The organism is Pectobacterium peruviense (genome assembly GCF_002847345.1).
GTDB lineage: Bacteria > Pseudomonadota > Gammaproteobacteria > Enterobacterales > Enterobacteriaceae > Pectobacterium > Pectobacterium peruviense.
This window is the reverse complement of the sequence record NZ_LXFV01000007.1, coordinates 172317-229987: the sequence shown is the minus strand read 5'-3', so window position 1 is coordinate 229987 and position 57671 is coordinate 172317. Positions and strand designations below refer to the sequence as shown.

Below are 57671 nucleotides of genomic sequence, written 5' to 3'. Positions count from 1 at the left end.
CGCTGTTAGAGCGCTTGGGGTGTAAGGTCTCACTCAGGCGTTTGAATAAACTGATGTTTTTTGTTATTGCGCTGGGGGCTTTGCTGCCATCAATGCATCAGTCATCCATGGGGTCGCTGATGATTGCTGCGGGTATCAAGGTGCACCCGCTATGGCAAAGCTACGAAATGCTGCCGCTGTTTTCGCTGTTAACCGCCGCTATTTTGGGATTCTCAATTGTGATTTTTGAAGGATCTCTGGTTCAGGCGGGCCTTAGGGGGAAAAGCGTTCAGGAGACACCGTTATTCACTCGGTTGACCCGCACCATCGATATTCTGCTGTTGTTGTTTATTGTACTGCGCTTCGGGGAGCTTATTGCGCGAGACAAGACCGCGTATTTGTGGCACATCGATCGTTTCGCCCTTTCATTCTGGGTGGAAACATTGCTGCTGGCGATCCCTTTGCTGCTTTTCCGCCGGAAGAATAATCGTCGCGACCCTCGCTTGTTGTTCATCGGTGCGCTGTGCATGGTCTTTGGTGCGGCGTTCTGGCGTCTGAATTATTCCCTATTGAGTTACAACCCAGGCAACGGCTACGGCTATTTCCCAACATTCAGCGAGCTGCTGATATCCATCGGTTTTGTGGCAATAGAAGTCTGTGCCTACATCCTGTTGATCCGGTTGTTGCCAGTGTTGCCTGTGCATCAACACAAAAATGAAAATAAATCGTTAGAGGTAGAGCATGAGCCAACGCATCACCATTGATCCCGTCACCCGTATTGAAGGGCATCTGCGCATCGATTGCGAAATTGAAGACGGCAAAGTGGTTAAAGCCTGGTCATCCGGCACCATGTGGCGCGGTATGGAGGAGATAGTCAAAGGCAACGATCCGCGCGATGCGTGGATGATTGTGCAACGTATTTGCGGGGTGTGTACCACCATTCATGCGTTGGCCTCTGTGCGGGCGGTGGAAAATGCGCTGGGGATGGAAGTGCCGGTCAACGCCCAATATATCCGTAATATCATCGCGGCTGCGCACAGTATTCATGACCACATCGTGCACTTCTACCAACTTTCTGCGCTGGATTGGGTTGATGTCACTTCTGCACTACAGGCCGACCCGAAAAAAGCCGCCGATCTGCTAAAAGGCCTGTCAAACTGGCCGCTGAACAGTGAAGCGGAATTTGCTCAGGTGCAGCAGAAGATTAAAAATCTGGTCGGTAGCGGCCAGCTCGGTATTTTCGCTAATGGCTATTGGGGACACACGGCGATGTCGTTGCCGCCGGAGATTAACCTGATTGCCGTCGCTCACTATTTGCAGGCGCTGGAGTGTCAGCGTGATGCCAACCGGATAGTCGCGATTCTGGGGGGGAAAACGCCGCATATTCAGAATCTGGCCGTTGGCGGCGTGGCAAACCCCATCAATCTTGATTCACCGGGCGTGCTGAATCTGGAACGCCTGATGTATCTGAAATCCTTTATCGATCGTCTTGGTGATTTCATCGAACAGGTTTATCTGGTCGACACAGCGGTTATCGCTGCTCATTATCCTGAGTGGTTCACCGTGGGGCGAGGAGCCGACTGTTATCTCTGTGTACCGGAACTGCCTGTCGATCGTAAAAGTGAGACGTTCCTGATGCCGGGCGGGTTTCTGGATAATGGAAAATTTCGCCCGATAAACAATCCGCGTGATGAATATCTACTCAAGGGGATCGAGGAAAGTGGCAAACATGCCTGGTATCAGGATGATCAGCCGTTGGCTCCTTGGGAGGGATTGACCCGCCCGAATTACACCGGCTGGCAGGATGACGGTAAATATTCATGGGTGAAATCGCCAACCTTCTATGGCAATGCGGTGGAAATGGGGCCTTTGGCGTGGCTGCTGTGCAATCTGCGAGCTGGCTATCAGCCCGCACAGCATTATTTCACACGCGCCAATGATATTTACAAAACGCTAACCGGTAACGTAATGACGGAGGATCAACTGCCATCAACGTTGGGCCGGGTTTTAGGGCGCACCGTACATACCTGCGTGCTGCATGACACGCTGGCACAGCAGTGGCAGGCGCTGGTGACGAATATCGGTAATGGCGATCATGAAACGTTTATTCCCCCCAACATCCCAGAGCAAGGTGAATTCCGCGGTGTGGGCTTTATTGAAGCACCGCGCGGTGCACTGTCGCACTGGGTGGTTATTAAAGATGGAAAAATAGCCAACTATCAGGCGGTTGTGCCTTCAACCTGGAATGCGGGGCCGCGCAATTTTAACAATGAGCCTGGCCCTTATGAACGTTCTCTGGTGGGGACATCGGTGGCAGATCCGTACAAACCGTTGGAAGTCGTGAGAACGATTCATTCGTTCGATCCCTGTATGTCCTGCGCCGTGCATCTTGTCGATACCTCAGGTCAGGAAGTGACCAAGGTTAGGGTGTTGTGATGAGCATTCTGGTGCTGGGGATTGGCAACCTGCTGTTGGGCGATGAGGCCGTGGGCGTTCGCATTATTGAAGCGCTTGAGCAGCGCTACCGTTTGCCGGAGCACGTCGAGGTGTTGGATGGTGGCACGTCAGGAATGGAACTGATGGACGTAATGGCAAATCGCGATCACCTGATTGTGGCCGATGCGGTTCTGGCTGATAGCCCACCCGGCAGTGTCGTGGAGCTGCATGATGAGGAAATCCCCGCGTTCTTTACCCGTAAAGTGTCGCCCCACCAGCTCGGGCTTTCCGATGTGCTGATGGCGCTACGGCTGACGGAGGAATTCCCCCGTCGATTGACGCTGGTGGGCGTTGTGCCTGCATCGCTTGAACCCGGTATCGGCCTGACGGCCTTGGTCAGTCGGGCGATTGAGCCTGCGCTCGCTCAGGTTCTGGCGGCGTTGCAGTCTAGCGGCGTGGTCGCCGAACTGCGGGAGGCATCTGATGCCGGATGTTGTTAACGGGTTTCAGCACAATCCAGCCGCACAGTTAGAAACGGCTTTTCAGGCGATCGCGGAGAGGGAAATGCAGTCTTTGCCTTTTTTTCAGCCTCAGATTCCGGTGTCCGCGTGCGGATTTCAACTGTTTGAGCACCAGTGGATTGGCTGCATGTTGACGCCTTGGATGCTGAGCCTGCTGGTACTACCCGGCCCGGATCAGTGCTGGCTACGACGGACTGTTGGGGAGTCGCTGGGGCTGAGACTGCCCTGCGGCGATATCCGCTTTACTGTGGGTTATGTTGACGGATGTGGACAATATCTGGCTTCATCTCTGATGTCACCGTTGAAGAAAACCCTGACGGCGGAAGCGATGCTGACGCTGGCAGAACAAACCGTGCGCATGGCACTTTCCTTACCTGTGGTGGACGGCAATATGCCTACCAGTCGAGGTCGTAGGGCATTTTTTCATCTCTCGTAGAAGTGTAGAAGTCAGTGAGAGCACGCTGGCATAATCCGCCAGCGTTTTCACCGTGTGCGGGCTAACAAATACGCGGTAAGGGCTCCGCATGAGGAAGATCCAGCGTGCGCTTCACGCTGTAAAGCCCGGTTATGCGTACACCTTTTCGTTCGGTTACTTCGCCAATCAACGCCGCGTCACATCCCAACGGGTGCTGATGTAAGGCCTCCATCACGGCGGATGCGGATTCTCGGCGGGTAATAATGACCACTTTACCCTCATTGGCGAAATTTAGCGGATCCAGTCCCAGCAGTTCGCATACGCCGCGAACCACGGGTTTTACTGGCAGCTGTGCCTCGATAATGTCCATCCCATATCCGCTGCTGGCTGCAAATTCATGTAGCACGGCATTCACGCCACCGCGCGTGGCATCGCGTAGCGCTTTGACGCCGGGTATCGGTAGCAGCGTTTGAATCAGGGGAGTTAACACCGCACAGTCGCTGGCGAGTTCACCTTCCAGACCAAGCTGTTCGCGCAGATTGAGGATCGTCGCCCCGTGATCGCCCAGCGTTCCACTGACGATAATGACATCGCCTTTGTCGATCTGATGGGTTCCCCAGCACACCTGACGGGGAATGGCACCGATGCCCGCCGTGTTAATAAAAATTTTATCCGCCGCGCCGCGTGGAACCACTTTGGTGTCGCCAGTGACGATATCCAGGCCGGCTTCTTGGGCAGTTTGCGCCATGCTGCGCACGATAGTTTCCAGCATCTCCAGACTTAATCCTTCTTCGAGGATAAAACCGCAGGAGAGCCAGCGTGGTCGCGCACCGCTGACAGCAATATCATTGGCTGTGCCACAGACTGCCAGTTTTCCAATATTCCCACCGGGAAAGAATAACGGATCAATCACATAGCTGTCGGTAGAGAAAGCCAACCGGTCACCGCTGGCTGTGAGCTCCGCCAGCGATAAGCGTGCCGCATCTTCTTGTTCTGCGAGCCATGGATTAGAGAAGGCCTCTATAAACAGGCTGGAAATCAACTGTTGCATCGCTCGGCCGCCGCTGCCGTGGGCGAGGGTAATGGTTTTCATCATGCAGTCTCCTGTGCGCGATATTGATACCAGGCGGCGCACGCGCCCTCAGAAGAAACCATCAGCGCGCCGAAGGCACTTTGTGGCGTGCAGATTGTGCCGAAGAGCGAACATTGGTGGGGTTTACAGCGTCCGGTTAATACGTCTCCGCAGCATGCCCGTGGATCGTCACTGGTTTCTTGCGGCTGTAGGCGAAAATAACGTTCCGCATCGAACTGCTGATAATCTGGGGTTAATGTCACGCCGGATTCACCAATAATGCCCAAACCACGCCATTCGGCGTCACCTTTCAGCATGAAGACATCCGCTATCGCTTTTTGCGCTAGCGTGTTGCCTGCATCTGGCACCACACGGCGGTACTGGTTTTCAATATCAGGCTGACCGGCGAGTTTTTGCTCGATCAACATAAGAACACTTTGCAGCAGGTCAACCGGTTCAAATCCCGCGATTACCAACGGGCGCTGGAATTCAGTGGCGATAAACTGGTAAGCATCAACCCCGATTACCATGCTGACATGTCCCGGCGCGATAAAAGCGTCAATGCTGTTATCCGGCTGTACTAGCAGGCTGCGTAGGGTAGGGATGATGGTAATGTGCTGACAAAAAAGGTAAAAATTGTCGACGCCATCGGCCTTGGCTTGTTGCAGGGTGAGTGCGGTTGCTGGCATGGTGGTTTCAAACCCGAGGGCGAAAAACACCACTTTGCGCTGTGGGTTATCGCGAGCCAGTTTCAGTGCATCCAGAGGGGAATAGACCACGCGGATGTCTGCGCCACGGGCGCGGGCATCCAGCAAAGAGCCATTTTTCCCCGGAACACGGAGGGCGTCGCCGAAGGTACAAAAAAGCGTTTCTGGATGGCTGGCTATCTCAAGGCAGTTGTCGATACGCCCCATCGGCAGGACGCACACCGGGCAGCCTGGGCCGTGAATAAATTCAATATTTTCCGGCAACAGTTGATCAATACCAAAGCGGTATATCGCGTGCGTATGACCTCCGCAGACCTCCATAATGCGCAACGGACGCTGTTTGGTATAAGAAAGCATCGGGGCCCACTGGTTAAGGTGGGCAATAAGCGCCATCACTTTCTCGGGATCGCGGTATTCATCGACAAGATGCATTAGCGGCGATCCTCACCGTACAGCAACACGCCGACATCGGGTTCGACGCCAAACATCTTTTGTAAAATCTCCAGCGTGTTGCGGGCTTCCTGTTCGTCAATCACGCTCATGGCGAAGCCGACATGCACCAACACCCACTGATCAATTCGTGACTGGCCATCGTCGTCATATGCGCCGACTAATAACATGTTCACTTCGCGACGAATGCCGCAAACATCGACCCAGGCAGCACTGTCGCCGATAAGCTCTTTTACCTGACCGGGAACGCCTATGCACATTGTTGTTGCGCCTCCAGCCACGTTAACCACTGCTCCATACCGTCACCTTTGGTGGCGGAAACCAGCAGGATTTCAATATCCGGGTTCACCTCTCGTGCGTAGGCCAGACATTTTTCAACGTCAAAATCGAGATACGGCAGCAAATCCACTTTGTTCAGTAGCATCAGGGAGGCCGCCGCAAACATATGTGGATATTTTAGCGGCTTGTCTTCTCCTTCCGTGACGGAAAGTACCACCACCTTGTGACGTTCGCCCAGATCGAAACTTGCAGGGCACACCAGGTTGCCAACGTTTTCGATAAACAGGATCCCATCATTCGCCAGCGGCAGACGCTGCATGGCGTCATGGATCATTTGTGCATCCAGATGGCAGCCTTTTCCGGTGTTGACCTGAATGGCAGGTGTACCGGTTTCGCGGATACGGGCGGCATCGTTGCTGGTTTGTTGGTCGCCTTCAATAACGGCACATTCGGTGCGACCGCGCAGGCGTCGCAGTGTTTCCGTCAATAGCGTGGTTTTGCCGGAACCGGGGCTGGAGACCAGATTGAGCGCTAACTGCTGTCTGGCGGAAAACTGCGCGCGATTGTGGGCGGCGATCTGGTTGTTTTTATCAAGAACATCGATTTCTATTTGCAGCATTCGGCGCTGCGTCATTCCCGGTGCGTGGGTTCCCGCTTCTCCATGTCCGTAGTGCAAGTCACCCGAACGGGTTTCCTTAGGTATAAAAGAAGGTGCTTTCAGTCCGGTAATCTTTATGGCTGGATGCACGGCTGGTGCAAAAGGGGCGCTGCGAAAAGCGGAATGGGGATTATGTTCATCCCCTTCGATATAGCGGTTACCTTCGCCGCAACCACAGGTTGTACACATATTAAATCTCCTGTTCTATTTCCATGCGTTTGAGCTGGATGCCATCGTCTGCCACAATTCGCAGGTTATCGCCCTGACATTGCGGGCAGCGACGTACTTGGATGGTTAACAGCGTGACAGACTGTTGGCAGTCGTAGCACCAGCACTCTGCTTCCTGCTGGTGGAGATGGAGCTGGCATCCTTCCGCCAGCGTGCGGCGACATACCATGCCAAAACAAAAATCGAGGGCGCTGGTTTCAACGCAAGAAAAAGCGCCAATCTCTAGCCAGACGGCTGTGACCTTTTTGGCCCCGTGTTGTTGGGCTTGTTGTTCAATGATTTCGATGGCGCGCTGACAAAGCGTGAGTTCATGCATAATGTCTCCGAAGCAAAACCATACCGCTGTAAGCGATAGGCCATACTTGTCCGGCTGCTTTTTCTGCCTTAAGAGGTTCTATTTTCTCAGCTACTGAAAGCCTTTTTTTTGATGCTGTCGGGTATTGTGATGAGATTTTGCCCAAATCTTTCCAGCGGTGGGATGAAAAGTAAGGCTAATAAGAGACTCACTGCCAAAGAGGTATGCGGGAAGCAATACGCGTGCCGTTGTTTTTGACGGCATTCTATTATTGCTCATCAATATAAGAATGTGCGGTATGTGAGAGTTTAATTATATTCCGGTAACAAGTGCCGATGATTTCATAATAAATGAGTTTTTTATGACTGGTTGGTATATATATTTCATGCTTAAAGTCTATGGGGTGCAATATTATCGTCGTGTTGTTGCATTATTCTCTATCGTTATAATAAATTAATTTATCGGCAGGTTATAGGAATAATACTGCGATATGTAGCGAATGTTATTACGCCATCCCAAAGGTAGAGTAATGTTTCTTAGTTAATGTTTTATTAATAATTATTTATCATGCTATGTTTTTTACTCTACAAAAAATGTAGGCGCTAAACGTGAGAAAATAAAATATTGTGTCAGATCAAAGTACCGGGTACTGTCGATTTTATTATTTTCCCACCTCCTTATAATTAGTGCATCTTAATTCGGAAGTGGTAGCTAAATCCCCGATGATTTCACTAAATACTTCCCGAGTTGCTGGCAACTGGGATATCCGGCGCGAGAAACTGGTCGATATCGCGGAGGCATTGCTCCGCCAGCAGGATCCACTCTCCGTTTTATCGGTCCTGACCGCGCTATCCTCTGGGTTCGTTTTCTTCCAGTCGGCTACGTTGTCGTTGCCCAGCTATGGTTTCTGGCAGCAGAATGTCACGCAGGAAACACCGCAGCAGGATGAGTTTTGCACTGGTGGCGGACACTGTACCGTGCCGCTAAATGGTACGAGTCTATTACAGGGGGAATTGAGTTTTATTCGTTCCCGTGGTGGACACTTTACGCCAGAAGAGCTTGGTTTTCTGCGTCAGGTGGCCTGCCTTGCTGGCGGAGTGCTTTCCCATATTTGCCACAACAAAACCTTGCTTGATGAGTCCCAGCAGATGCGACATCAGCGCGATCATTTTCGCATTCTGGTCGATATTACGAATTCGGTGCTATCTCATCTGGAGATGGATGCGCTGGTGCAGGAAGTCTCGCGGGAGATCCACCGTTTTTTTGGTGTTCAGTATATTGCGATGGCGCTCAGCAACAGTGAAAAACCCGCTGATTTCCGCCTGTGGTCGACCTATTATGCCCCTGATTCCCCGGTATCCCGCCATCAGAGTACATTTCCTCGTGCGAAATCGTTAACTGAGCACGTTCTACACAGCCACGAGGTCGTCGTGCTCAATCTTGACGACGATCGCTGCCAACAGGCTCGCGATATTTTTTTTGATGAATTGCGTTCCCACCAGTTGTCTACGGTGTGTCTGTTGCCGCTCTCTTTCAATAGTGAGCCGCTAGGGGTGCTGGTTCTGGCCTATGAGCAAGCGGATTTTTTTCATGACAATCATCTGAATTTGTTGCAGCAAATAGCGGCTCGTATCGGCATCGCTGTGGATAACGCCGATGCTTACGGTCAGATTTCGCGTCTGAAAGATACCCTAAAGAATGAAAATATCTGGCTCAATGCGCGTATTCAGAACACGGATGCTGAGGGCGATATCATATATCAGAGCGCTCAGATGCGGTCGGTATTGGAGCAAATGAGTATGGTGGCGACGAGCGACAGTACCGTACTGATCCTCGGGGAAACCGGTACGGGTAAAGAGCTGATTGCACGGGCTATTCATAAGATGAGCTATCGGAACAAAGGGTCGATGGTCAAAATGAACTGTGCCGCCGTGCCTTCCGGCCTGTTGGAAAGCGATCTGTTTGGGCATGAAAAAGGGGCATTTACTGGGGCTTCCACTGTTCATATCGGGCGTTTTGAAATGGCGGAAGGCGGCTCGCTGTTTTTGGATGAAATTGGCGATATGCCGCTCGAGCTTCAGCCCAAGCTGTTGCGGGTGCTACAGGAGAGGGAAATCGAGCGACTGGGGAGTAATAAGGTTATCCCGGTCGATGTACGCCTGATTGCCGCAACCAATCGCGACCTGAAGCAGATGTCGATGGATCGCGAATTCAGAAGCGATTTGTATTACCGGCTGAATGTTTTCCCGATCTCTATTCCGCCGCTACGCGAACGGCCTGAAGATATTCCTCTGCTGGCGAAATTCTTTGTCCAGAAAATTGCGCATAGAATGAAACGTAGCATAGACAACATTCCGGCGCAGGCGCTGCGCCAGCTCTGCCAGTATCCCTGGCCGGGAAATGTGCGCGAGCTGGAAAATGTCATCGAAAGGGCGGTGATCCTGACCCGAGGTTCAACGCTGAATTTGCAAATGCACGAGCTGAATGTGTCTGTACCGTCGGTATCGGTGAAAGAGAATAAAATTGCTCTAACACCGCCGCCAGAAAACGATGAGAATGAACGTCAGCGTATCATCCAGGTGCTGCGAGAAACCAACGGCGTGGTGGCGGGACCTCGTGGTGCTGCCCTGCGGTTAGGGCTGAAACGCACCACGCTGCTTTCGCGTATGCAGCGGCTGGGGATTTCGATATACGATTTATAACCGTTTGACGGGTAAATAGCCGGAGCATGGCTCCGGCATCATGCTAGCAGGCTAGGCTTCTTCAACCGTGAGTTGAGCAAACGGGCCGTCACCTTCCCATTCCGGCAGTTTCCGATACACGGTTTCCACTGCCTGTTTGATTTTTTCCGTCATCGGGTAACAAAACCCGACAATATCTGGCTGAATCCCCAGAAAAATAACATCTGGAACCGTCTCTTTTAATCGCTCTATTAAGAAGTTAAGCGGCATGTTGTGCGTGCTCATCATAAACATTTCGGCAATGTCGTCTGGGTCGATAAGTCGTATGTCGCCCGGCATTAAGCCCATATCGGCAGCATCCACAATGAGTACCCGGTCGGGGTGTAACGCCTGAATGTGATGCGTCATATCTTCCGGCGTAGCGCCGCCATCAATGGGAATCCAGCCCGTAATCGGGCCGGCCGCCATCATTTCCGCCAGCAGCGGGCCGGCACCGTCGTCACCCATCATTTTGTTACCGACGGTCAGAAGGATATCAGGTGTGGTATGTGTCATCGGTTCATCCTACTTTATTGGCAATCTGTTTTTTTACGATGAGATAAATAGCGGGTTCTTGCTGAATTTCTGCCAGCAGACGCAGTAGTGTGGTACTCCAGGTTTTAAACGGCTCCAACTGCCTTGTTTGCGCCAACGGGGCCAGCGCGTGGGCCAGCATGTCGACGTGCGTGCTATCAATATAAATTTCTCCGAAGGTCAGCAGACCGTTCATTTTGCGCTGTGCGTCTCCGGTGCCGAGCATGGCTGTCCACTGCGGATAGCGATCGAGATCGCAGGTCAACTCGGCTTTCAGGCAATCGATCACGCCAACATGGTGGCCAATCGCCAGTGAGTAATACATCACCTGCTGGGGCTGTTCGGGCACAGATTCACTGTCGAGAAATTTCTGGCGCAGCGACCAAAAGATAACCTGATCCTCAGACATTCGGTGCCTCCCGCAATAGCTGCATCAGGCTCTGTACGATTTCACGCAGGCGTGGGTCGTTTTCCTCGCTGAGCCAGACATCCAGTTTTTGGGCGGCAGTAGAGAGATCGGAGCCCGCCAGCAGAGTCAGTAACCGATCGCTGATTTCACGGCCTTGCCGATATCCAGCCAGTCGACGGGCTTCCCGCTCAACCATAACGCGTGTCGCCAGCGGTATGGTGGGCAGCAGAGTTTCCGCGCGCTCTCCCGGCAACTGAATGTGGTCTTGCCCTTTCAGTTTTTGCTCCAGCAGGCCGAGTGCTACGGCAAAGCCGTGGATCGTCGCGGCGGGTGTCGGCGGGCAGCCAGGGATCCAGACATCGATAGGGACAATGCTTTCACTACCGCCCCATACGCAATACAGGTCGTGGAAAATGCCACCGCCGCAGCCGCACGCCCCATAGGAGATACAAATTTTAGGGTCCGGTGCAGATTCATAGGCTCGCAGGGCGGGAACCCGCATTGCGCGGGTGACCGCACCGGTAAACAGTAAGATATCGGCGTGACGCGGCGAGGCCACCACTTTGATACCGAAACGTTCGGCATCAAAGAGAGGCGTAATCGCGGCGAAGATTTCGATTTCGCAACCGTTACAGCCACCACAGTCAACGCGATAGACGTAAGCCGAACGCTGAATATCTTTCAGCAAACGGCCTTTCAACTGGGCAGCCTGCTCATCGAGGGTAATGGGCTGGCTGACATGATGGTTTATTTTCATTTTTGGCTGGCTCATTTTGCCTCTCCAATGTGATAACTCAGATTGGTGCGACCGTGATGATTCAGACTTTGTTCACGTTTGCAGGCCGGACAGGTTTCAAACTGGGGTCGCATTTCTTCTATGCTCTCAGCATCAATACCGGAATGGGCCAGCAGCGCCATGGCATATTCCACCGATTTCTCTGCGGCGAAGGGCTGACTGCACACTCGGCACTTCAGCAGCGTGAAGGTAGCGCGGGTGTATAAGTCCGGCTTGTGGGTTACGGCCAATTCAAAATCTGCTGATAGCTGAATGGCGCGAGTTGGGCACACTTCTTCGCAGCGGCCGCAAAAGATGCAGCGCCCAAGAAACAACTGCCAGGTGCGGGCACCTGTCTCAATGTCGGTTTCCATGGTCAGCGCATTGGCTGGGCAGGCGATGGTGCACGCACCGCAGGCGATGCATTGCTGGGCGTCGTATTCCGGTTTACCGCGAAATCCAGGGCAAACCTCCAGCGGCGCAAACGGGTATTTGACGGTGACATCGCCAGCCTGCCAGATGGTTTTAAATAATTTCAGCATCATTCATCCCTCATTTCAGCGGCGAATTCTTACGCTCAATGCTGTAACGCTCGATCTCTTTGTAAGGCACCGTAGTGGATTTGCGTTTTTTAATGTCCACCAGCGTAACGCGGTCGGTGCATGAATAGCAGGGATCGAGACTACCGATAATAAGCGGTGCATCGGAGATGGTGTTACCGCGCAGCATATAGCGCAGTACCGGCCAGTTGGCGTAAGTTGCGGCCCGGCAGCGCCAGCGGAACAGTTTCTGGTTGTCGCCTAGCATGCTCCAGTGCACGTCTTCTCCGCGCGGGGCTTCGGTATAGCCCAGTGCGAACTTATACGGTCGGTAGGTGAAGCCTTCGGTCAGCAGAGGGCCTTCCGGCAGGTGAGCCAGACCAAACTCCACCATAGATAAGGATTCCAGCGTCTCTTTCACCCGCACCATTACGCGGGAAAACACATCGCAGCCGTCCAGTGTGAACAGCGTTTTCGGCAGCGCGCTGTAGCCTGCGTAATCATGGTCGAAACGCATATCGCGGGCAAAACCACTGCCGCGAATCATCGGGCCAACCGGGCTGTAGTCACGCGCGATCTTACGATCCAGCAGGCCGATGCCTTGGGTACGTTGCTCCATATTGGGTGTGTTGAGCAGCATATCGACCAGTTGGGTCACTTCGGCCCGCATTTCCTGGACCAGTTTGATCCCTTTCTGGCGTTGTTCTTTCAGGATGTCGCGGCGGATACCGCCGATCAGATTGAGTCCGTAGGTTTTCCGCGCGCCAGTTAGCAACTCCGCCAGCGCCATGGATTTCTCTCTGACTCGGAAGAACTGCATAAACCCAGTATCGAAGCCAATAAAGTGGCTGGACAACCCAATATTGAGCAGGTGGCTGTGCAGGCGCTCCACTTCCAGCAATATACTGCGGATAGCGTGAGCGCGCGGTGGCACGTAGATGCCCAGTGCGTTCTCCACCGAGGAGGTATAAGCCACGCTGTGCGCGAAACCACAGATTCCACATACCCGGTCAGACAGGAACGTCACTTCGTTATAGCCCATGCGGGTTTCCGCCAGTTTTTCCATGCCGCGGTGGACATAGAATAGGCGGTAGTCCGCATCGACAATACGTTCTCCGTCGACAAACAGGCGGAAGTGGCCGGGTTCATCGGAGGTAATGTGCAGAGGACCGACGGGGACGATACGTGCCTCGCTGCCGCTTTCGTTTTTAAACTGATAGGTTTCAGTTTGGGTCGTTGGCTCTGGGCGTTGCCGATAGTCCATGGTGTCTTTACGCAGCGGGTAGAGATCGTCGGGCCAGTCATCCGGCAGCACCAGACGGCGTTCATCCGGTAGCCCGACGGGTATCAGGCCGTACATGTCTCGAATTTCGCGCTCCCCCCAGACGGCGGCGGGAACTCGCGGGGTGACGGAGGGGAATTCCAGCGTCAGGGGATCCACATACGCCTTAACTACGATCCAGCACTTCTCCCCCTGTTCCATGGAGAGCGCATAATAGACCGCGAAATTACCGTTTAATGTTCGTTCGTCGTTGCCAAATAGCACCGGCAACCAGCCACCTAACGGGTAATAAATAAACTCTACGACGTCTGGCAGCGACTCGGTTTTTATCGTAATAGTCAGTTGATCGTGAGTTTGCCACTCCTCATCGAGTACCGCCGCCGGGAATTTTTGGCGAATTTGCGCCAGGTAGTTCCCCCCCAGTTTTTGGTCGCTCTGAATGGCCCTGACGTGATTATCGTAAGTCACTTTTCTCTCCTGATGAGGTATTAACAGCACGGCGGCCAGCGGTACTCACGGTATTATCGGAACCACTTGCCCAGGGCCAGGTGTAATGCGGCTGTACGGCACGGCTGTCGCGTTGCAGCACGACGCTTGCCGCGTTTTCGAGCATCTGTACTACCGGATGTGGAATGTAGGTTCCCATGATCAGCATGAGCACTAACAGGATCTCCATGGGCAAGGTGGTGAGAAGTCCGAGTTCACCTCGGCTGACCTGCTGCGGCGCGGAACCAAAAATGATGGCTGAGATCATGCGCACCAGTCCTCCCATCACCAGCGTTAACAACAGCAGTAGAACGAGGGTCAGCCAGAAATGATCGGCGCTCAGCGCCGCGACCACGGTCATGAATTCGCTCAGGAATAGGTTGAAAGGAGGCATCCCACCCAGCGCCAGCGCACCGCCAGTCATCAGCACGGCGGAGAAGGGCACGACGTTCAGCATGCCTTTGACGACGGTAATATCACGCGTGCCGTATTTCAGCAGGACATTACCGGAACCGCAGAACAGCAGAGTTTTGCCCAAACTGTGGTTTAGGGTATGAAGCATCGCAGCCAGCACGCCCAGCGGGCCGCCAATCCCCAATGCCACGGCAATGAGCCCCATATTCTCTACCGAGGAATAGGCCAACAGACGTTTTATGTCGGTTTGTACCAGAATAAAGAATGCCGCGACTGCAATGGAAAGCAGGCCGAAAACGATAAGCAGTGTGCTGGTAAAACCGCTGCCGATGGTGCCGTTAATAATGATGTTGTAGCGGAGAATGATCAGTAATGCGCAGTTCAATAGCACCGCAGAGAGCAGGGCGCTGACCGGACTTGGCGCTTCGCTGTGCGCATCCGGCAACCAGGCATGCATAGGAAACAGGCCTGCTTTAGTACCAAAGCCAATCAGAACAAACACGAACGCCAATTGCATCAATACCGGATCCAATAGGGCGGCATGTTGCAGAACATCGGTCCAGAAAATGGCGTCGTCTGGGTTGGTCAGAATGTTGGTGGCGTTGGCGTAAACCAGAATAGTACCGAACAGGCCAAACGCGACCCCGACGGAACAGATGATAATGTATTTCCACGCGGCTTCTAGAGAGGAACGCTGATTGTAGGTACCGACCAGAAAGGCGGAACTTAACGTGGTGGCCTCAACCGCAGCCCACATCATAATCAGATTATTACTGGTGATGGTCAGCAACATGGTGAATACGAACAGATGGAAGAAGCCGTAGTAGTTGCACAACCCGGAAACGGACACCTCGCCATCGTCCACTTCATGGCGCATATATCCGATGGAGTACAGCCCTGTAATAAAGCTGACTATACCGAGAATGGCCAAAAACAGGAGGCTCAGGGCATCCATATGCAACCATTTGTGCGCGGCCAAAATGTCACCGTGATAATAAATCAGGGAAACCACCCACAGCGATTCCACTAACAGCGCCGCAATCCCGATAGCATGCAGTGTCGTGACCAATCTTCGTGCGGCAGATCCCGCCAGATGGCAGCTAAAATTCAGCACGGAGATCCCGAGTGGTGTTAGCAGCAGCAATAAAAGTACGGATGTATCGCTCATCCTGTTACCCCTTCAGCGCGGTCAGTTGGTCGACACTCAGCGTATTGAGTGTGCGCCAGATCTTACGGGCCAGTATCGTCATGATGATGACGGCAAAGATTGCGTCAGTGGCGATACCAATTTCCACCAGCTCTGGTGCCTTATTCGCCAGCAGAGCCAGGGTGAGATGTGAGCCGTTCTCCATCAGGCAATAGCCAAATACCTGTTTAAGGATGTTGCGCTGTGTGACGATGCAGAGCAGGCCCACCATAAAATGGCCGAGCGAAACCGCCAGCGCCGGTTTCAGCGTCGCAAGCAGCGGTAGCTGAACGGGTTCAGCGACAAACCAACACAGAATGACGATAGCGGCGGCGAGGATCATCAGTACCGGAAGGCTTATCACGCTGCCTTCGTGGGCAGGATCGCGCATGGTGCGAAACGCGAAATACAGGATGGCGGGGACGAGTACAACCTTCGTAAAAAAGGCGCTAATGGCCCATGTCCTCAATTCGTGGGCGTCCAGCGTATAAGACAATGTTAAAAACAGCAGTACCAGTATCAGCGCCTGAAGTGAATACAACCAGCAGGACGCCGTAGGACGTTTTACGCCGATGACCATCAGCGAGGTGAACATCATCAGCCCCGCCAGATTATTGACGATAAGTGAACCGGTCATAATCAATCTCCCTTATCCAAGCCAGATTACGGCAATGACGCTGGAACAGAACGACATCACGATCAGTACCAACAGTACTAGTCGCATCGTTATGGGCAGCGGTGAAGCCTGAACCAGTTCTTCACTCGGTTCTCCGGGGACAACCTGGCCGAACCAGTAGATAAGCCAGGCGAAGCTGGCGACAGACTCGATCAGCACTAACACCATCAGCGGCGTCATTACCCAGAATTCGTGAGACATGGCGAACCCTGCTGCAAAGATGGGGAATTTGCTGAAAAAGCCGTTAAGCGGCGGAACGCCAGCGATAGCCAGTGCCGCGATACAGAAACCGATACCCACGACGGGCATCTTTTTGATCACGCCGCGTAAACGCGGTAACAGTCGGGTGCCGCAACAGTAGCTGAGGGAACCGGCCACCAGGAAGAACAGGCTCTTCGCAAAGGCGTGGTTGAAAATGTAGGCAATCCCACCCTCAAAGGCTTCACGGGAGCCAAAAATGGCGATGGACAAAGCAAGGAAGATGTAGCCCAACTGGGTGATGGTGGACCACGCTAACAGGCGTTTCATATCTTTCTGCGGCAGGTACATCAGGAAACCGTAGACGATAGTCAACGTTGCCATGCCAATGCCTACCCAGCCAATCACCAGCGGGATGTGCCCAGATTCAACAATGGCTCGGGCATAGATATAGACCCCGACTTTCACCATTGATGCGGCGTGCAGATAGGCACTGACCGGCGTCGGTGCTTCCATGGCATCCGGTAGCCACGCCTGTAATGGCAACTGGGCCGATTTGCCCCAGGCCGCGAACAGAATACCGCCGAATACCAGCAGCGCCGAGGTGCCGCTAAGTTGGGACAAGGCACTCAACGCAAACGTACCCGTTGAGATAAACAGCATGGCTGCGGCAATAAACAGGCCCAGAGAGGCGACGTGGGTTATCAACAACGCTTTCAACGCTGAGCGCTGTGACTTTGCCGTCTGATAGTAGCCAATCAGCGCCCACGAGCAGCCACCCGTTATTTCAAAAAATAATAACTGGCCGAGGATCGTGGAGGACATGACCAGCCCAACCATGGCACCAATGAAGATCAGCAGGAAAGCATAATAGCGGTTGGTTCCCTCATGCGGATGTTCGCGGTTGCCTGTATTCAGATAGCCGATTGAATAGAGGCTGACCAGTAGGCCGAGGAAGACGACGGCAAAAACGATCAGCGTACTGATGCGATCGACCGTAAAACCAAACAGCGCCACGTTGCCATAGCTCAGAAGAGGAAGCGTAACGGCGACTTTCCCGTGTGCCAGGAAGCTCCAGCCCAGCACCAGAGTGCCAAGCGTCGCCAGCAAAGCGAACCCTGTGCAAAGCCATTTCGCGCTGTGTTTCGGCGAACATGCCGTCAGCAACGCGCCAATAAATGGCAGTAACAACGTTGCGAGGGCCGTATTGGTCATAAAGGATGAACTTTCCATCATGATGTTTCAGACTCCCTACAGACCGGTCAGATAAAACACAAATGACAGCGTGGCAACGCCAAACCCTACCCAGGTGACCCGGTGGGTCAGCAGGAAGCGTCCGCGAGCCAGACTGTTTTCAAATAGCGACGCCAGTACAAAAATCACCAGCAGTTTGATAAGCATCAGGACAAGCGCTAGCAGCAGGGGGCCTACGGTCATGTCCGCCGCTTTACCGAATGGCATGAACACCGCCAGAAACAGTGCGGCAACCACCACCTGCTTTAGGCCAATGCCCCATTTCACCAGCGCTAAAGCACAGCCGGAGTATTCGGTCAGCGGCCCTTCCTGCAATTCCTGCTCCGCCTCTGCCACGTCAAACGGGATTTTTCCCATCTCGATAAAACTGGCGAAGCCGCAGGCCAGCAGCGCTAGCAGCGTAGCCGTTGGTGAGCTCCAGGCGTCCGTCAGCGTGGCGCTGATAGTCCCGATGTTCGTGGAACCCGCTATCAGGGCGACAACCAACAGGCCAAGAATGAGTGTCGGTTCAACCAACACGCCCAGTGTTAGTTCACGACTGGCACCGATACCCGCGAAGGTGCTGCCAGTGTCGAGACCGGATAGGGAAAAGAAGAAACGGAACAGCGCAAACAGATACAGTAGGGTGATGATGTCACCCGCACCGCCAAAGGGCGACGTACGGGTCAATACCGGTAGCGTCATTGCTATCAATAACATGCTACTCAGCAACACCCAGGGCATCGCGCGAAAGATGATGCCGGATTGCGCCGGAGCGACGTCCTGACGTCCGAGCAGTTTGACTATATCGCGGTAGTCTTGCCAGATACCCGGCCCACGGCGTGAGTGCATGCGGGCGCGGATCTGGCGGGAAATACCGGTAAATAAAGGTGTCAGTAACAAAAGTATCCCTGCCTGTATCAGCGCAAAGATGCCCATCATTAGTGACGGAGTTTCTTGCATCGTCATGATTTCTCCCTCACACCGCGACAATCAGCAGCAGTACGGTCAGTGCTGCAACTACGTACAGACAGTAGAGACGGAAGTCGCCGCCCTGTAATCGCTGTAGCTGTGCGCCAATACGCCGTACCAGACGCACCAACGGGTAAATGATTTTTTCATCCCAAAACGGCTCGGTGATGGTGGCTCCCTGAGTGATACCTTGCAGCGCTCTGGATAGCTGAGGGGCTGGGTTAAGCCGCTGGCGCATGCGATAGAGCCCGCCGAACATCGCGCGCAGAGGTTGCGTAAAGCCGCTGGCCGAGACGGCCATCTGCGGTTCCCAGGCGTAACCACACGCCCATGGGTCACCCTGGCGGCGAAACGCGGGACGATTACCTTTCAGGAATAACCAGATCAAGAGCGGCAGCACCGGCAACGCGATGAGCAGGATAAAGACGAGTGCCGGGGAGAACATCGCCTGCTCGGTCTGAGCCGGAATCAGCAAGTTTCCCTGCGCGACTGCCACATCCTGAGCACCGCTCAGCGACATCGCAACCTGAGCAATAATGGGCGCTACCTTGCTTGCACCAAGGCCTAGCGCTACGCAGCACAGTGCCAGCAGCAACATGGATAACGTCATTTGCCACGGTACTTCTCGGGCCTGACTGGCTTCCTCGCTACGTGGCGCGCCGCAAAAACTCACGCCATAGACTTTGACGAAGCACATCGCGGCTAATGCCCCCGTGATGGCCAGCATCACAATGGCTACGGGGGCACTGAGGCGCATGAGAACATTGCCGTCGTGGCTCATGCTGAACAGTGACTGGTAGGTGTACCATTCACTGATAAAGCCATTGAGCGGCGGCAGGGCGGAGATGGACATGCAGCCAATCAGAAAGGCCAATGCAGTTTTGGGCATGAGTTTGCCGAGGCCGCCCATTTTTTCCATATCACGGGTATGCAGGCGGTAGATGACGGCACCCGCGCCTAAAAACAGTAGCCCTTTAAACACGGCGTGATTCAGCAGGTGATAGAGCGCGGCCAGCAAGCCGAGCGTCGCTAATACCTGATGCTGAGTGGCGATACCGACCATCCCTACGCCAACACCCATCAAAATTATCCCGACGTTTTCGACGGTATGCCAGGCTAGCAGACGCTTAATGTCGTGCTCTGCCAGCGCATACAGCACACCCAGTACGGCGGAAATGGATCCGAACGCCAGTACCACAATCCCCCACCACAGCTGTGGTGCTGCCAGCAGATCGATACCCACTTTGATGATGCCGAAGATACCTATTTTCACCATGACGCCGGACATCAACGCGGAGGCGTGAGACGGCGCCGCTGGGTGGGCGCGCGGCAGCCAACTGTGCAATGGCAGCATGCCCGCTTTGGCACCGAAACCGAAAAAGGCCAGCAGGAAGACGACCGAGGACAACACTGGAGAGAGCGATAACCGGCGGAATTCCGCAAAATCCAGGCTGCCGCTTTCTCTCCACATGAGGAAGAACGCGATCATAATCAGCACCGAACCGGCATGGGCAATAAAGAAGTAGAGCAGACCTGCGCTGACGGATTCACGATCCTGTTCAGAAATAACCAGAAACCAGGAGGCTAGCGACATGGCTTCAAACAGAATAATGAAGTAGAACGCATTATCCATCACGACCAGACCCACCATGGAAGCGATAAACAGATTCATAAAGCCCCCCATACTGCCGGCACCTCGTCCTATATATTCACGGACATAGGCGATGGAGTAGAGCGAGCAGACTGTGACCAGCAGCGAGATGACCGTCACCATAAAGGCGGCCAGCATATCGAGACGCACAGTAAAAGCAGCAAAGTTAAATAGGCCCTGCGTAGCGTATAGCTGAATCTGCCCGCTCAACAATACGGGTACGGCGCTGCATAACCCCAGTACGCCACCGCAGATAGCGGTAATGGCGGCGATGATGATTGATGCATTTTCTTTGCGCGCCATAAGCAGGGATAACACGGCGCCTGTGAGGTAACAGATCGCTGACCACTGAAGCAACTGAAGTGAATCCATGATTATTCGCCCCCTTCCTGCTGCACGGACATGAAACCCCGTTCATGAAAGGATGACAGCAGGGTTTTCAAACGTCTGGACTGGCTGTTGGTGCTGATGGATTGGCTATCCACCAGAGAGATGGATTTGGTCGGACAGACCCGGATACATTCAGGACCCGTATCTTGGAAATCACACAGATCGCATTTCACCGCGATGGCGCGAATACCGGCGTTCCAGGCGATAAAAGGGTTAGTACCGGGCGCGCTACCGGGAACGTCACGCAGCAGCGCTTCGGGAATCCCGTTTTGTAGCAGAGTTGGGGTATTAACCGACGTGCTGCCGGACGGAGTAATTGCGCCGAAAGGGCAAACCAGCCCGCAGAGTTTACAGCCGATGCACAGACTTTCATTCAGCACAATGGCGGCGTTTTCATGCGTAATAGCATTGACCGGACAGACGCGGGCGCAGGGAGCATCTTCGCACTGGCGGCACATTAACGGGGCCGTTTTATCCTCGGTTTTCACCACGGTTAGCCGGGGGAGTCCCTGTAGCCCCTGCGCTTTATGTACTGACGTACATCCGGCCATGCAGGTATTACACCCGATACAGAGCTCGGGGTCCGCAATAACAAAGCGGTTCATGTTCAGTCCTCAGGTTCAGACGACGGAAAGTAAATCATCACCTGCACCATAAGCACAATTCGTACCATTATTTTATTTTGTTTTTATTCAATTGGTTATGTTTTATTTGAGCGAGAAGTGCCGCGAGTGTCGAACCTCATACCTTGAATATCGTCACTTTTGTCTACGCGTGTGACAGTGGAAAGTGAGGGGCGATTGCTGAGGGAGTGGCAAAACGGTGGCGTGGTTTCCCTTAGCCGGGAAGTACAGAAAAACGCTGCAAAAATGTGAAGATAAATAAAATCTGCCTGACAAGCATCAACGTTTTCACTCCTGGACTATGAATAATCACATAAAGAATATGGATATTGGTTGGGATGAATCAGGAGCCTATTCTTTGCTTGTATTCTTGTGTCTCGCATCGTCATAAGTGTCGAAATCGCTAATTTTGACAATGTTATTTAAAAAAACATATTAAAAACAGATTGTTATTGATTGGCGCGTTTTATGCATACCTGACTAAGTACGATTAAAAAAATAACCTCGTAGTCGGAGAATATGATGAACCGTTTTGTCATTGTTGATTCGAGCAAATGTATAGGCTGTCGCACTTGCGAAGTGGCCTGTGTCGTGTCGCATCAGGAAGCGCAGGATTGCGCCTCCCTGACGCCGGAAAGTTTTTTACCCCGCATTCACGTCATCAAAGGGGCGAATGTTTCAACGGCCGTCATGTGTCGGCAGTGCGAAGATGCCCCCTGTGCCAATGTCTGTCCGAATGGGGCGATTACGCGTGAAAAAGATTTCATACATGTCCAGCAGTCACGCTGCATCGGCTGTAAAACCTGTGTTGTTGCTTGCCCCTACGGTGTCATGGAAGTGGTTTCCCGCCCGGTGATGAAGAAAAGGATCACCGGTGAACCGTTCCTGTCATACAAGGTGGAAGCCAACAAATGTGACCTTTGTAATGGTCATGTGGAAGGCCCTGCATGTATCAACGTCTGTCCGACGAATGCCATTGTCTGTATTGACCGAGATAAGCTGGAATACATGAACGTCGAAAAACGTCGCCGTGCCGCGCTCAATTCGATTGAAATCCTGAATTTCTGATGATACCTGACTTCGGTCAGGCCCGAATTCTTTCACTTTTAACAGGCCTGTTATTAATGAAAAAGATCACTAGCGTATGTCCGTACTGCGGTGCGGGTTGCAAACTCAAACTTGTTGTTGAAGACAACAAGATTATCCGAGCCGAAGCGGCTGACGGCGTCACGAACCAGAATGAACTGTGCCTGAAAGGGTACTACGGGTGGGATTTTCTCAATGACACCCAACTGCTGACTCCCCGCCTAACGCAACCCATGATCCGCTATGAGAAAGGGGGGCGACTGACTCCCGTTTCCTGGGACGAAGCTATCCGCTATACCGCACAGCGTTTTAGCGAGATTAAAGCGAAATATGGCCCGCGCTCCATTATGACCACGGGGTCATCACGCGGGACGGGTAATGAAACAAACTACGTGATGCAGAAATTTGCCCGTGCGGTGCTCAACACCAATAACGTGGACTGCTGCGCACGCGTTTGTCACGGCCCTTCCGTGGCGGGGCTTCAGGAAGTACTGGGTAATGGTGCGATGAGTAACTCCATCAGCGATATCGAAAACTCTAAATGCCTGCTGATCTTTGGTTACAACAGTGCGGACTCGCATCCGATTGTAGCTCGTCGCGTGGTGAAGGCTCATCAGAATGGGGCCAAAATCATCGTTTGCGACCCGCGCCGTATCGAGGCAGCGCGTATTGCCGATCAGCACCTCCAGTTGAACAACGGTAGCAACATGGCATTGGTGAATGCGTTCGGCTATGTCCTGCTGGAAGAGAAACTCTACAACCAGCACTATGTTGACCGTTTTACCGAGGGGCTGGACACCTACCGTGAAATCGTCAAGGACTATGCGCCGGAAGCGGTCGAACATCTCACCGGTGTACCGGCGGTGGATGTGCGCCAGGCAATGAGAACCTTCGCGGCTGCGCCATCAGCGACCATTATGTGGGGAATGGGTGTCACCCAGTTCGGTCAGGCTGTTGATGTTGTTCGTGGGCTGGCGGGGCTGGCGCTGTTGACCGGTAATTTAGGTCGTGAAAATGTGGGCGTCGGCCCGATTAGAGGCCAGAACAATGTACAGGGGGCCTGCGATATGGGGGTACTACCGAACATGTTCCCCGGCTACCAGTCTGTAACGGATCCTGATGTCCGCGCGAAGTTTGCCGATGCCTGGGGAATTTCACCGGCGGTGATGGATGACAGCATCGGAACCCGCATCACCGAAGTGCCGCATATGGCGCTGGAAGGGAAAATCAAAGCCTACTACATCATGGGAGAAGATCCTTTACAGACCGAGGCCGATCTCAGTCTGGTTCGTAGAGGGGTCGAAGCGCTGGATTTTCTGGTGGTTCAGGACATCTTCATGACTAAAACCGCTGAAGTGGCTGATGTGCTGCTGCCAGCTACCTCTTGGGGTGAACACGGCGGCGTATTTACCTGTGCGGATCGTGGGTTCCAACGTTTTGAAAAAGCGATTGAACCGAAAGGCAATGTAAAACGTGACTGGGAGATTATCAGCCTGATCGCCAGCGAAATGGGTTACCCGATGCATTATGCTGATAACCAGCAGATCTGGGACGAAATGCGTAATCTTTGCCCGTTGTTCTATGGTGTCACCTACGAAAAAATGGGCGATATGGGCCATATTCAGTGGCCGTGTCCGACGTTGGATCACCCCGGGACGCCCTATCTGTATCAGGATAGCCACTTTGATACACCGACCGGCAAAGGCAAACTGTTTGCCACGCAGTGGCGTGCGCCAGCGGAAGTGCCGGATGACGCGTACCCGCTGGTGTTGTGCACCGTTCGTGAAGTCGGGCATTACTCCTGCCGTTCCATGACGGGTAATTGTGCTGCGCTACAGGCGCTGGCAGATGAGCCGGGGCGTGTGCAGATGAACCCGCAAGATGCGAATCGACTGGGGATTAAGGATAACAATCTGGTCTGGGTCAGTTCACGACGCGGTAAAGTGATTAGTCGTGCTGATATCAGCGAGCGCATCAATAAAGGCACTATCTACATGACCTACCAGTGGTGGATCGGTGCCTGTAATGAATTGACTCAGGACAATCTGGATCCGATATCCAAAACACCGGAAACCAAGTACTGCGCGGCGAAGGTGGATGTGATTGAGGATCAACGCTGGGCGGAAGACTTTGCCAGTACGTCCTATAACGATATGAAAGCCCGCTTGCGCGCAGCCGTGGCGCATTGAGGCAAGGGGACATGCGGGGCGCAATGGATAACACGGGCGTGGTGCTGAGTATTCGGGGCAAGGTTCAGGGGGTTGGCTTTCGCCCCTGGGTCTGGCAACTGGCGAAACAGATGCATCTGTATGGCGATGTCTGTAATGATGGCGCTGGCGTGCAGATTCGTCTGATATCGGCACCGCAGGCGTTTATCCATGCGCTTCATACACAGTGTCCGCCGCTGGCGCGTATTGATGTGCTGGATCAGTCTGTCATGTGCTGGAAAACGTTACCGACGGATTTTACCATTCGCCCCAGCCATGGCGGCACCATGAATACCCAGATAGCACCGGATGCCGCTACCTGCCCATCTTGTCTCGCTGAAATGAACGATCCGGCGCAGCGGCGCTATCGCTATCCCTTCATTAACTGCACTCACTGCGGGCCGCGTTTTACCATTATTCATGCCATGCCCTATGACCGCCCGTTGACGGTGATGGCGGAGTTTCCGCTTTGTCCAGCCTGTGAGTCGGAATACCGTGATCCCCAAGATCGGCGTTTTCACGCCCAGCCAGTGGCCTGCCCGGATTGCGGCCCTCATGTCTTTTGGCAGGCAGTTGATCGACGTTGTGAGGGTGAAGCGGCTCTTCAGGCTGCGGTAGCGATGTTGAAGGCCGGGGGAATTGTTGCGATCAAGGGGATTGGTGGTTTTCATTTGGCCTGCGACGCCCAAAACGATGAGGCTGTCCGGTTGTTGCGTTTGCGTAAACACCGTCCAGCGAAACCGCTGGCAGTGATGATAGAAAACGCCAGCGGCCTGCCCGAGCTGACGGCAGCGCGGTTAAGCAGCCCGGCAGCGCCAATTGTTCTGGTAGACAAGCGGATAATGGGTTCCCTTAGCGAGGACATCGCCCCTGATCTGAATGACGTGGGGGTTATGTTGCCATCTAACCCATTACAGCATCTGCTGATGCAGGATATCGGACGTCCGCTGGTGATGACGTCGGGAAATCTTAGTGGACGTCCTCCGGCGCTAACCAATGAACAGGCGTTGAGTGAACTGGCTGGTATTGCCGATGGTTGGCTAATGCACAACCGGGGTATTACGCAGCGTATGGACGATTCGCTGCTGGATACGCGCGGCATGATGATACGACGTGCCAGAGGGTTCGTACCGGATGCGATCGCCTTGCCTTCTGGTTTCAAGAATATCCCGCCAATGGTGTGTTTGGGGGCCGACCTGAAAAACACGTTCTGTCTGGTGCGTGGCGAGAGTGCGGTATTGAGCCAGCATCTGGGCGATTTAAGCGACGATGGCGTTGAATCGCAGTGGCGCCGTGCGTTTGATCTGATGTGCCGGGTTTATGACTTCACGCCTCAGCAGGTCGTGGTGGATTCCCACCCCGGCTATCACTCTCTCCGATTGGGGCAGCAGATGGCGTTGCCGTGCCATTACGTTTTGCATCACCACGCCCATATTGCCGCTTGTCTGGCTGAACATGGCTGGCCGTTGGACGGCGGAGCCGTTATTGGTCTGGCGTTAGATGGCGTGGGAATGGGGGCTGAAGGGCAGCTTTGGGGCGGAGAGTGCCTGAAGGTGGATTACCGCGTCTGCGAGAGATTGGGCGGGTTACCGCTGGTCGCTCTGCCGGGGGGCGATCTGGCTGCACGGCAGCCGTGGCGCAATTTTCTGGCGCACTGCCTAGCTTTCGTTCCTGACTGGGAGGCTCTACCGGAAACGGATAGCGTTCGCCGTCATCCTTGGAGGCCTCTGGCCAAAGCGATCGTACGGGGGATCAATTCTCCTACCGCATCGTCCGCTGGGCGGCTTTTTGATGCTGCGGCAGCAGCGCTGGGGTGTACGGCCGAGGTTCAACACTATGAAGGAGAGGCGGCTGGGCGGCTGGAGGCAATGGCTACGCGGTGTGGCGGGGTTGATCATCCAGTGACGCTGCCCTGCATTGCGGGTCAACTGGATATGGTGACCTTCTGGCGGCAGTGGTTGAACTGGCGTGCGGAGCCAGAAGCCCGAGCATGGGCGTTCCATGACGTGCTGGCCGCCGGGCTGGCTTCTCTGGTCCGGCATCATGCACAACGACTGAATATCGGTACCGTCGCCTGCGCGGGCGGTGTGTTCCACAACAGGCTGTTATGTCAGCGGCTGGTGTCTCGTCTTGATGGCCTTAACGTGCTGTTACCTACGCGACTGCCTGCTGGCGATGGTTCAATTTCTTTGGGGCAGGCGGTGATAGCCGCCGCACAGTTACAATCGACTATAAAGGATAAACTTGATGTTACTTCCCGTTCTGCGCAACCATCCCCGTAGCGCGATGCTGTTAATATTGCTGTTGTCGGCAAATCTTGTTTCATGGTGCTGGGCACTGGTTGTGTTCCAGAATAATGGTGCACTGATAGCGGCCTGTTTGCTGGCCTGGTCTTACGGTTTGCGGCACGCGGTGGATGCCGACCATATTGCCGCGATTGATATCGTTACCCGTAAAATGATGCAGCAGGGACAGCGCCCGTTAGGGGTTGGGGCCTGGTTTTCACTCGGGCACTCAACGATTGTGATCTTGGCTACGGTGGCGATTGCTGCGACAGCGGCGGCGTTTCAGAAAGATATCGAGTGGTTCCACGATGTCGGCGGCATTATCGGAACATCGATTTCTGCCTTTTTCCTGTTGGCGATGGCGCTGGTGAATCTGGTTATTTTGCGCGGCGTCTGGCGAAATTTCCGGGCCTTAAAACGTGGTGAACCGCTGCAAAACCGTGATGAGATGGGCGCTTCTGGCGGGATGATGAGTTGGCTTTTCCGCTCCACCTTTCGGATGGTCGATAAAAGCTGGCATATGTATCTGGTCGGTTTTTTGTTTGGGTTGGGCTTCGATACCGCGACGGAAATTGGTGTACTCGGTATCTCCGCTGCCAGCGCCTCTCTCGGTGTATCCATCTGGTCAATTCTCATCTTTCCAGCCTTATTCGCCAGCGGTATGGCGCTGATCGATACCTTGGACAATATCCTGATGGTAGGCGCATATGGATGGGCATTTAACAAACCACAGCGCAAACTGTATTACAACATGACTATCACCGGCGCTTCGGTGGTAGTGGCTCTATTTATTGGCGGCCTTGAGGCTCTGGGGCTGCTGGTGGATAAGTTTGATTTGCAAGGCGGGGCATGGACTGTGGTCAGCGGCCTCAATGATAGCCTTGGCAATGCCGGCTTTATCGTGATTGGTATATTCGTTGTCTTCTGGTGCGTATCGATGCTGATTTATCGCTGGAAAGGCTATGATTCATTGGTGGTAAGCTAGTATCGCTTGTTCTACGTGGGTCGCGTTTTTTGTCGGCTGCGGCAGAATGATCCGATCGGGTGTTAACGATGACAGCATTTCTGCGTTCGTTACCTGCAGGCTGCTGTTATCGAACTGTGGATGCTGATTTATCTATGGGGATTTTCTGGGTAAGGGTAAGACAGAAGTGGTAAGGCTCCGCAGAAGAGCCTTACAAATATGATGAACTGACAGTATTACTCGGCAGCATAACCCTGTGGGGGGATACGCACGCTGTCCAGCCAGGCTTCATTATCACGCATCACCAGTCTGCCGTTCAGGAACCAGTTAATGACCATCGGATAAATCGTGTGCTCATGCGTCTTAACGCGTTCGCTTAGACTTTCTTCCGTATCGTCATTAAATACAGGCACCTTTGCTTGCAGAATCAACGGGCCGCCATCCAGCTCATCAGTGACAAAATGTACGGACGTGCCGTGCTCCCGATCGCTATTTTCCAGCGCCTTACGGTGCGTATGCAATCCAGGATATTTTGGCAGCAGGGACGGGTGAATATTCAGCATTTTTCCTGAAAATTGAGCGACGAACTCCGGACTGAGAATTCGCATATAGCCCGCTAGAACCACCAGCGCTGGTTCATATTGCTCAATTTCGTTTGCCAGTGCCGCATCAAATGCGGCGCGGTCAGCAAAGTCTTCAGGATTCAGGACGCAGGTAGGGATTGCAGCATCCTGTGCGCGTACTAATCCATAAGCCTCCGCATTATTACTGAATACGGCGACGATATTTCCTTTAAGGCGTCCGTTCTTACAGGCGTCAATCAACGCCTGTAAGTTGCTTCCATGACCTGAAACCAAGACAACGATGTTTTTCATCAGTTAATAACCACTGCGTCTCCGGCATCGGTTTGGGTAATGACGCCGATTTTCCATGCGTTTTCGCCGCTGCTGTTGAGTAATGCAACGGCCTCGTCTGCCTGTTCGGCTGGCAGTGCGATGATCATACCAACACCGCAGTTGAAAGTACGATACATTTCGTGGCGGCTAACATTACCGGCCTGTTGCAACCACTTGAAAACTGCAGGCCATTGCCAGCTGGATTCGTCGATAGTTGCCTGCATGCCTTCTGGCAGTACGCGTGGGATATTTTCCCAGAAGCCGCCGCCAGTCAGGTGAGAAATGGCGTGGACATCCACTTTCTCAATCAGGGACAGGATAGATTTTACGTAGATTTTAGTCGGTGCCAGCAGATGGTCGGCCAGTGATTTACCTTCCAGCTCGAATTGCTCTGGATCGGTCTTGCTGACTTCAAGCACTTTACGTACCAGTGAATAACCGTTTGAGTGCGGGCCGCTGGCGGCAAGGGCAACCAGAACATCGCCGTGCTGAACTTTGCTGCCGTCGATGATTTCTGATTTTTCTACGACACCGACGCAGAAGCCAGCAACATCGTAGTCTTCGCCGTGATACATGCCCGGCATTTCGGCAGTTTCGCCACCGACCAGTGCACAGCCTGATTGCTTACAACCTTCCGCGATACCAGTGATCACGCTGGCAGCGGTGTCGACATCCAGCTTGCCTGTTGCGTAATAGTCGAGGAAGAACAGCGGTTCGGCACCTTGAACGACCAGATCGTTCACGCACATTGCAACCAGATCGATACCAATCGTATCGTGGCGCTTCAGGTCCATCGCCAGGCGCAGTTTGGTGCCGACTCCGTCAGTGCCGGAAACCAGAATCGGTTCGCGGTATTTTTGCGGTAAGGCGCACAAGGCACCGAAACCACCCAATCCACCCATAACTTCCGGGCGACGAGTCTGTTTCACTACACCTTTGATACGGTCTACCAATGCATTACCTGCATCGATATCCACGCCTGCGTCTTTATAGCTGAGAGAGGTTTTGTCGGTCACTGCTGAGTCCCCACGAAGGTTACGGGTTGTATTCAAAAACAGACTTGTATTAAAAAACATGGCATTCAGAAAACACGGTATTTGGAAAACATACTGTGGTAAAAATAATGCGCGCTAATTCTAACAGTGTAGGCAATCGTTTGCGAGTGATGAGTCATCGGCTGGCTATTTTTCGTTAATGCCGACAATTTCTCTTCTCGGTTGATCTGGATCAGGCTTAATCGTATGGCGCTAAGTAAAAAAGGCGGTATAATCCCGCGATTTTTTTTACGACGGGCTCTCATGCCCGCCGCCCTGCGGGCCGCCGCAAGCGGTGTTTAAAAACGCATTTAGCGTTTTTTGTCCGTCCACTAGCCGATGGGGAGATAATGATGAAGATCGTCGAGGTGAAACACCCACTCGTCAAACATAAACTGGGTTTGATGCGTGAGAACGATATTAGCACTAAGCGTTTTCGTGAGCTGGCTTCCGAGGTAGGAAGTTTGTTGACTTACGAAGCGACGGCCGACCTGGCAACCGAAAAAGTCACCATTGATGGCTGGTGCGGTCCGGTTGAAGTCGATCAGATCAAAGGCAAGAAAATTACCGTCGTACCGATTCTGCGTGCAGGATTGGGGATGATGGACGGCGTGCTGGAAAATGTCCCTAGCGCGCGTATCAGCGTTGTCGGCATCTACCGTGATGAAGAAACGCTGGAGCCTGTTCCTTATTTCCAAAAGCTGGTTTCCAATATCGAAGAGCGCATGGCGCTGGTTGTTGACCCAATGCTGGCAACCGGTGGTTCAATGATCGCGACGATCGATCTGCTGAAGAAGGCAGGTTGTCACAGTATTAAGGTACTGGTGTTAGTCGCGGCACCGGAAGGGATTGCCGCACTGGAGAAAGCCCATCCGGATGTCGAGCTGTACACGGCATCAATCGATAAAGGCCTTAACGAGCAGGGTTACATCATGCCGGGTCTGGGTGATGCGGGCGATAAAATATTTGGTACGAAATAACAGGTAAGCCGACTTTATAGTCGGCTTTTTTTTGGCGTAAACCTAAGTATTTCCTATGGTTCGCTACAGCCTGTATTACGTCACACGCGTTCTTTTATTACATCAGCAGTCAACATCATCCTGCTTCACTACGATGGGGCGGGGTGAGTCTGGCTGTGATAACAAGTGCGGCTCTACCTGCACAACACTACAGAGGATATTGAAGATGACTCGTCGCGCCATCGGGGTGAGTGAACGACCCCCCTTGTTACAAACCATCCCGTTGAGTTTCCAGCATCTGTTCGCGATGTTTGGCGCTACCGTTCTGGTACCCATTCTGTTCAAGATCAACCCGGCAACCGTGCTGTTATTCAACGGTGTGGGTACGCTGCTTTATTTATTCATTTGTAAGGGAAAAATCCCGGCGTATTTGGGATCGAGCTTCGCATTTATTTCCCCAGTATTACTGCTACTGCCGTTGGGATATGAAGTTGCGCTGGGTGGCTTCATTATGTGCGGCGTGTTGTTCTGTCTGGTGGCGCTGATTGTTCAGAAAGCGGGTACTGGCTGGCTGAATGTACTGTTTCCGCCTGCGGCAATGGGGGCGATTGTCGCTGTCATCGGCCTTGAACTGGCGGGTGTGGCGGCAGGAATGGCTGGGTTGTTGCCTGCGGATGGTGCATCTGTGGATTCCACCGCGGTGACGATTTCACTAGCGACGCTGGCGATCACCATTCTGGGATCGGTGCTGTTTCGCGGCTTTCTGGCGATCATCCCGATTCTGATTGGGGTACTGGCTGGCTATGCGCTGTCATTTGCGCTGGGTGTCGTTGACTTGACCCCAATTCGTGAAGCGCACTGGTTCGCGATGCCAACATTCTATACGCCGCGTTTTGAGTGGTTTGCTATTCTGGCGATTCTGCCTGCGGCGCTAGTGGTGATTGCGGAACACGTTGGCCACTTGGTTGTGACGGCGAATATTGTGAAGAAAGATCTGATGCGCGATCCGGGGCTACATCGTTCCCTGTTCGCCAACGGGATTTCTACCGTGTTATCTGGTTTCTTCGGCTCTACGCCGAATACGACCTACGGCGAAAATATCGGCGTGCTGGCAATTACCAAAGTGTACAGCACCTGGGTTATCGGCGGTGCGGCGATCCTTGCGATTCTGCTTTCCTGCGTGGGCAAACTGGCTGCGGCGATTCAGGCTGTACCGGTTCCTGTCATGGGTGGCGTGTCGCTACTGCTGTACGGCGTGATCGGTGCATCCGGTATTCGCGTGCTGATTGAATCTAAAGTGGATTACAACAAAGCGCAAAACCTGATCCTGACCTCCGTGATTCTGATCATCGGCGTCAGCGGCGCGAAAGTGCATCTTGGCTCGACCGAGCTGAAAGGCATGGCGCTGGCGACAGTTGTTGGTATCGGTATGAGTCTGGTGTTTAAGGTCATCAGCCTGTTCCGTAAAGAGGAAGAGATCCTCGATGCGCCGGAAGAGAACGACACTCGTTCATAACCGCGTCATTCTCCTTGTTGAGGCCGTGCGTATCGCGGCCTCAACAGGGCCAGGTTTCTGTGGTAAACTCGATCCGTTTTCCTGCCCGTTTTGCTTGAGGTGATTCTGAACACGCCGGCACAGCTTTCATTGCCACTCTATTTACCCGATGACGAAACATTTGCCAGTTTCTATCCGGGTGAAAACGCGTCTCTTCTTGCCGCCGTCAATAATGCGTTGTATCAAGAGCATGGTAGCTACATCTATTTCTGGTCACGCGAAGGGGGCGGGCGCAGCCATCTGCTGCATGCAGCCTGCGCCGAGCTGTCGCGTCAGGAACGCGCGGTGGGCTATGTGCCGTTAGATAAACGTGCCTACTTTGTGCCGGACGTGCTGGAAGGCATGGAACAGCTGGCACTGGTGTGTATCGACAACATCGAATCGATTGCAGGCGATGAAGCGTGGGAAATGGCGGTATTCAATCTGTATAACCGCATTCAGGAAACGGGACGAGCCCGGCTGTTAATTACCGGCGATCGTCCGCCGCGTCAGTTGAATTTACGTCTGCCCGACCTTGCTTCTCGTCTCGACTGGGGACAAATCTACAAGCTACAACCGTTGTCGGATGATGAAAAGGGTGAGGCGTTACAGCTTCGTGCCAGACTGCGTGGGTTCGAATTGCCGGAAGACGTGAGTCGTTTTCTGCTCAAGCGTTTGGATCGGGAAATGCGCACGTTATTTATGACGCTCGATCAGCTTGACCATGCATCCATCACTGCACAGCGCAAGCTGACCATTCCTTTTGTGAAAGAGATCCTCGGGCTGTAGCTGAAGATTGCTGACGACTATCGTTTCAACGATCACTCACAACTACCTACATTACAACGACAGAATCTCCAGCACCTGTTCTGGCGGGCGTCCAATGCGCGCCTGACCCTGTGCCACGACGATAGGGCGCTCGATAAGTTTCGGATTATCGACCATCGCCTGAATAAGCTGTGCTTCTGTCAGCGCGGCGTCGGACAATCCCAACTGCTGATAAATCTCTTCTTTGGTTCGCATCAACTCGCGTGCACTGCTAAAGCCTAACTGCTGGATAAGCTGAGCCAGCGTTGCGGCATTAGGCGGTGTGTCGAGATAGAGCACGACGTCTGGGGCAATATTGTGCTCTTGCAGCAGCGCCAGCGTTTCGCGGCTCTTGGAGCAGCGCGGGTTGTGGTAAATTGTCACGGATGCTTTGGTTGAAGATGCTGTCATCGTTATGCTCCTTGTCAGGATTTCTGGTACTGGCGGAAACGCTGCTGCAACTGACGGAGTTGGTCGATACGGGCGTCGTAGCGCGCCTGCTCCAGACTCCCCAATTTGACCAGTGAACTTGCGTTGCTCAGTAACCGAATAGATTGATCGAGCTGACCGTTAAGCGCCAGACTCTCTGCGCGTGCAGCCAGCTCTTCTGCGCGCTGTCCTTGGGCTGCTGCGGTTTGCGCCAGCAGATCCCAGCCGTTCGGATCGTCAGGGTGCGCATAGGTGTAGCGATACAATATTTTGCCGGCAGCCGCAGGCTGTTTACCTTCAACATAGGCATTGGCCAGATTAAGCTGAAGTACTGGGTTAGCCTGCATTCCGGGCACATTTTGTAAACGTGCGATAGCCTGCGTCGTGCGATTTTGTCCCAGATCGATGTCGGTCATCATGTCCAGAAACCACGGATTGTCAGGCGCGCTGCTTAGGAGCGGTTGTAACACGTTACGTGCTTCATCGTACTTCTTCGCCTGATAAAGCTGAATCGCACGGCCATACTTCGCGGCCAGCTGTTCCCGTACGTTACCCTTTTCCCATTGCACCAGCAGATCGTCGTTCAGCGGGCGATCCGGTGAGCCATACATGCCAAAGGTGCGTATCTTGGCGAACAAGAAATCTTGAGAAGACTGCACTGGTGTTGAGCGCATCTGGTTGGCGCGGTTGCGTGCATCAGACAGGCGACTTTCTGGCAATGGGTGGGTCAGCAGCATTTCTGGAGGTTTTGAAGCATAACGCGATTGATCAGCCAGCTTTTGCAGGAAATTCGGCATAGCTTGCGGATCAAAGCCCGCGCGCTGTAGCACTTGAATCCCGATGCGGTCTGCTTCTTGTTCATTCAGCTGTGTGAAGGTAATCATTCCCTGCTGTGCGCCCGCTAGCGTACCGCTGAGCGCTGCCATCCCCAACTGTGGGTTGGCCATTGCCAACAGGATGGAGCCGAGTGCGCCGACCCAGGTGAGTGGGGCGCTGCGCTGCTGAGATTCCATGCTGCGCGCTAAATGTCGTTGGGTAACGTGAGAAATTTCATGCGCCAGCACGGAGGCCAGCTCGCTTTCGCTATCGGCATAACGGAACAGGGCGGAATGCAGTACTACGTTGCCGCCGAAGAAGGCGAAGGCGTTGATGTCGTCATTACGGATCAGATAAAAATGGAACGGCGTGCGCACGGAATCGGCCTGTTTGACCAATCTGTTGCCGAGCTGATTAATGTAATTGGACAGCAGTGGATCGTTGATAAGCGGCGCGCCCGCTCGTAGCTGACGGACGTAAAAGTCGCCCATCGCCAGCTCCTGATTGATACTGAGCGTACCGCCTGCGGTGGTGCCGATATCCGGCAGTCGATCCTGCGTGTCGGCCTGAGCAGGAAGCAGGTTGCCAGCCAGTAGCGCCCCAAACAGGACGGACATGACCGTTTTTCTTAACCGAATAGACATAACGGAAGATAACCTTATCAACAGCTAACGTGAAAGCATTCTGCCGACTATCTTAGCCAGCGATGGCAGACAAAGAAATGCCCGAACGGGAAAAACGTGGTGAAGAGAGAAAAAGGCAGGAAAAACCGGCACGTATGACGGTGCCGGTGGACGATCTGAAAACCGCGAATCAGGCGCTTTTCAGATAATTGAGAACGATGTCGTGGTGGTTGCTGGTTTTGAAGTCGTCAAAAACCTTCTCTACCTTGCCGTCTTCATCGATCAGGAAACTGATGCGATGAATACCGTCATAGGTTTTCCCCATGAACGTTTTCTCTCCCCAAACGCCAAATCCTTCTGAAACCTGATGATCCTCATCAGAAAGCAGCGTGAAATTTAAGACCTCTTTCTCGACAAAACGGGACAGTTTTTCTGATTTGTCCGTGCTAATACCGAGAACTTCAACACCACGTTTTTTCAAATCATCCATGTTATCGCGCAGGCCACAAGCCTGAACGGTGCATCCTGGCGTCATCGCTTTAGGGTAGAAATACACCAACACTTTCTGTCCCTGGAAGTCGGTTAAATTTACTTGTTCGCCATCTTGGTCGGGCAAGCTAAATTTCGGTGCAATATCACCGGCTTTCAGTGTGTTCATCACGACTCTCCGTCTTGTTTCTCTTTATGCTGTGGGTATACCCATAAATAGACTATTGGGCATAGTTAACGACGCTAATACTGCCTTGTGCGTGCAGTTCTGTACATAGCTGATGAAAGGCTGGCTCAATAATTGAGCTATCAAGCGTAGCAGAACTGTGTGCGGCAATCTGAATATACAGCTGCGGCGGTTTGCCACCCTCGGCGGGCTGCGTTTTGGAAACCAGCTCGGCAATGTTTAACTGGTGAGAATCGAACAAATCGGTAAAACGCTCAATGATGTGAGGGGAGTCGGCAACGTCAACCTTGACCCAAACGGTAGAAGGGGTTGGCTGACTGGCCTGTGACTCCGTCCGTTTCATCACGATCAGCAAATCCATCTCTGCGCCTTTCAGCGGCAGGGTAGATTCAATCAGCGTTATCGCGTTCCAACTGCCGGACAGCAGCATAATAAACGTGAATTCTTTGCCCAGCATGGCAAGACGGCTATCTTCGATATTGCAGCCACAGCTACTGACGTGGCGGGTAATCGCATTGACAATACCGGAGCGATCAACCCCCAGTGCGGTAATAACCAGATAGTGTTCTTGTGAGCTTGGCAACATCATGCTTCCTGTCTTTTTTCCCATTAATACATGGTAAACATAAAAAATTGCCTGGAGCAATTTTTAACGCCGTTTACGGCGGCCCAAAGGGCGGCGGGCAGGGATAGCCCGCCGTAAAAAACGGGAGCAATTTTTAACGCCGCTTGCTGTCGCTTAGACAATATTTCGTGATTACGGGCATTCCGCGTTAAGGTGAGTTCTGGTCACCAGAGATAAAGCGCTTTTAACCATGCGACGCCATCACGTTAATAACGACTGGGTAAAACAGGCTCAGCATCCTGCTTCGTTCGAGCGAATTGAGGCTTTCTTCCGTGGGCATGGCTACGAACCCCATCGGCATGACACCTATGCGATTGGGCGGACGCTATCCGGCGTGCAGCGTTTTCACTATCGCGGCAGCCTGTGCAATAGCGTGCCGGGGGGAACGTTGGTGCTTCATCCGGATGAGATCCATGATGGCGAGGCGGGTTCTGTCGACGGTTTTCAGTATCGTATGATTTACCTTGAACCTGCATTGATCCAAAAAATCCTCGGCGGTAAACCCCTACCTTTCATTAACGGCGGCATATCCAACGATCCACGCCTGTTTGCTGCAACGGAACCGTTGCTCAGGGCGATGGAAGACGCTTTCGATGAACTGGAGGAAGATGATGCGCTCTACGATCTGGCGCAGGCGCTGTCTGCCGTTGGTGGGCAACGATATCAGCGGCGTTTATTCGACTATCATGCTGCTGAACGGGCGCGTGAATATATTCATGATGCCTTTGATAAGGCGATTACGCTTGATGAGCTGGCGCAGGTGAGCGGTCGGGATCGCTGGAGTCTGACGCGCGATTTCCGCGCACTCTTTGGCACGACGCCCTATCGCTATGTCACCATGCGTCGCCTCGAACACTGTCGGCGACTCATGTTGGCGGGTGACAACCTCGCCGATATTGCCGCTCTTGCAGGCTTCGCTGACCAAAGCCACATGACGCGCCATTTCGTTAAAGCGTTTGGCATTTCCCCCGGTCATTGGCAGCGCATGTTCACTACGTTTTAGCCTGCTTGCACAATCGTTCAATACAGTCGCTACTCTGCTTCGCTAACCTGAAGGCGTCATCATAAGGAGAGACAGTATGTATAAATCGATTAATTTTGCCCAAAAGTTAGCGTTATTTGACGATCGCTGGCAGCCGAAAGTGATTGCTGAGATGAATGACTATCAATTCAAGATCGTTAAGATTCAGGGCGATTTCATCTGGCATTCCCATCCCGATACGGACGAAACGTTCATTGTGCTGGAAGGTCAATTGAGAATTGATTTTCGTGACGGCGATGTGCGTATCAATGCAGGGGAAATGTATGTCGTCCCGCGCGGCGTTGAGCATAAGCCTTATGCAGAACACGAAGTGAAACTGCTGCTCATTGAACCGAAAGGCGTGTTGAATACGGGTCATGAAGGTGGCGAACGGACGGCTGAAAATGATATTTGGATTTGATCAGTCGGGAAAAAAATGCCGTAAAACGTCTTACGAGTGACATCTCCGTCGCAGTGAACGGACTGCTTTTGTGCCAAAACATCAGAAGCATTTTTAATTTCGTTTGCTGCGTCATAAAAAAACCTGCGTCAGACGCCTACAACGCCCTTGTCCGCTTGCTTTTGCATAGAGGTCAAAAGTACCATGAAGCACTTGTTTGTGGAGGGGATGGCCAATGTTTACGGGAAGTATTGTTGCGCTAGTTACGCCGATGGACGCCAAAGGCGCCGTCGATCGGGCGAGCTTGAAAAAACTGATTGATTATCATGTCGCTAGCGGTACATCGGCGATTGTCTCTGTCGGCACAACGGGCGAGTCTGCCACGCTGAGCCATGACGAACATGGCGATGTCGTGCTGCTGACGCTGGAACTGAGCGACGGACGTATTCCTGTTATCGCGGGAACGGGTGCTAATGCCACCGCTGAAGGCGTTTCTCTGACCAAACGGTTTCATGGCACGGGCGTTGTTGGCTGCCTGACGGTCACACCGTACTACAATAAACCGACGCAGGAAGGTCTATACCAGCACTTCAAAGCGATCGCCGAGCATACCGATCTGCCGCAAATCCTGTATAACGTACCTTCCCGCACTGGCTGCGACATGCTGCCGGAAACCGTTGCCCGTTTGTCCGAAGTGAAAAATATTGTCGCAATTAAAGAAGCGACGGGGAACTTAAGTCGGGTAAGCCAGATCCAAGAGCTGGTTAGTGAAGACTTCATTTTGCTGAGCGGCGATGACGCCAGCGGTCTGGACTTTATGCAACTCGGCGGTAAAGGTGTGATTTCCGTGACAGCGAATATCGCTGCGCGTGAAATGGCAGAACTTTGCAAGCTGGCGGCGCAGGGCAATTTTGTCGAAGCGCGCCGTTTAAATCAGCGCCTGATGCCACTGCATCAGAAATTATTTGTTGAACCCAATCCTATCCCAGTGAAATGGGCTTGTAAGGAATTGGGACTCATGGCGACCGATACGCTGCGCCTGCCGATGACACCGCTGACCGATTCAGGTCGTACGGTGATGGGGCAAGCACTTAAGCAAGCGGGTCTGCTGTAATCGTTAGGGAGATTTAATGAGTTATTCATTACAAAAGTCGATGGTGGCGAAAGTCGTTGGCTTATCACTCGTGATGTTGCTTGCGGCTTGTTCCAGCGATCAACGCTATAAGCGTCAGGTCAGTGGCGATGAATCCTATCTGAAGGCACCGGCGCAGCACGCGCTGAATACGCCTGCCGGGATGATTTTACCGGTGCAGAACGGGGATTTTGATATACCGCCAGTTACCCTGAATGGCGCGGTCGGCAAAGAGCTGGATATTCGTCCTCCAGTACAGCCATTGGCTTTGTTGAATGGTTCCCGTACCCAGACCTCAGGAGATACGGCAACGCTGTTGTTAGAAAACAGCGCGCAAAACAGCCAGATCTGGTCTCAGGTTATCCGCGTGCTGCAAGACAAAGCGTTTACCATTGCCAACCGTCAGGATGCCAGCCAAACGCTGACGACTGACTGGATTTCATGGCCGCGTGAAGATGAAAACGTTCCGTATCAGGGGCGTTATCAGATTTCCGTACAGCAGCAGGGTTATCAGGTTGCTCTAATCGTGAAACTGCTGGGCTTACAACTGAACGGTCAGCCGGTGACGACGAGCGATCAGACGCAGCGCTACGCTGGCCTGATGCTGAATGTCCTCAGCAATGGTCTGGACTCTCAGGCAACGGCACGCGAAAATGCGCTGGCAAACCGCACCGTTGGTTCGTTGGATGTGCAGAGCGGCGCGGATGACACTGGTCTGCCATTGCTGATTGTGCGCGGTCCGTACACCGTTGTGTGGGAGCGTCTGCCTGTCGCGTTGGACAAGATCGGCATGAAGGTTAACGATCGCAGCCGTCCGCAGGGTTCTGTTTCCGTGACGTATCGAGCACCAAGCGGCGGAACCTGGGATGACCTGGGCGCGAAAAACCCTGAACTGCCTAACGGCGATTACAAATTGCAGGTCGGTGATTTAGATAACCGCAGCAGTCTGCAATTTATCGATTCCAAAGGACATACGCTAACCCAGTCGCAGAACGATGCACTGGTGGCCGTATTCCAGGCGGCGTTCAGTAAATAACGCATAAACCAAGGGTCGGATTATCCGGCCCTTCTTCATTCAACAATCTCTACCCTAATTGACGGGCGCTATCGGCAACCGTTCGGGGAAGCGTTAAATATCGGGTCGTATTTTTTGACCCTCACTGTGTGGAGTAATTAAAGATGCAAAAGCTAGCTGAGCTGTATCGTGGAAAGGCGAAAACCGTCTACACCACCGAAGATCCCGATCTACTGGTGCTGGAATTTCGCAATGATACATCAGCAGGAGACGGTGCGCGCATTGAGCAGTTTGATCGTAAAGGAATGGTGAATAACAAGTTCAACCATTTCATCATGAGCAAACTGGAAGAAGCCGGAATCCCAACCCAAATGGTGAGCCTGCTGTCTGACAATGAAGTGCTGGTGAAGAAACTGGAGATGGTGCCGGTCGAGTGTGTCGTGCGCAACCGCGCGGCGGGATCGCTGGTAAAACGTCTGGGTATCGAAGAAGGCATCGAGCTGAATCCGCCGTTGTTCGATCTGTTCCTGAAAAACGATGCCATGCATGACCCGATGGTGAACGAATCTTACTGTAAGACGTTCGGCTGGGTGAACGAAGAGAATCTGGCTCGCATGAAGGAACTGAGCTACAAAGCGAACGATGTGCTGAGCAAACTGTTTGGCGACGCTGGGCTGATTCTGGTCGACTTCAAGCTGGAGTTTGGTTTGTTCAAAGGCGAAGTGGTGCTGGGTGATGAGTTCTCACCAGACGGTAGCCGCCTGTGGGACAAAGAAACGCTGAACAAAATGGATAAAGACCGTTTCCGTCAGAGCCTTGGTGGTTTGATTGAAGCGTATGAAGAAGTTGCGCACCGTATCGGCGTAAAATTAGACTAACTGCGCAATCGTTTACGTTCAGGTCGCTAATCGGCAATATACTGGCGACCTGAATGTTTTACCTATTTCCCTCTCGAAAAACCGCCTTTCTCTTCTCGTCTTTGTCCGAATGATTTGCTGACCTGTCCCTCACTCCGATTAGTGCTATTATCGCGGTTTGCTTAACGCGCAACCTGACTACTTTCGACAGACTCTCATCCATGGCTTACTTCGATCCAACGTTGTTAATTCTGCTCGTCCTGGCGGGGCTGGGTATCATCAGCCACAACATGACCGTCACGCTGGCGATTCTGGTGCTGCTGGCGATACGCATCACGCCGTTGAACAGCTATTTCCCGTGGGTAGAAAAATACGGTCTGAGCATCGGTATCGTTGTTCTGACGATTGGCGTGATGGCACCGATTGCCAGCGGAAAAATTACCGCCAGTGAAGTGATGCATTCCTTCCTGCATTGGAAATCTCTGCTGGCGATTCTGATTGGTGTCGCGGTGTCCTGGCTTGGCGGACGCGGTGTGTCGCTGATGAGCAACCAACCCTCGGTTGTAGCGGGGCTGCTGGTGGGAACCGTCATGGGCGTGGCGCTGTTTCGCGGTGTGCCCGTCGGGCCGCTGATCGCCGCAGGGCTACTTTCTCTGCTGATCGGCAAGACCTGACCGATCTGGCGCGTGTGATGATATTGCGTGATTTTCTCCACAGCCAACACCAGCAGCAACGCTATGGCGTCCGGCGACTGCTGGTGCTGAGCGGTGAGGCGAACTGGTGTGAAGAACAGGCGCTAACGCTTAGCCGCCAGTCAACGGGCGACTGGCTATGGATTAGCGAACACGCACCTGACTCTGTCACTTCGCTGCCAGCCAGTCGTGTTCGGACATTACTGGGGCGAGAGTTTCTTCACGCGGTATTTGATGCGCGCAGCGGTGTGGATGTCGAAGCGCTGGCGATGCTGTCTGGCACGCTACAGGCTGGTAGCTGGCTGATTATGCTGGTTCCGTCGTGGCAGGAATGGCCGACACTGCCGGATCAAGACAGCCTGCGTTGGAGCGAAAACGCGCAGCCGATTGCTACTCCGCACTTTATTCAGCATTTTCAGCGACAGCTGCTGGCCGATGACGATGTGGTTCTCTGGCAACAAGGTCAAGAACCCGCGATTCCGCCACTGGCTGTAAGAGCAGACTGGCTGCCTGCGCAGGGTGAACCGACCGCGCAACAGCAGCACATCTTGCATGAACTGAATACGGCCGAGTCTGGCGTATTTGTGATTACTGCACCGCGCGGGCGGGGAAAATCGACGCTGGCGGGAATGCTGACGCAGCGTAGTCGCGGAGTCTGCTGGATCACCGCACCTTCCCGTTCGGCGACGGATATTCTGCAACAGCACGCGCGCGGCGATGCGCCATTCTGGGCACCGGATGCGCTGTTGGCACACTGTCGCCTTCATGGTGCACCTGATGTTGATTGGCTGCTGATTGATGAAGCGGCGGCGATTCCGTCTTCTGTACTGACTGCGCTGTTGCCCTATTTTCCTCGTATTTTGATGACCACGACGGTGCAGGGGTATGAAGGCACGGGCCGGGGTTTTCTGCTGAAGTTTTGTGCGGCATTGCCGCAGTGTCGCGTATTTTCGCTGGACGATCCTCTGCGCTGGGCCGCTAACGATCCGCTAGAACGCGTGCTGGATCAGGCGCTATTGTTCAACGAACCAGCCTTGCTTCATTCTCCGCTGAATCTCGCTGATGGCGCTCTGACTCTGCCTTCTGCTGAACTGAATATTCGAACTGAACGTGCCGACGACTGGTTGGCACACCCCGAACGCCTGACGTGGTGCTACGCGCTATTGTGCAGTGCTCATTATCGTACCTCGCCGTTGGATCTGCGCCGTCTGATGGATGCGCCGGGCATGCACATTGCCAGCGCACAGGTGGCGGATGATATTTGTGGCGTGTTGTGGCTGGTGGAGGAAGGCGGGCTGTCTGAGTCACTGGCCCATGACGTCTGGGCTGGACGGCGACGCCCGCGCGGTAATCTGGTGGCGCAATCGCTGGCGGCGCATGCTGGCCTGTGGAATGCGCCGATGCTGCGTGCACGTCGCGTGAGCCGGATTGCGATTGCGTCGTCATCTCGCCGACAGGGGATAGGGCGAGCATTAATCGAAGAGCAGATTCGTGAGGCACAACAGCAGGCGCTGGATTATCTGTCGGTTAGCTTCGGCTATCAGCCAGATCTGTGGGTGTTCTGGGAATCGTGTGGGTTTCAATTGGTGCGTATCGGCAGTCATCTTGAGGCCAGTAGTGGCTGCTATAGCGCGATGGCGATACTGCCGCTAAGTGAGGCGGGGTATGAACTGGCGCAGCAGGGAAGCCAGCAATTGGCGCGTGACTGGTATTGGCTACAACGCATGATTCCGCTGAGCCTCGCACTGCCGCAGACGGAAAATACGGAGCTGTATACCGAAAGTATTGCGCTGAATGACGACGACTGGCGTGAGCTGGCGGGATTTGCGTTTGCGCATCGGCCTATGGAGGCTAGTTTTGCCGCGATCTGCCGCCTGCTGATCCACTCCTCGTTGCCGCAGCCTGCGCTACGTCTGTTGGCGGAAACACCGGATGAAAGCGAACAGACGGCTGCTACGTTAGGGCTAACGGGCAAGAAGGCGCTCCTGAAGCGTTGGCGAGAAGAAACCACCAGTGCGCTAATCGATCTTGATGCGCAACGGTGCGAGCGCTGGCGAAGAAGCGTAATGTAGGTATAGATAGCAACACTAAAGCTGCTCATCGCGTAATTTTGTCAGAGACGCGTCGCGAATTTTTGCAGCACGTTTGCTATTTCCAATGCTTCCGATGCAGAGAGCTCAACGGGATCGTGATGTTCTGTCATTGCCTGGATCTGGATAGATGTGCCTTGTTCGATCCAAATGCGAACGGCTCCATCACTGGTTTCAAAATAGTTTTTCGTTGATTCGTCTTGCATGGTTATTCACCCGAGTAGGACAGTGTGTGGATGTGTTGTCTGAATCCTTTTAAACCCACGAACAACGGCCTTAACCGTGCCTCGATAACAATGTTAATCGTTACTTGTCATGGCTATTCGACCATTTTTTTACTATTGAATCATCAGGTTTATTGGAGTGGCGGCAGGCGTATCTACTTTTTCGCTATCATGCTGACGCTGACGCTGACGCTGACAGCGTGGCTGCCAGCATCATGGATTATCAGAAGGACGCGTCAACGCCGCGTTATGAAGGTGCAGACTACGGTATCAGTCCAGCTGTGATTTGAAGGTGGGTGCACGACGAAGCAATTCCCACAGCGTTTCCTGCAAGGGGATTTTCTGCGCTTCTGACAGCTGTGGGTAGCGCTGATAAAATGCGTCCTCTTTCGCGGAAAAATCCGAGTTCTCCTGAAGCCACTGTTCACGTAGCGCGGTAATTTGCTCATCCGTTAGTTTTTTGCTCGGCGTGGCGTCTTCCTGTGCCTGAAACCAGCGGAAGCGCTTATCTGGCGTTGCGCGTTCTTCTCTGCTCCATCCGTCTTTAATTTGCAGGATCTGCGCCAGCGCGAAGCCAAGAGTGGTGCTGATGCTGCGCCAGCTATCAGCGTCGGACGCGGCAGGCGGCGGCGATAGGCTGGCGAGTATTGTTGCAATATTCTTTTCCAGGCCCAGTTCGGTAGCCGCTTTTTCTTCCCAGCTTATTGCCTGCTGATGCAGTGCCGTCCATTCGCTTTCTGCCACGGCTTCGCCCGCTAACAGCCGTGAAATTGCCTGAATCCACTGCTGGCGCAAGCCGTCTACGGTTTCATCTACCAGCCAGTCAGACCACGGATTTCCTTCGTGACTTAACCAGTGGTGCAGCCATTGCAGCGCCACGCCATCTACCGTTTTTCCCGGAGCGAGAGCCGCAAAGAGGGCATCAACCTGTTCTGGTGTGGTGCTCGGCAGTTTTTCCAGCAGCAGCCCGAGTGCGGCCGGTAATCCGGTGATGCGTTCAAAGATGCGAATATCTGCACTGTGCGCCAGTGCAGCAGAGACTGAGCCTTTGTTGTCCTGCCAGTAGGGGGAAAATGCGTGTTCGATATTACCGTCCGCCGCATGTTGACGTAGCCGCTGGTGGAGGAAAGTGTGCAGTGAAGCATCACCATAGAACGTGCTCCACGTAACGCGAGTGTCTGCCAGCGGCTGTGCGGTGTTCTGTATCGCAATCTCGTGCGATTCCAGCCAGCCGCGTAGCTGTGCCAGCGTTTTCACGCCGATCTGCCGTGAAATCTCTTGCCCATTTTTAAACAGCAGCAGCGTAGGAATACCACGCACGCCAAAACGCTGCATGAATGCCGGATATTGCTCCACATCCAGCTTGGCGACGGTCAGGTTGTCTGGCGTGTTATCGGCAATCGTGTTCAGCAGAGGAGCCAGCGTTTTACACGGCTGGCACCAGGGTGCCCACAGGTCGAGCAGAATGGGTTTGTCGCTAGTCGTGAGCAACGCATCCAGCGAGGTATCGTTGGCAGTGATAATGGCGTCTGACATGGTGTCTCCGTTTAGAGAAAATCGTGAGTAAGTTAAGTAGGGAGCAATGAACCGTGACGCACGGCTTACTGCGAGCCGCCTACGGTCATGTTGTCGATACGAAGCGTTGGCTGGCCGACGCTGACGGGCAAGGATTGGCCTTCCTTGGTACAGGCGATATTGCCGTCATCCAACGCCAGATTGTTGCCCACCATCGCGACGTGCAGCAGTGCTTCTGGTCCGTGACCAATCAGCGTGGCACCTTTAACCGGGCGAGTGACGCGTCCATTTTCAATCAGGTAGGCTTCGGTGGTGGAAAAAACGTATTTCCCGCTGCTGATATCAACCTGCCCGCCGCCGAAGCCGACGGCGTAGAGGCCATTTTTGACCGACGCGATCACTTCTTCGGCGGGATATTGTCCTGCCAGCATGTAGGTGTTGGTCATGCGCGGCAGCGGCAGCGCGGAGTAGGAAGCCCGACGTGCATTGCCCGTCAGGGCGGTATTCATCAGTCTGGCGTTGAGGCTGTCCTGTAAATACCCGCGCAGGATGCCGTCCTCGATTAATGTCGTGCACTGCGACGGCGTGCCTTCATCGTCCACATGCAGCGAACCCCGCCGGTTGGCGAGCGTGCCGTCATCCACGACGGTAATGCCCGGCGCGGCGACGCGTTCTCCTAACAGACTGGAAAATGCGGAACTGCCTTTGCGATTAAAATCGCCTTCCAACCCGTGCCCGATAGCTTCATGCAGCAAAATGCCGGGCGAACCTGCACCGAGGATTACGCTGTAAGTGCCTGCTGGCACCGGACTGGCATCCAGATTATTCAGCGCTTGATCGACAGCCTGATTAACCCACTGGCTGACCGTCTCGTCAGCAAAGAATCGGTAGTCGAGGCGTCGCCCGCCACCGCTGGAACCATTCTCCCTGCGACCCTGCTGTTCGACGACGACATTGATGACCAGATTCACCAGCGGGCGAACATCGGTGGCGAGCCGACCGTCATGTCGGGCGATCAGAATGGTTTCGTGTGAAGCATTCAGGTAGGCCGTTACCTGCGTCACGCGGGGATCGCGGGCGCGCGCCTGTCTGTCGATCGAGAGCAGAAGCTGACGTTTATGTTCCTCGGTTACGGCCAGTAAGGGATTGTCTGACGGATAGAGTGCGGTTGTGCCGTGCGGCAGCGATGCGGGTAATGCCACCGTGGCGTTCTGTCCCTGACGGCTGATTTCTCTTACGGTATTGGCCGCTTGCAGAATCGCCTGCGGACGGAGGTCATTCGTGTAGGAGAACGCCGTTTTCTCGCCGCTGACGGCGCGGACGCCAACGCCCTGATCGCGACTAAATCCTGTTGGGCGCACGATGCCGTTTTCTAACTGCCAGCCTTCCTGCTGGCGGCGCTGAAAATAGAGATCGGCATAGTCCACCTGACGCTGCATGATGTGGTTCAGTGCGTGCGTTATCTCCGTCGTTTCCAGCGAAAATGCCGACAGCGCAGGTGAGACTGGCGCTCTGGAAGCGTGTATTGCCATGATGGTGATCCTGTTTCTGTGACGCGATGTGGGATTACTGCCCGGCGATCTGCATCTCTTCAATCAATAGGGAACCGCAGGAGAGATTGCCCTGCGTGTGGATGTCCGCCCCGAGCGCGACACAGTGCAGGAGCAGCGTTTTCAGGTTGCCTGCAATGGTGATCTCTTCGACCGGATACTGAATTTCGCCGTTTTCGACCCAAAAGCCCGCCACACCCTGCGAATAGTCGCCCGTCATTGGGTTCAGTCCGTGTCCTAGCAGCGTGGTGACCAGCAGTCCTGTGTGCATCTGGCGCAACAGCGCTGGCAAGTCATCGCCAGCGCGACTTTGGCTGCTGCTGACACTCAGGTTATAGGCTCCACCTGCGTGTCCGGTCGTCGTGAGCCCCAAGCGTCGAGCGCTGTAGCTTGAGAGAAAATAGCCTTGTGCAATGCCATCGTGGATGACATGCCGCGGAGTCGCGGCGACGCCTTCGGCATCAAAGCAGGCGCTAGCCAGTGCCCCAGGAATAAACGGATTTTCATACAGGCTCAGGTGCGGTGCAGTGATGGCCTCACCGAGGCACTGACCCAGAAATGACGTGGATCGATAAAGCGCCGCGCCGCTCAGCGCACCGACCAGATGATGAATCAGGCTGTGCGCCACAGGGGCGTCAAACAGCACTGGACAGCGGCGGGTTGAGAGTTTTCGTGCACCTAGCTGTGCCACCGCACGTTGCGCGGCGGTATGTCCGATAGTCTCTGGCGAGGCCAGCAGAGACGGCGCTCTGCCGGTGGTGTGCCAGAAACCCTGCTGGCGTTGTGTATCATTACGCGCAATCGCATGGCTCCATAGGGTGTGTAACGATGTTGGGTAACCTGCCGAAAAACCGGCAGAGTTCGCCAGAATAAAGTCTCCCTGCTGCGAGGTGATTTCCGTGCTCTCGCTGTAGCCATGCTCATGCGTGGTATTGGCGACCTGCTCGGCACGCAGTGCCAGCGACAGTGCTTGCTCAACTGTCAGCGTATAGGCGTTGTGCAGCGAAAGATCGTAAATATCACGGGCAAAATGCTGCGCTTCCGGCAGGCCGCTACACGGATCCTCATCGGCATATTTTGCCAGCGTGCTGGCGGCGTCCACGGCATCCTGCAACGCTTCCTTGCTAAACAAGGTCGAAGAAACGGTACCTGCGCGCTGGCCGAAGTAGACCGTAACGGACAGGAAGCGGCTTTGGTTTTGCGTCAGCGTATCAATATCGCCGTTCCTGACGCGGATGGTGCGGCGGTTTCCCTGCGAGACGCTGACGACCGCCTGACTCGCGCCTTTTGCGGCCGCGAAGTTCAGCACGTCTCCGGCCAGCGACTGAAGCGTGTCGGTCTGCGGCGTAGCAAGAACGGGGGATTCATCAAGAGAAGACATTATTCGGTATCCATGCGTGACAGTGTTCTACTCATGATGTGCAACGAAGAAAGAAAAGCGTCACCGCAGGCCGAAACTTTTTTTTACGCTGAGGCATTCGGATGATGGAGAAGATGATGCGCTCTGATGCTGGCGAGGCTGTCAGCACCAGAGCGAAAGAGGAAGTCAGGGGGCTTTGGCGGGTTGCAGGACGAAATCGATTTTGCTCAGGCCACGCTGCTGGGCATTCGTCATGACATACGCTACCCGACCATATTCGACGGCCTGATCGGCAAACAGCCGTATATTCGGGTGAGTGCCTTCGGCTGAGGCCGCATCGAGTTTGGCGATCAGTTGGGCATCATCGACCGCTTCTTTATTCCAGTTCATTTGTCCGGTTGCGGTAATCGCGATATCCACAGCTTGTGGATCTTTCTTGATTTTTTCGACGCTGGCGCGCGGTAGTTCCACTTTGACGGCATGATTAATGACCGGCAGGGTGATCATGAACACGATCAGCAGCACCAGCATGACATCAATAAACGGCGTCATGTTGATGTCGTTAAGCAGGGCGTCTTCCTGACTTTCAAACGGGGATGACATACTCATGGCTATGTTCCTCTTCAGGCGGAGCGCTCAACGGGGTGAGTCGGCTCATACCGCGCCGCACTATTAAGGTCGGTAATACTGGTATCCACGCGTGCGCCAGTCAGCAGGTAAGCGTGCAGATCGTGCGCAAAGCGATTCATGGCATGCAGAACGATGCGATTGCGGCGGTTGATCGCGTTGAATCCCAGTACAGCGGGAATCGCCACGAACAGGCCAAACGCCGTCATGATCAAGGCTTCGCCGACAGGGCCAGCAACCTGAGCCAGATCGGGCTGGCCGATGGTACTGATGGTTTGTAGCGCGTGAAAAATGCCCCACACGGTGCCCAGCAAGCCGATAAACGGCGCGGTACTGCCGATAGATGCCAGCGTGCCGAGGCCGGATTGCAGTTTGCCTGAGTTGGTGTCCAGCGTGTTGCTCAGGCCGCGCACCAGCCAGTCGCTGAGATCGACGTGTCCGCCCAACGTGGAAGAGAATTTGTGTGGGTGTTTCAGCAGCGCATGTCCTTCGATCACCAGATCGCGGAACGGGTTAAAACGCTGCTTACCGAATTTCTCGACGCTCTCTTGCAGGCTGGTTGCCTGCCAAAAGGTATTCCGACTGTATTGCACGCTCTTGTTCAAGGCGAACAGCTGTCGTGCTTTGAGCAGCATGACCGTCCATGACAGCAGCGACATGATGAGCAGAATGATGGCTACCGAGTGGGTGACCACGTCGCCCTGCTGCCAGAAATGGTGGATATCTAACGTGTTCATATATGACCTCTTATGCAATAACCTGATTCGGGCGTGTTTGCGAAACGGCGGATGCGCTATTTCAACGCAGGTGCTTTCTTAGTGAGTCAGCCGGAAATTAACGGGCTGAATCGTCATGACGGTAATGGCCTGTCCATTTTCGCGGTAAGGCGTACAGCGTGCCTGCGCCACGGCTTCAATCGCGGCCTGATCGAGGGCGTCATAGCCGCTACTGCGAGCAATGTCGTGTCGAATCAGTCGTCCCTCTGGGCTAATTACCAGACGAACCAGCACATTGCCTTCCTGCTGGAGACGCTTGGCGCGGCGAGGGTAGTCAGGTTGCGGGACGACACAGCCAACGGATGCGACCTGTTTAGGCTGCGCCCCCGGGCTGTTCTGCATCAGATTGCCTTTGCTGGCTGTCGTCAGCGGGCCTGGCGTCGCTTCCGGTGCGGCGGGAGACGGCTCCGGCGCCGGACGCGCCGCAGGCTGACGCTCGGCGGTGGTTTTTTGGCGGACGGGCTGCGGTTTTACCACTGGCTTAACCGGCGGCTGGTGAACCTCTTTTTTGACCGGAGGCGGTGGCGTTTGCTGTTCCTCAACGACTGGCTTTTCAGGAACGGGCGCAATTTCACGTTCACCCTGTTCTGATGTCAGCACGGGTGGCTCCGGCGACGGTTCAGGAATCGGTTCAGGTTCCGGTGCGTCAACCATCGTGGCCTGAATGCTGATACTGGCTGCTGGATTGAGCAGGTTGATCGGTGTGTATTCGGTGGTTCGCGTGATGAGTAAGGCGGCGACACCTGCATGGATCAGCGCAACCGTCAGAAAGCTGAGCGCAATCTTCCCCATTTCTCCCCGGGCGGGCGCTGCCACCGTCATGCTGCGCGACGGCTGTGCGGGTGCGACGTCACGCCGTGCGGCGGGTGCCGCATCAACGCGCGCGTTTAATGAAAGGTGTTGCACGGATGCCTGTTGCACGTTTTCCTCTGCTGCTCTTGCTTACGGTGTTGAGCGCTTTATGCCGCCCTGAACATCGGGATTGTGATGACCTCTATTAACGATGTGCAACGAGGCAGGAAAAGTGTCACCACGTGCGTGAAATTTTTTGCGGCTTGCCATCCCTGACTACCACCTTTGCGAGCCATCGCTTATACGCGTCTGGCGTCGGCGGCGCGGATATGTATCCAGTAATCGGTGGTATGCACAATCGCGATGGGCATGGTTTGCGCCAGAGAATCCAGCGTGTAGTTCAGGTTATCTAGCGGGAAATTGCCGCTGACGCGCAGATCGGCGATAGCGGGATCTAACCGGATAATGCCGGGAGTGTAATCACGCAGCTCGCTGATGACCGACGCCAGCGAGCGATCGCGGACTTCCAGACGACCCTGCATCCAGGCGCTTTCTGCCTCCGGCGTGACGGCAACCTGATAGAGCGTTGAGCGATCGAACCAGACGCCCTGACCCGCGTGAAGGCGCAGGCTTTGCCCTGCATGGTTAGTCACCTTGGCGATGTTATCCAGCACGCCGACGTGGATGCCGCCGCTTTCATAACGCACGTTCACATTGGCCTGAAGTGCGACGATATTGCCCATGTGGGTATCAATAATAAAAGGGCGCTGTGCATCCGACTTAATCTTCGCGAAGATACCACCGTTGAGAATGCCGACCTGACGAAGGGTATTTTCTGGTTCAACGTTGATATCGACGGCGGTACGCGCGTTCAACATGAGCGTGCTGCCATCGCTGAGTGGAACCTGCTGGCGCTGTGCCGTGGCAGTCTTCACATCGGACAGAAGCGGTGACAGGGGGTAATGCTGGTTAAGTAGCAGACTGCTTAGCGAGGCGACAGCCACCATGCCCAGTCCATATTGCAGGACTTTGCGCCGACCTGAGGGTGCTAATAACGCCTGACGAATCGGTTCGTGAGGCAGTGCGGCGAGAAGAGGCTGAAATTTCCCCAGCGTTTGCTCGATGCGTTGGCAGGCGCGCTCATGCAGAGGGTTTTCGTATCGCCAGCGGCGGTATTCATCGTAATCGGTCTGTGTTGCTTCGCCGGAACGCAGCAGCACCATCCATTCAATCGCCTGTTCGGCAATCGGGTCATCCATGTGTCGTCTTGCCATGCGGTTCACCTATAAGTCACTGCTGTCCTGCGTGGCCAGATAGCAGTTGGTCAGCGCTTTGGCGATATATTTTCTCACCATACTGGCGGAGACATCGAGCTGTACGGCAATGTCGGCATAGGTCATGCCATCAAGCTGGCTGAACAGAAATGCCTGCCGTGCTTTGGTGGATAGCCCATCCAGCGCTTGATCGATAGTGAGCAGCGCCTCCATCAACAGCTGTTGCTCTTCCGGCGACGGATGGTGAAATTCAGGTTTACTCGCCAGCGCGGTGAGATAGGCTTTTTCCAGATCGCGGCGACGCCAGTTTTCATACAGTACGCGTTTGGCGAGTGTGGTTAGCATCGCGCGCGGTTCCTGTACGTTGGCAAGATTTGGTAGCGAGGCTAAACGTAAAAATGCCTCTGAGGCGACATCTTCCGCTTCACAGCCGTAGGCAATACGGCGGCGTAATCTTTCCGTTAGCCAGCGATAATCGCTGCGAAATATCAGTGACAGTAAGTCGGGTTTTTTAACAGCCTCTGTGTACATGGGCATCCTTAAATCGCGTAAATCACAACAATGCTTGAACCGGGATACCCCAGGGCCGCAGAACAAAAGGAACGATGCGTCCTGTGCTGTTTTTAAGTCAAAATTTGCAGGAGTCAAACCACGTTTTTTTTCTATCGTTAGTTAGAAATGTTCTGTTACTGACTGGAATGGGTAAATTGCTATTTCTGGATGTTTCTTAGCGGGAGATAAAAAATACGATTCATAAGAGTAGAGTGATTCATTTTTTATATTTAAAAATACAGAGAAAAGGTTTTTCCAAATCAATCTGTTTTCTACCGAGAAAAAATAATTACGGGAAAAATGACTTTCCCGCTGTCACTTTTTCATCGTCATTGCACAAATCATACGAAGACCAATAAAAACTGATTTTTTGAAGCAATTGACGAGGGAAAAATGAAAAAACGTAATACTGCCTCTCCCGCTCTGGGGTTGGGTTTTAAGAAACGCTTATTCTTCACTAATATGTTGGCGATTAATTCTGCGTTATTCGTGGGGGCGACGACCGTTCCTATGACCGTCTATGCGGCGGGTGAAAATGACACTGTGGCATTTTCTATTCCTGCTGGCGACCTGCAAAAAGGGCTATTGGCAATCGCCAATCAAAGCAAACAGACGCTCTCTTTTAATCCTGCGCTGGTGGCGAATTATCAGAGTGCCGCGCTGAATGGCAATTATTCAACGCGTCAGGCTATTTTACGCTTGCTGCAAGGTACGCCGTTATTATTGACGACGACGGGTAATGGCACGCTGACCATTGTTTCTTCCCGCGCTAATGATGCAGAAGTGGCGCAGGCGAGTGATAAAACGCTACCAGCGATTACCGTCAGCGCAGGCAGTGAAGATGAAACCGTATTGAACCCCGGCACCTCCTCTTCGGCATTACGCACCAGCACGTCGTTGCAGCAAACGGCACAGTCGGTTCAGGTAATCAGTAATAAGCTGATTACTGCCCGCCAGGCCACATCGCTGGAAGAGGCGTTAAAAAACTCGGGCAGCGTGGTCACCATTCAATCAAACCGTGGTGCGCCTACGTATTGGATGCGCGGCTATGCCGTAACGTCCGGTGCGACGGATGGCCTGTCGGGCTCCAGCAATGCCGGTATTGGTCAGGGCACGGCGATTGAGGGGGTCGAACGTGTCGAAGTGCTGAAAGGGCCACAATCGGTGCTCGCGGGGAGCAGCTCCGCCGCGGGAACCATTAACGTTGTGCGTAAAAAACCGGTAACCGAACCGTTGCATGTCCTCAAAGTCGAGGCGGCGCGCTACGGTGAATTTAAAACGGCTATCGATCTGGGCGGCGCGATCACGGACGATAAAGCGTTCAGCTACCGTTTGAATGCCTCAACCATGAAATCTCAGCACTCCTTTCCTGATTACAACGGTAACCACGGTGATTATTTAGCCCCAGCGCTGACCTGGAAAAACGACAATACGCGGATCACCGTTGGTGCGGAAGTCAATCAGGCACGTAAATCGGGACCTGCCGGGACGATTTACGCTAACGGAAGAATACAGAAGCTGCCGGAATATCGTCTGGGGGATAAAGACGATCATAACAAGATGAAAACGACGAATGCCTATTATGAATTGGAGCAAAAGCTCGTCGACGATTGGACATTTAATAGTAAAGCGGGTTTCCAGAGCACAGCTTCGCAGATGAAGATGAACGAAACGCTGGATATCGCCGCCAATGGCAACAAAATCAGCCACCCGCTGGCCTATAAATCCACTAATCAGACGTGGAGCCAGCAAAATGATATTCGCGGGAAAATCGAAACCGGGCCCGTCACTCAGACCTTGTTGGTCGGTCATGACTATAAGCATGAACGCTACGCCAGCTATGACGGCAGCTTTATCCTGATGACCAATGGGAACGTGTATAACCCAGACTCGCTGGTGTTCCCCAGCATCGGTGAACCGAATAGCCGGACGTACACGTCCAAGCTGATTCAAAGTGGTTTCTTGTTCCAGGATCAGATCGATGTCTTTGACCGCCTGCATTTCCAACTGGCGGTGAAGCGCTCGACATGGAACAACAGCTATTTGGTGGGAACGCGAGCATCTACGTATACCGCGACCAAGTGGATCCCCAATTACGGCATTAGCTTCGATATCACACCGGACGTTACGATTTACGCCAACTTGCTGAATAGCTTTAGCGGCAGCGCGCAGGTTTCACGCTCTGGTGTCCAGCTCCCGCCAACGACGGGGCAGTCTAAAGAAGCTGGGCTGAAGTTTAACCTGCTTGATGACAACCTCACGCTGACGACAGCCGTATTCAGCATTGAGCAAAAAAACCTGGCGGTAACGGATAGAAACGGTTTCCCGATTGCGACCACGGGGAGAAAGAGCGAAGGCTTTGACGTGGATTTGAATGGTTCTTTGTTGCCGGGATGGGATGTCACGGCCAGCTATACCTACTCGGATAATAAGGATCCTACCACCGTTCGTAGCACGATTACGCCGCGCCACTCTGGAAACGTGTGGACGTCTTATGAAGTGCAGTCTGGACGCTATCAGGGTGCCGGTGCATCAGTCGGTATCAGCGGTTCATCGAAAACGCAGAACGGCCCGACCAATAACGTCTTCACTATCGGCAGCTCGGCATCAACCGATGCATCGGTGTTTTACCGCCAGCCTGACTGGTCGCTGACGCTGGGCGTCAATAACGTCTTCGATCGCGATATCTACTACACCAGCACGACGCCGCTGTATATCGGAGTGAAGGAAGGGCGGACGTGGCGTCTCACTGGGACGTATTCGTTCTGATAATCCGTTCGGCCAATCTGTTAGACAAATAACGAGAACGGTCATTCACACGAATCAGCAGGTAGAAACGGCGCATGAACGCAAGCGAGACGAGTACGACAAAACCGGGCATCGGCCAGATTCTGATGCCCTATTGGCAGACGCCAGAGAAGTATCTGGCGCTGTTTATTCTGGCGGTGATTATTAGCATCAATCTGGGTACGGCCTACATCAGCGTGGAGGCGAACCGAGTCTCGGGGAAATTCACCGATGCGTTGATTGGGCTGGATTGGGAGCAAATAAAGCCGCTGTTTATCTTCAGCTTCATCCTCGGTTTGAGCGCGATGATGCTGAGATGGATAAACGTACTCAGTCAAGGCTATCTGGCGTTGCGCTGGCGTACCTGGATGACGCTCCACTATATCCGGCGTTGGACGGGGACATCGGCTTATTACGAAATAGAGAGAGACGGTGCGCTGTCGAATATCGATCAGCGTATCGCCGATGACGTTAACGAACTGGTGTCGGCCTCGCTGAATTTTTTTCTCGGCCTTATCTCGGTCGTCATCAGCACCGTCACGTACACGGCGCTGCTATGGTCGGTTTCTGGGGTACTGCGTTTCTCGTTTATGGGCAGCGACTGGGCGATATCCGGTTATATGGTTTACGCCCTCTATATCGAATATATCCTTCAGGTTGCGCTGTCACACTGGCTGGGTAAGGCGTTGATAAAGCTGAATATGAACCAACAGAATGCGGAAGGTGACTTCCGTTTTCTGGGCGTTCAGTTACGTGAAAACGCGGAACAGATTGCCTTCTATCAGGGAGGGGCGCGGGAAGGCGAGCGGCTGGCTCAGCGGTTCGCTCGCGTGCGTGACAATGCGCTGTCTGTGCTGCTGCGTGGTTTTAAGGTGTCGTTTGGTCAGAGCCTGTTTAGCCATTTTCTTTCACCGTTGCCGACGCTATTGGCGCTGCCACAGCTGTTACGTGGCGAGCTCACCTTTGGCGATTTAACGCGGATTCAGATGGCTTACGGTTCTCTGGGGGCGACGCTGAGCTATTTTATGCAGGCGTATCAGTCCTTCACACGCTGGCTGGCGCTGACGAAGCGTTTGCAGGATATGGAAGAAGCGCTGAACAAAAGCGTGCGGACATCATCACCTATTCGGGTGACGGAACACGATGGCCTTGGGTTTTCCTGCGAGAATCTGCGGCTGTTAACGCCGGATGGCCGTGCGCTGACCGCGTTAGATGACTGGCAGGTCTTGCCCGGTGAACGCTGGATGATTAACGGCGCATCCGGTGTGGGTAAAAGCACGCTGCTGCGCGCCTGTGCCGGACTATGGCAGCACGGTAGCGGGGCGATTGCACTGCCTCGCCACTGCCGCACGCTGTTTTTACCGCAGAAAAGCTACCTCCCGACGGGAACGCTGAAAGCGGCGTTGTGCTACCCCGGCAATGTGCGGGATTTTACCGACGAACAATGCCGACAGGCGCTCATCGACAGCGAATTACCGAACATGGCCTCACAGTTGAATGAGGAAGATCGCTGGCAGCAGCGGTTATCCGGCGGTGAGCAGCAGCGAATGGCGATAGCCCGTGCATTGTTGCATCGGCCAGATTTTGTTTTTCTGGATGAAGCGACCAGTGCGCTCGATCCTGAGACAGAGCAACTGGTGTATCAGGCATTGGTCACTGCCTTACCTGACAGCGCGATTATCAGCGTAGCGCATCGGGAATCGCTGGCGGCTTTGCATACTCATCATTTACACCTGACACCGTTAGCCGAAAGTGACCGTCGGCATGAGAGGGATACTCATATGGGCGATGACGCACCGCCGCATCCAGATTCGGATAGGGCATTTAGTGAACGTGGTTTGGCCTGGCGCGGCGAGTGATGCTGTCTGCTGTCTTCAATGGAATAATTCCGCTCAAACAGGGGCGGAGTTATTGCGTTTCTAAGAGTCGGAAAAGCAGAGACGTTTTCCCCGGTTTCTCTGGGTAGTCGGCAATTAACGTCAGTTCGGTCTTTTTCTCTCTAGACCAGAGCTGGCATTCCACTCTCTTGCGCTGAGGGGAGGCGTCCATCGCGTAACTGCACAGGGGAATCCTGCCCGTTCTATCTGGTGTAAAAGCTATGTTATAAGGCGGAAGCGTCAGTTCCGCCATGTTTTCCCCCACGCTATCCAATTCCTCAAGAATCTCTTCGTAAATAGCCGGGCTCACGCCAAAATCTACTAAAGCAGTTGGATCGCCATCTTGGATGCTGCGCAACAGTTCGCCCACGAGTCGATAGATTTCATCTCTGTCCTGTGCCATTTCTTACTTCCTTTGTTTCAGAATTGTGGTGGCTGATATGGTAGAAAAAGGATACCTAAAAAGAGTGAGTCTGCACTTTCTAATATAACGTGTTCTTTTCGGTGACGGCGTGGATATCAAATTGACGCCGACGGAGATGCCGCCAGCGTCATGGATGATTAGAAGGAAACGTCGACGCCGCCGCGCAACACTTCTTCGTTACCGCGATCGGCAAAGTGTTTGTCAGCACGCAGGAAGAAACGTGCATCCGCTGCTTTACCCACGTCCAGCCTCACGCCTGCCCACTGCGAGTCTTTGTCCAGTCGAATGCCCGGTATATCGAGGCGTTCTCCTTCGCGGCCCAGTCCGCTCCAGCGGGCGGAGACATCAAGCGATGGGTTGGTAAACGCATGTTGGTACTCACCGCTAACGCCGACGCTGCTCCACCATCGCTGATTCCATTGCAGCAGGGCGCGCAGATTAAGCCCTGTCAGACCCACGGTACGCGAATAGTCGTTGCCTTCTCCCGTCAGACCCAATGCGCTGCCGGTATCCGTAAATCCGCCAGTAGACAGGTAGCTGTATTTGAGTCCTGCATAAGGTTGAACGCTAAAAATATCGTTGAGTGCAAATTCGTATCCCATTTTGAGCAGGCTCTGCCAGCTATCGCTTGACGTGC

General features: G+C 53.7%; 54 protein-coding genes (2 of these 54 cut by a window edge). 21 read left to right on the top strand and 33 right to left on the bottom strand.

Annotation, left to right across the window (positions count from 1 at the left end; all coding sequences use genetic code 11):
• The 4 genes in view from hybB to hybE are tightly spaced (each overlapping or abutting the next) and all read left to right on the top strand, a layout consistent with a single transcriptional unit that may run on beyond the window.
• On the top strand, nt 1-743 hold the 3' portion of the coding sequence (gene hybB, locus A0G03_RS08115) for a Ni/Fe-hydrogenase cytochrome b subunit (protein WP_048259203.1). 457 nt of this gene lie to the left of the window's left edge; the window shows 743 of its 1200 coding nt (coding positions 458-1200); its start codon lies off the left edge, out of view; its stop codon occupies nt 741-743.
• Nucleotides 721-2415, top strand: a complete 1695-nt coding sequence (hybC, locus tag A0G03_RS08110) for a hydrogenase 2 large subunit (RefSeq protein WP_048259204.1) — start codon at nt 721-723, stop codon at nt 2413-2415. Before hybB ends, hybC begins: the two co-directional genes overlap by 23 nt.
• Nucleotides 2415-2915: a HyaD/HybD family hydrogenase maturation endopeptidase gene (locus tag A0G03_RS08105; RefSeq protein ID WP_048259205.1), complete on the top strand. Its 501-nt coding sequence runs from the start codon at nt 2415-2417 to the stop codon at nt 2913-2915. The genes hybC and A0G03_RS08105 overlap by 1 nt, the downstream gene beginning before the upstream one ends.
• Nucleotides 2899-3372, top strand: a complete 474-nt coding sequence (gene hybE, locus A0G03_RS08100; protein ID WP_048259206.1) for a hydrogenase-2 assembly chaperone — start codon at nt 2899-2901, stop codon at nt 3370-3372. The genes A0G03_RS08105 and hybE overlap by 17 nt, the downstream gene beginning before the upstream one ends.
• A gap of 61 nt (nt 3373-3433) precedes the next feature.
• On the opposite strand, the gene hypE is transcribed toward hybE, so the two are convergent.
• From hypE to hypA, 5 genes are read right to left on the bottom strand one after another with little or no spacing between them, the layout of a single operon-like run.
• Nucleotides 3434-4444: a hydrogenase expression/formation protein HypE gene (hypE, locus tag A0G03_RS08095; protein WP_048259285.1), complete on the bottom strand. Its 1011-nt coding sequence runs from the start codon at nt 4442-4444 to the stop codon at nt 3434-3436.
• Nucleotides 4444-5562 (bottom strand): hydrogenase formation protein HypD, encoded by a 1119-nt coding sequence (hypD, locus tag A0G03_RS08090; RefSeq protein WP_048259207.1) that lies wholly within the window; start codon nt 5560-5562, stop codon nt 4444-4446. The genes hypE and hypD overlap by 1 nt, the downstream gene beginning before the upstream one ends.
• Nucleotides 5562-5840, bottom strand: a complete 279-nt coding sequence (locus A0G03_RS08085; RefSeq protein ID WP_039301865.1) for a HypC/HybG/HupF family hydrogenase formation chaperone — start codon at nt 5838-5840, stop codon at nt 5562-5564. Before A0G03_RS08085 ends, hypD begins: the two co-directional genes overlap by 1 nt.
• Nucleotides 5831-6706, bottom strand: coding sequence for a hydrogenase nickel incorporation protein HypB (gene hypB, locus A0G03_RS08080; RefSeq protein ID WP_048259208.1), 876 nt, complete (start codon nt 6704-6706; stop codon nt 5831-5833). The genes A0G03_RS08085 and hypB overlap by 10 nt, the downstream gene beginning before the upstream one ends.
• 1 nt (nt 6707) lies before the next feature.
• Nucleotides 6708-7061 (bottom strand): hydrogenase maturation nickel metallochaperone HypA, encoded by a 354-nt coding sequence (gene hypA, locus A0G03_RS08075; RefSeq protein WP_048259209.1) that lies wholly within the window; start codon nt 7059-7061, stop codon nt 6708-6710.
• Between the two features lie 701 nt (nt 7062-7762).
• On the opposite strand from hypA, the gene A0G03_RS08070 reads away from it, so the two are divergent.
• A complete protein-coding gene (locus A0G03_RS08070; RefSeq protein WP_053075299.1) occupies nt 7763-9742 on the top strand; it encodes a sigma 54-interacting transcriptional regulator in 1980 nt (659 codons plus the stop codon).
• Nucleotides 9743-9793: 51 nt separating this feature from the next.
• On the opposite strand, the gene hycI is transcribed toward A0G03_RS08070, so the two are convergent.
• From hycI to A0G03_RS08015, 11 genes are read right to left on the bottom strand one after another with little or no spacing between them, the layout of a single operon-like run.
• The gene (hycI, locus tag A0G03_RS08065) at nt 9794-10276 is read right to left on the bottom strand and encodes a hydrogenase maturation peptidase HycI (protein ID WP_048259210.1); all 483 of its coding nucleotides are present in this window, start codon (nt 10274-10276) and stop codon (nt 9794-9796) included.
• 4 nt (nt 10277-10280) lie between these two features.
• A complete protein-coding gene (locus A0G03_RS08060) occupies nt 10281-10703 on the bottom strand; it encodes a formate hydrogenlyase maturation HycH family protein (protein ID WP_048259211.1) in 423 nt (140 codons plus the stop codon).
• Nucleotides 10696-11475: an NADH-quinone oxidoreductase subunit B family protein gene (locus A0G03_RS08055; protein ID WP_048259212.1), complete on the bottom strand. Its 780-nt coding sequence runs from the start codon at nt 11473-11475 to the stop codon at nt 10696-10698. Before A0G03_RS08055 ends, A0G03_RS08060 begins: the two co-directional genes overlap by 8 nt.
• Complete coding sequence (gene hyfH, locus A0G03_RS08050; protein ID WP_048259287.1) at nt 11472-12020, bottom strand: hydrogenase 4 subunit H; 549 nt, start codon at nt 12018-12020, stop codon at nt 11472-11474. Before hyfH ends, A0G03_RS08055 begins: the two co-directional genes overlap by 4 nt.
• A 10-nt stretch (nt 12021-12030) precedes the next feature.
• A complete protein-coding gene (locus tag A0G03_RS08045) occupies nt 12031-13740 on the bottom strand; it encodes a hydrogenase large subunit (protein ID WP_397242758.1) in 1710 nt (569 codons plus the stop codon).
• A 13-nt stretch (nt 13741-13753) separates the two neighbouring features.
• Nucleotides 13754-15367 carry a hydrogenase 4 subunit F gene (locus A0G03_RS08040; RefSeq protein WP_048259214.1) on the bottom strand — a complete coding sequence of 538 codons (1614 nt, stop codon included), beginning with the start codon at nt 15365-15367 and terminating at the stop codon, nt 13754-13756.
• 4 nt (nt 15368-15371) lie between these two features.
• The gene (gene hyfE / locus A0G03_RS08035) at nt 15372-16022 is read right to left on the bottom strand and encodes a hydrogenase 4 membrane subunit (protein WP_048259215.1); all 651 of its coding nucleotides are present in this window, start codon (nt 16020-16022) and stop codon (nt 15372-15374) included.
• Between the two features lie 12 nt (nt 16023-16034).
• Nucleotides 16035-17492 (bottom strand): hydrogenase 4 subunit D, encoded by a 1458-nt coding sequence (locus tag A0G03_RS08030; protein WP_048259288.1) that lies wholly within the window; start codon nt 17490-17492, stop codon nt 16035-16037.
• Nucleotides 17493-17510: 18 nt separating this feature from the next.
• Nucleotides 17511-18461 carry a respiratory chain complex I subunit 1 family protein gene (locus tag A0G03_RS08025; RefSeq protein ID WP_048259216.1) on the bottom strand — a complete coding sequence of 317 codons (951 nt, stop codon included), beginning with the start codon at nt 18459-18461 and terminating at the stop codon, nt 17511-17513.
• Nucleotides 18462-18471: 10 nt separating this feature from the next.
• A complete protein-coding gene (gene hyfB, locus A0G03_RS08020) occupies nt 18472-20487 on the bottom strand; it encodes a hydrogenase 4 subunit B (protein ID WP_048259217.1) in 2016 nt (671 codons plus the stop codon).
• Nucleotides 20488-20489: 2 nt separating this feature from the next.
• The gene (locus A0G03_RS08015; protein ID WP_048259218.1) at nt 20490-21110 is read right to left on the bottom strand and encodes a 4Fe-4S dicluster domain-containing protein; all 621 of its coding nucleotides are present in this window, start codon (nt 21108-21110) and stop codon (nt 20490-20492) included.
• A gap of 540 nt (nt 21111-21650) precedes the next feature.
• Here A0G03_RS08015 and hydN point away from each other — a divergent pair.
• The 4 genes from hydN to A0G03_RS07995 are packed head-to-tail and all read left to right on the top strand — an operon-like array spanning nt 21651 to nt 27691.
• Entirely contained in the window at nt 21651-22196 is a 546-nt protein-coding gene (hydN, locus tag A0G03_RS08010) for an electron transport protein HydN (protein WP_048259219.1), read from the top strand.
• 56 nt (nt 22197-22252) lie between these two features.
• Nucleotides 22253-24403, top strand: a complete 2151-nt coding sequence (fdhF, locus tag A0G03_RS08005) for a formate dehydrogenase subunit alpha (RefSeq protein WP_048259289.1) — start codon at nt 22253-22255, stop codon at nt 24401-24403.
• 11 nt (nt 24404-24414) lie between these two features.
• Complete coding sequence (gene hypF, locus A0G03_RS08000) at nt 24415-26703, top strand: carbamoyltransferase HypF (protein ID WP_048259220.1); 2289 nt, start codon at nt 24415-24417, stop codon at nt 26701-26703.
• Nucleotides 26669-27691 carry a HoxN/HupN/NixA family nickel/cobalt transporter gene (locus A0G03_RS07995; protein ID WP_043878024.1) on the top strand — a complete coding sequence of 341 codons (1023 nt, stop codon included), beginning with the start codon at nt 26669-26671 and terminating at the stop codon, nt 27689-27691. The genes hypF and A0G03_RS07995 overlap by 35 nt, the downstream gene beginning before the upstream one ends.
• A gap of 215 nt (nt 27692-27906) precedes the next feature.
• Here the strand turns inward: A0G03_RS07995 and purN are convergent, their stop codons facing one another.
• Nucleotides 27907-28545, bottom strand: coding sequence for a phosphoribosylglycinamide formyltransferase (gene purN, locus A0G03_RS07990; protein WP_048259221.1), 639 nt, complete (start codon nt 28543-28545; stop codon nt 27907-27909).
• Nucleotides 28545-29582 carry a phosphoribosylformylglycinamidine cyclo-ligase gene (purM, locus tag A0G03_RS07985; RefSeq protein ID WP_048259222.1) on the bottom strand — a complete coding sequence of 346 codons (1038 nt, stop codon included), beginning with the start codon at nt 29580-29582 and terminating at the stop codon, nt 28545-28547. Before purM ends, purN begins: the two co-directional genes overlap by 1 nt.
• Before the next feature lie 371 nt (nt 29583-29953).
• Here purM and upp point away from each other — a divergent pair, with 371 nt between their 5' ends.
• The 3 genes from upp (at nt 29954) to hda (ending at nt 32882) form a co-directional block, all read left to right on the top strand.
• Nucleotides 29954-30580, top strand: coding sequence for a uracil phosphoribosyltransferase (gene upp / locus A0G03_RS07980; protein ID WP_010307474.1), 627 nt, complete (start codon nt 29954-29956; stop codon nt 30578-30580).
• A 205-nt stretch (nt 30581-30785) separates the two neighbouring features.
• A complete protein-coding gene (gene uraA / locus A0G03_RS07975) occupies nt 30786-32075 on the top strand; it encodes a uracil permease (protein ID WP_039290705.1) in 1290 nt (429 codons plus the stop codon).
• A gap of 99 nt (nt 32076-32174) precedes the next feature.
• Nucleotides 32175-32882 (top strand): DnaA inactivator Hda, encoded by a 708-nt coding sequence (hda, locus tag A0G03_RS07970; protein ID WP_039296286.1) that lies wholly within the window; start codon nt 32175-32177, stop codon nt 32880-32882.
• Between the two features lie 51 nt (nt 32883-32933).
• Here hda and arsC read toward each other — a convergent pair whose 3' ends face one another.
• The 4 genes from arsC to A0G03_RS07950 form a co-directional block, all read right to left on the bottom strand.
• Complete coding sequence (gene arsC, locus A0G03_RS07965; RefSeq protein WP_048259223.1) at nt 32934-33311, bottom strand: arsenate reductase (glutaredoxin); 378 nt, start codon at nt 33309-33311, stop codon at nt 32934-32936.
• 14 nt (nt 33312-33325) lie between these two features.
• Entirely contained in the window at nt 33326-34789 is a 1464-nt protein-coding gene (gene bepA, locus A0G03_RS07960; RefSeq protein ID WP_048259224.1) for a beta-barrel assembly-enhancing protease, read from the bottom strand.
• Between the two features lie 169 nt (nt 34790-34958).
• On the bottom strand, nt 34959-35426 hold the full coding sequence (gene bcp / locus A0G03_RS07955) for a thioredoxin-dependent thiol peroxidase (RefSeq protein WP_048259225.1): 468 nt from the start codon (nt 35424-35426) through the stop codon (nt 34959-34961).
• Nucleotides 35427-35478: 52 nt separating this feature from the next.
• Nucleotides 35479-36030 carry a glycine cleavage system transcriptional repressor gene (locus A0G03_RS07950; protein ID WP_039301919.1) on the bottom strand — a complete coding sequence of 184 codons (552 nt, stop codon included), beginning with the start codon at nt 36028-36030 and terminating at the stop codon, nt 35479-35481.
• 229 nt (nt 36031-36259) lie between these two features.
• On the opposite strand from A0G03_RS07950, the gene A0G03_RS07945 reads away from it, so the two are divergent.
• The 7 genes from A0G03_RS07945 (at nt 36260) to A0G03_RS07915 (ending at nt 43258) form a co-directional block, all read left to right on the top strand.
• Nucleotides 36260-37072: an AraC family transcriptional regulator gene (locus tag A0G03_RS07945; RefSeq protein ID WP_048259226.1), complete on the top strand. Its 813-nt coding sequence runs from the start codon at nt 36260-36262 to the stop codon at nt 37070-37072.
• A 76-nt stretch (nt 37073-37148) separates the two neighbouring features.
• The gene (locus A0G03_RS07940; RefSeq protein WP_048259227.1) at nt 37149-37511 is read left to right on the top strand and encodes a cupin domain-containing protein; all 363 of its coding nucleotides are present in this window, start codon (nt 37149-37151) and stop codon (nt 37509-37511) included.
• Nucleotides 37512-37725: 214 nt separating this feature from the next.
• Entirely contained in the window at nt 37726-38604 is an 879-nt protein-coding gene (dapA, locus tag A0G03_RS07935) for a 4-hydroxy-tetrahydrodipicolinate synthase (protein ID WP_010301562.1), read from the top strand.
• 16 nt (nt 38605-38620) lie between these two features.
• Nucleotides 38621-39658, top strand: coding sequence for an outer membrane protein assembly factor BamC (bamC, locus tag A0G03_RS07930; RefSeq protein WP_048259228.1), 1038 nt, complete (start codon nt 38621-38623; stop codon nt 39656-39658).
• A gap of 143 nt (nt 39659-39801) precedes the next feature.
• Entirely contained in the window at nt 39802-40515 is a 714-nt protein-coding gene (gene purC, locus A0G03_RS07925; RefSeq protein ID WP_015839428.1) for a phosphoribosylaminoimidazolesuccinocarboxamide synthase, read from the top strand.
• Nucleotides 40516-40715: 200 nt separating this feature from the next.
• A complete protein-coding gene (locus A0G03_RS07920; protein ID WP_048259229.1) occupies nt 40716-41168 on the top strand; it encodes a DUF441 domain-containing protein in 453 nt (150 codons plus the stop codon).
• A gap of 17 nt (nt 41169-41185) precedes the next feature.
• The gene (locus A0G03_RS07915; RefSeq protein WP_048259230.1) at nt 41186-43258 is read left to right on the top strand and encodes a tRNA(Met) cytidine acetyltransferase TmcA; all 2073 of its coding nucleotides are present in this window, start codon (nt 41186-41188) and stop codon (nt 43256-43258) included.
• A 41-nt stretch (nt 43259-43299) separates the two neighbouring features.
• Here A0G03_RS07915 and A0G03_RS07910 read toward each other — a convergent pair whose 3' ends face one another.
• From A0G03_RS07910 to A0G03_RS07865, 9 genes are all read right to left on the bottom strand, one after another.
• On the bottom strand, nt 43300-43482 hold the full coding sequence (locus tag A0G03_RS07910) for a hypothetical protein (RefSeq protein ID WP_189315245.1): 183 nt from the start codon (nt 43480-43482) through the stop codon (nt 43300-43302).
• 288 nt (nt 43483-43770) lie between these two features.
• Entirely contained in the window at nt 43771-45036 is a 1266-nt protein-coding gene (trxA, locus tag A0G03_RS07900; protein WP_048259233.1) for a thioredoxin, read from the bottom strand.
• 65 nt (nt 45037-45101) lie between these two features.
• Nucleotides 45102-46547, bottom strand: coding sequence for a metalloprotease TldD (tldD, locus tag A0G03_RS07895; protein WP_048259234.1), 1446 nt, complete (start codon nt 46545-46547; stop codon nt 45102-45104).
• Between the two features lie 34 nt (nt 46548-46581).
• Nucleotides 46582-47946: a TldD/PmbA family protein gene (locus A0G03_RS07890; protein WP_048259235.1), complete on the bottom strand. Its 1365-nt coding sequence runs from the start codon at nt 47944-47946 to the stop codon at nt 46582-46584.
• 165 nt (nt 47947-48111) lie between these two features.
• Nucleotides 48112-48534 carry an ExbD/TolR family protein gene (locus tag A0G03_RS07885; protein ID WP_048259236.1) on the bottom strand — a complete coding sequence of 141 codons (423 nt, stop codon included), beginning with the start codon at nt 48532-48534 and terminating at the stop codon, nt 48112-48114.
• Between the two features lie 14 nt (nt 48535-48548).
• On the bottom strand, nt 48549-49289 hold the full coding sequence (locus tag A0G03_RS07880) for a MotA/TolQ/ExbB proton channel family protein (protein WP_039312242.1): 741 nt from the start codon (nt 49287-49289) through the stop codon (nt 48549-48551).
• A 78-nt stretch (nt 49290-49367) separates the two neighbouring features.
• Nucleotides 49368-50249, bottom strand: a complete 882-nt coding sequence (locus A0G03_RS07875) for an energy transducer TonB (protein WP_048259237.1) — start codon at nt 50247-50249, stop codon at nt 49368-49370.
• A 170-nt stretch (nt 50250-50419) separates the two neighbouring features.
• A complete protein-coding gene (locus A0G03_RS07870; protein WP_223250583.1) occupies nt 50420-51394 on the bottom strand; it encodes a FecR family protein in 975 nt (324 codons plus the stop codon).
• Nucleotides 51395-51403: 9 nt separating this feature from the next.
• The gene (locus tag A0G03_RS07865; RefSeq protein WP_048259239.1) at nt 51404-51925 is read right to left on the bottom strand and encodes a sigma-70 family RNA polymerase sigma factor; all 522 of its coding nucleotides are present in this window, start codon (nt 51923-51925) and stop codon (nt 51404-51406) included.
• A 414-nt stretch (nt 51926-52339) separates the two neighbouring features.
• On the opposite strand from A0G03_RS07865, the gene A0G03_RS07860 reads away from it, so the two are divergent.
• Both A0G03_RS07860 and A0G03_RS07855 read left to right on the top strand, forming a co-directional pair.
• Nucleotides 52340-54715, top strand: coding sequence for a TonB-dependent siderophore receptor (locus A0G03_RS07860; RefSeq protein WP_048259240.1), 2376 nt, complete (start codon nt 52340-52342; stop codon nt 54713-54715).
• Between the two features lie 74 nt (nt 54716-54789).
• Complete coding sequence (locus tag A0G03_RS07855) at nt 54790-56592, top strand: ABC transporter ATP-binding protein/permease (protein ID WP_048259241.1); 1803 nt, start codon at nt 54790-54792, stop codon at nt 56590-56592.
• Between the two features lie 49 nt (nt 56593-56641).
• On the opposite strand, the gene A0G03_RS07850 is transcribed toward A0G03_RS07855, so the two are convergent.
• Complete coding sequence (locus A0G03_RS07850) at nt 56642-57013, bottom strand: hypothetical protein (protein ID WP_048259242.1); 372 nt, start codon at nt 57011-57013, stop codon at nt 56642-56644.
• Nucleotides 57014-57171: 158 nt separating this feature from the next.
• Nucleotides 57172-57671, bottom strand: partial view of an autotransporter domain-containing protein gene (locus tag A0G03_RS07845; protein WP_048259243.1) — the final stretch only. It continues 2461 nt past the right edge of the window; 500 of the gene's 2961 nt are visible here — the last part of the coding sequence; its start codon lies beyond the right edge, outside the window — the gene reads right to left on this strand; the stop codon is at nt 57172-57174.

Bases quoted from the DNA above. Each gene is read 5' to 3' on its own strand.
- hybC (WP_048259204.1), top strand. From the start codon at position 721: ATGAGCCAACGCATCACCATTGATCCCGTCACCCGTATTGAAGGGCAT.
- A0G03_RS08105 (WP_048259205.1), top strand. From the start codon at position 2,415: ATGAGCATTCTGGTGCTGGGGATTGGCAACCTGCTGTTGGGCGATGAG.
- hybE (WP_048259206.1), top strand. From the start codon at position 2,899: ATGCCGGATGTTGTTAACGGGTTTCAGCACAATCCAGCCGCACAGTTA.
- hypE (WP_048259285.1), bottom strand. From the start codon at position 4,444: ATGAAAACCATTACCCTCGCCCACGGCAGCGGCGGCCGAGCGATGCAA.
- hypD (WP_048259207.1), bottom strand. From the start codon at position 5,562: ATGCATCTTGTCGATGAATACCGCGATCCCGAGAAAGTGATGGCGCTT.
- A0G03_RS08085 (WP_039301865.1), bottom strand. From the start codon at position 5,840: ATGTGCATAGGCGTTCCCGGTCAGGTAAAAGAGCTTATCGGCGACAGT.
- hypB (WP_048259208.1), bottom strand. From the start codon at position 6,706: ATGTGTACAACCTGTGGTTGCGGCGAAGGTAACCGCTATATCGAAGGG.
- hypA (WP_048259209.1), bottom strand. From the start codon at position 7,061: ATGCATGAACTCACGCTTTGTCAGCGCGCCATCGAAATCATTGAACAA.
- A0G03_RS08070 (WP_053075299.1), top strand. From the start codon at position 7,763: ATGATTTCACTAAATACTTCCCGAGTTGCTGGCAACTGGGATATCCGG.
- hycI (WP_048259210.1), bottom strand. From the start codon at position 10,276: ATGACACATACCACACCTGATATCCTTCTGACCGTCGGTAACAAAATG.
- A0G03_RS08060 (WP_048259211.1), bottom strand. From the start codon at position 10,703: ATGTCTGAGGATCAGGTTATCTTTTGGTCGCTGCGCCAGAAATTTCTC.
- A0G03_RS08055 (WP_048259212.1), bottom strand. From the start codon at position 11,475: ATGAGCCAGCCAAAAATGAAAATAAACCATCATGTCAGCCAGCCCATT.
- hyfH (WP_048259287.1), bottom strand. From the start codon at position 12,020: ATGCTGAAATTATTTAAAACCATCTGGCAGGCTGGCGATGTCACCGTC.
- A0G03_RS08040 (WP_048259214.1), bottom strand. From the start codon at position 15,367: ATGAGCGATACATCCGTACTTTTATTGCTGCTGCTAACACCACTCGGG.
- hyfE (WP_048259215.1), bottom strand. From the start codon at position 16,022: ATGACCGGTTCACTTATCGTCAATAATCTGGCGGGGCTGATGATGTTC.
- A0G03_RS08030 (WP_048259288.1), bottom strand. From the start codon at position 17,492: ATGGAAAGTTCATCCTTTATGACCAATACGGCCCTCGCAACGTTGTTA.
- A0G03_RS08025 (WP_048259216.1), bottom strand. From the start codon at position 18,461: ATGACGATGCAAGAAACTCCGTCACTAATGATGGGCATCTTTGCGCTG.
- hyfB (WP_048259217.1), bottom strand. From the start codon at position 20,487: ATGGATTCACTTCAGTTGCTTCAGTGGTCAGCGATCTGTTACCTCACA.
- A0G03_RS08015 (WP_048259218.1), bottom strand. From the start codon at position 21,110: ATGAACCGCTTTGTTATTGCGGACCCCGAGCTCTGTATCGGGTGTAAT.
- hydN (WP_048259219.1), top strand. From the start codon at position 21,651: ATGAACCGTTTTGTCATTGTTGATTCGAGCAAATGTATAGGCTGTCGC.
- fdhF (WP_048259289.1), top strand. From the start codon at position 22,253: ATGAAAAAGATCACTAGCGTATGTCCGTACTGCGGTGCGGGTTGCAAA.
- hypF (WP_048259220.1), top strand. From the start codon at position 24,415: ATGCGGGGCGCAATGGATAACACGGGCGTGGTGCTGAGTATTCGGGGC.
- A0G03_RS07995 (WP_043878024.1), top strand. From the start codon at position 26,669: ATGTTACTTCCCGTTCTGCGCAACCATCCCCGTAGCGCGATGCTGTTA.
- purN (WP_048259221.1), bottom strand. From the start codon at position 28,545: ATGAAAAACATCGTTGTCTTGGTTTCAGGTCATGGAAGCAACTTACAG.
- upp (WP_010307474.1), top strand. From the start codon at position 29,954: ATGAAGATCGTCGAGGTGAAACACCCACTCGTCAAACATAAACTGGGT.
- uraA (WP_039290705.1), top strand. From the start codon at position 30,786: ATGACTCGTCGCGCCATCGGGGTGAGTGAACGACCCCCCTTGTTACAA.
- arsC (WP_048259223.1), bottom strand. From the start codon at position 33,311: ATGACAGCATCTTCAACCAAAGCATCCGTGACAATTTACCACAACCCG.
- bepA (WP_048259224.1), bottom strand. From the start codon at position 34,789: ATGTCTATTCGGTTAAGAAAAACGGTCATGTCCGTCCTGTTTGGGGCG.
- bcp (WP_048259225.1), bottom strand. From the start codon at position 35,426: ATGAACACACTGAAAGCCGGTGATATTGCACCGAAATTTAGCTTGCCC.
- A0G03_RS07950 (WP_039301919.1), bottom strand. From the start codon at position 36,030: ATGTTGCCAAGCTCACAAGAACACTATCTGGTTATTACCGCACTGGGG.
- A0G03_RS07945 (WP_048259226.1), top strand. From the start codon at position 36,260: ATGCGACGCCATCACGTTAATAACGACTGGGTAAAACAGGCTCAGCAT.
- A0G03_RS07940 (WP_048259227.1), top strand. From the start codon at position 37,149: ATGTATAAATCGATTAATTTTGCCCAAAAGTTAGCGTTATTTGACGAT.
- dapA (WP_010301562.1), top strand. From the start codon at position 37,726: ATGTTTACGGGAAGTATTGTTGCGCTAGTTACGCCGATGGACGCCAAA.
- bamC (WP_048259228.1), top strand. From the start codon at position 38,621: ATGAGTTATTCATTACAAAAGTCGATGGTGGCGAAAGTCGTTGGCTTA.
- purC (WP_015839428.1), top strand. From the start codon at position 39,802: ATGCAAAAGCTAGCTGAGCTGTATCGTGGAAAGGCGAAAACCGTCTAC.
- A0G03_RS07920 (WP_048259229.1), top strand. From the start codon at position 40,716: ATGGCTTACTTCGATCCAACGTTGTTAATTCTGCTCGTCCTGGCGGGG.
- A0G03_RS07915 (WP_048259230.1), top strand. From the start codon at position 41,186: ATGATATTGCGTGATTTTCTCCACAGCCAACACCAGCAGCAACGCTAT.
- A0G03_RS07910 (WP_189315245.1), bottom strand. From the start codon at position 43,482: ATGCAAGACGAATCAACGAAAAACTATTTTGAAACCAGTGATGGAGCC.
- trxA (WP_048259233.1), bottom strand. From the start codon at position 45,036: ATGTCAGACGCCATTATCACTGCCAACGATACCTCGCTGGATGCGTTG.
- tldD (WP_048259234.1), bottom strand. From the start codon at position 46,547: ATGGCAATACACGCTTCCAGAGCGCCAGTCTCACCTGCGCTGTCGGCA.
- A0G03_RS07890 (WP_048259235.1), bottom strand. From the start codon at position 47,946: ATGTCTTCTCTTGATGAATCCCCCGTTCTTGCTACGCCGCAGACCGAC.
- A0G03_RS07885 (WP_048259236.1), bottom strand. From the start codon at position 48,534: ATGAGTATGTCATCCCCGTTTGAAAGTCAGGAAGACGCCCTGCTTAAC.
- A0G03_RS07880 (WP_039312242.1), bottom strand. From the start codon at position 49,289: ATGAACACGTTAGATATCCACCATTTCTGGCAGCAGGGCGACGTGGTC.
- A0G03_RS07870 (WP_223250583.1), bottom strand. From the start codon at position 51,394: ATGGCAAGACGACACATGGATGACCCGATTGCCGAACAGGCGATTGAA.
- A0G03_RS07865 (WP_048259239.1), bottom strand. From the start codon at position 51,925: ATGTACACAGAGGCTGTTAAAAAACCCGACTTACTGTCACTGATATTT.
- A0G03_RS07860 (WP_048259240.1), top strand. From the start codon at position 52,340: ATGAAAAAACGTAATACTGCCTCTCCCGCTCTGGGGTTGGGTTTTAAG.
- A0G03_RS07855 (WP_048259241.1), top strand. From the start codon at position 54,790: ATGAACGCAAGCGAGACGAGTACGACAAAACCGGGCATCGGCCAGATT.
- A0G03_RS07850 (WP_048259242.1), bottom strand. From the start codon at position 57,013: ATGGCACAGGACAGAGATGAAATCTATCGACTCGTGGGCGAACTGTTG.